Raw genomic sequence first — 55,567 nt, forward strand, 5'->3', positions numbered from 1 at the left:
GAAATGGGCGGTCAGCGGCGCGCGCGACATCGTGAACCCGCAGGCGAACAAGTGTCTCGACGCCACCGGGAACAGCTCCGCGAACGGGACGCGACTCCAGATCTGGACCTGCGGAGGCGGCGCGAACCAGAAATGGGTCACCCCCTAGCCCGATCTCGCGTTTCGTCCTCTGAACGCGGTGGTTCGCATCCCGAACCACCGCGTTCAGAGGACGGATTGCGTCAGGGGGAGCGTTCGGCGTAGGCCTCGACGAGCTGGTTTTCGGCGTCGGTGAGGTACTGCGCGAGGAGCTTTTCGGCGCCAAGGCCGTCGCCTGCCTCGATGCGCTCGAGGATCTCCGCGTTGCGCTTGAGATACGGCTCGTGGAAGCGCCGCGGGTCGGCCATCATGTGGAACACCAGCCGCAGCTCGGCGAGGATGCCGCGCATCAGCTCGTCGATCCGTTCGCTGCCGCTCAGCTCGGCGATCGCCGAATGGAACCGGATGTTCGCGGTGCCGAGGTCCTGCCAGCGCTCACTCCGCTCGGCGACCCTGCCGTCCTCGACCAGGCGCGCGAGCTTCCCGAACGTCGGTGGCTTCTCCGTCACCGCCCGCACCGCGGAACACTCGACGACCTTGCGGACCTTGTAGAGGTCGACGACGTCCTCGACCGGCAGCACCCGCACGAAGACACCGCGGTTGAGCTCGTGGGTCAGCAGGCGTTCGTGCGTGAGCAGCCGGAACGCTTCGCGCAGTGTGTTGCGGGAGACGCCGAGCGCCGAGCCGATGTCCTGCTCCGACAGCCGGACGCCGGGCAGGAAGAAGCCTTCCGCGATACGCGTGCGGAGGACGCCCGCGACCCTTTCGGCCGTGCTGGTGCGGCTGATCATGCCGCGATCCGCCTCGAGTCCTTCCACCGAGGCAGGACCACCCTCCGCGATCGTCACGTGACCGATCCTACCTAGCCACAAGAGGCTCAGCCAAGAATCCTCTTGTGGAATTGTTGAACAATACCTACAGTGGCAAAGCATGTGACCCGTGCCACCCTGAGATTCACCCTCTGGAGGTGCCGATGAACGCGACAGCCACTACCGAAGACACACGCCCCTTCGCCTGGTTCCGCACGCTCGGTTCGCGAGGCCGCCGGGCCTTCGTAGGCGCGTTCGGCGGATACGGGCTCGATTCGTTCGACTACCAGACCCTGCCGCTGGGCCTGGCCGCGATCACCGCCTACTACGGCCTCTCGGGCGGTGAGGCGGGCCTGCTCGGCACCACGACGCTGGTGGTTTCGGCGATCGGCGGGATCGGCGCGGGCATCCTGGCCGACCGCATCGGCCGGGTCCGCACCCTCCAGATCACCATCGCGATGTACACGATCTTCACCGTGCTCTGCGGGTTCGCGCCGAACTTCGAGACGCTGCTGGTGTTCCGCGCCCTGCAAGGTCTGGGCTTCGGTGGCGAATGGGCCGCCGGCGCCGCACTGGTGGCGGAGTACTCGCAGGCGAAGTATCGCGGCCGCACGGTCGCCTTCGTGCAGAGTGCGTGGGCCGTCGGCTGGGCGCTCTCGGTCGTCGTCTATACCGTCGTCTTCAGCCTGTTCAGCCCGGACATCGCCTGGCGCGTGATGTTCTGGACCGGCGTCATCCCCGCGCTGCTGGTGCTGTGGGTCCGCCGCAACGTCCAAGACGCGCCCGTCGCCGAAGCGGCCCGCGCCACGAAGAAGGAACGCGGTTCGCTGGCGGGCATCTTCAAGCCGGACCTGCTGCGCACGACGTTCTTCGCCGCGCTTCTCGCCACCGGTGTCCAGGGCGGCTACTACACGCTGGCGACCTGGCTGCCGAGCTACCTCAAGACCACCCGCGGCCTCACCGTCATCGGGACCGGCGGCTATCTCGCGTTCCTGATCTCCGGTGCCTTCATCGGGTACGTCACCGGTGGCTATCTGACGGATCTCTTGGGCCGCAAGAAGACCTTCCTGCTGTTCTCGGTGCTGTCGGCGGGTCTCATCGTCGCCTACACGCAGATCCCGGCGGGCGCGAACACGCTCGTGCTGTTCCTCGGTTTCCCGCTCGGGTTCTCGATGTCCGCGATCTTCAGCGGATTCGGCGCGTTCCTCGCCGAGCTGTACCCGTCGGCGCTGCGCGGGACCGGGCAGGGCTTCACCTACAACCTCGGCCGGGCCATCGGCGCCACGTTCCCCGCCGTGGTCGGCTTCCTCGGCGCGGGCGGCGCGATGGTGTTCGGCGCGGTCGGCTACGGCATCGCCGTGCTGGCGCTGCTCGGCCTGCCCGAGACTCGCGGCCGCGAACTTCTGTGACCAGAATCGGAAGAGGAGGCACCGCGATGACCACCTTCGACGAACCGGCGACCTTGTCCCCCGGCGAGGCCCGCGCCCTGTTCCGCGCGGGCACGGCCCGCCCGACCACCGGCTGGGCGAACGGGTTCACCCAGACCAACCTGATCGCCGTCCCCGAGGACTGGGCCTACGACGTCCTGCTGTTCTGCCAGCGGAACCCGCAGTCCTGTCCGGTACTCGACGTCAGCGACCCCGGCGACCCGTCGACCCGGCTGGCGCCCGGCGCGGATCTGCGCACCGACCTGCCGCGGTACCGCGTCTGGCAGAACGGCGCGCTGTCCGGCGAGCTCACCGACGCGAGCGGGCTGTGGCGCAGCGACATGGTCGCGTTCTCGATCGGGTGCAGTTTCACCTTCGAATCGGCGCTGGCCGCGGAGGGCATCCCGCTGCGGCACATCGACCAGGGCCGCAACGTGGCGATGTACGTGACGAACCGCGAGTGCGTCCCGGCCGGGCGCCTGCACGGGCCCATGGTCGTCTCGATGCGGCAGATCCCCGAAGACCGCGTCGACGACGCCGTGCGGATCACCCGCGGGATGCCCGCCGTCCACGGCGCGCCGGTGCACATCGGAGACCCGGCCGCGCTCGGTATCGCCGATCTCGGCAAGCCCGACTTCGGCGACCCGGTCGACGCGGAACCCGGTGACGTGCCGGTGTTCTGGGCGTGCGGTGTGACCCCGCAGGCGGCGCTGATGGCCTCGCGGCCGCCGTTCGCGATCACGCACGCGCCGGGCTACATGTTCGTGACCGACAAGCTCGACAGTGAGTTCAGGGTGGCCTGATGGACCTCAACAGTGATCTCGGCGAAGGTTTCGGCGCCTGGAAGATGGGCGACGACGACGCCATGCTCGACATCGTCACCAGCGCGAACGTCGCCTGCGGCTTCCACGCCGGCGACCCGTCGGTGATGCGGCGCGTGTGCGAGCGCGCGGCGGAGCGCGGTGTCGTCATCGGCGCCCACGTCGCCTACCGCGATCTCGCCGGATTCGGGCGGCGGGCGATGGACGTCGCCCCCGCCGACCTGGCTGACGACGTGCTCTACCAGATCGGCGCGCTGGACGCGTTCGCCCGCGCGGCGGGCTCGCGGGTGCGGTACGTCAAACCGCACGGGGCGTTGTACAACACGGCCGCGGTGGATCCGGAGCAGGCGGCCGCGGTGGTCGAAGGGATCCGGCGATTCCACCCCGAGCTCGCACTGCTGTGCCCGCCTGAATCGGAAATGGCCAAGCAGGCCGAAAAGGCCGGGCCCCCCGCGTACGCCGAGGCGTTCGCGGACCGCGCGTACACGCCCGAAGGCCTTCTGGTCTCGCGGAAACTGCCCGGCGCCGTTCTCCACGACGCCGACGAGGTGGCCGAACGCGCGGTCGCGATGGCGACCACCGGCAAGGTCGTCGCCGCCGACGGGACCGAGCTGGCTCTTCAGCCGCATTCGCTGTGCGTGCACGGCGACACGCCCGGCGCCGTCGAACTGGCGCGGCGGATCCGCGCGGGGCTCGACGCCTCCGGTGTCCACATCGGACCCTTCATCGAGGCCGCCTGATGCGACTGCTGCCCTATGGGGCGCGTGCGGCCATGGTCGACTTCGACGATCCGTCGGAGGTGCTCGGGCTGCACGCGTCTCTGGAGCAGGACCCGCCGGACGGCGTCGTCGAGCTGGTCCCCGCCGCGCGGACCCTGCTCATCCGGTTCGACCCCGGCCGGACCCATCACGACCGGCTCGCCGGCGACGTCCTCGGCCGGGCAGGAGTGGACGTCGAACCGCGCGAGGCCGCCGAGATCGTCGTGCCGGTGCGCTACGACGGCCCGGACCTCGCCGACGTCGCGGCCGCCGCCGGCATGTCGGCGGAAGCGGTGGTCCGGCGGCACGAGGACGGGACGTACGTCTCGGCGTTCTGCGGCTTCGCTCCCGGATTCGCCTACCTGACCGGGCTCGACCCGGCGCTGCACCTGCCGCGCCGGACGAGTCCGCGGACGCGCGTCCCCGCCGGGTCGGTCGCGATCGCGGGCGAATACACGGCGGTGTACCCGAACGCCTCGCCCGGCGGCTGGCAGCTGATCGGGCGGACCACGCTGCCGGTGTGGGACGTCGAGCGGGAGCCGCCGAACCTGCTGGCACCCGGAACCAGGATCCGGTTCACTTCATGACCGCGAAGATCGAAGTGGTCCGGCCCGGGGTTTTCGCCACCGTGCAGGATCTCGGGCGGCCCGGCCTGGCCGCGATCGGCGTCGGCCGGTCCGGCGCCGCCGACCGCGGTTCGCTGCGGCTGGCGAACCGGCTGGTCGGCAACCCCGAGAGCCACGCGGCCCTGGAGTGCGTTCTGGGCGGTCTCGTCCTGCGGTTCCCGGCTCCGGCGACCATCGCCGTCACCGGCGCGCCCTGCTCGGTCACCGTCGGCGGACGGGCTTTCGGCTCGGACTCGCCGATCCCGGTCGGCCCCGGCGACGAACTCGTGCTCGGCATGGCTTCTCACGGTTTGCGTTGCTATGTCGCGGTGCGTGGCGGCATCGACGTCCCTCCGGTACTGGGCGCGCGGGCGACCGACACCCTGGGCAGACTCGGCCCGCCCGTGCTTTCGTCGGGGATGACCTTGCCGGTGGGCCAGGAGGTACAGGCCCATCCCGGGGTGGATCTCGCCCCTCGCGCTCCCTTGCCCGACGTCCCGGTTCTGCGGATCAGCGCCGGCCCTCGGGTTTCCTGGTTCACCCCCGCCGCACTGTCCACTTTGGTCTCTTCCGGTTACGTCGCCACGTCCGACGTCGATCGGGTGGGCGTACGGCTCGAGGGTCCTGTGCTGTCGCGGGCGCGAGGTGGCGAGCTACCGCCCGAGGCGGCTGTGCCGGGCGCGTTGCAGGTCCCTCCTTCGGGGCAGCCGATCCTGTTCCTGGCCGACCATCCGGTGACCGGGGGCTACCCGGTGATCGCGGTGGTGGAGGAAGCGGATCTGGATCTGGCCGCGCAGGTGCGGCCGGGGCAGCGGGTGCGGTTCCGGCTCTCGTGAGTGGCAAGGACGGTTCTAGCCGTCCTTGCCACTCACGAGGCTTGACCGGCTCGGTACCAGCGCTTGCCCTCCTGAGGCCCCCTGCGCGTGGAGGTCACCAAGGTCCGTGAAGGCCTCCTTGCCTACCCTCAAGGTAGGCAAGGAGGCCTTCACGGACCGTCCTTACCACTCCCGAGTCCTGAAACCCGCAAAGTGATGTTCAACCGCCCCACCAGCCCCAGCGCCGGATCAGCGGTCCCCGGCAAGATCCGAGGCACCCCGTGGAAGGCCAGCCTCGACTCCCCGCCGAACACGAACAGGTCCCCCGACCGCAGATCCACGTCCGTATACGGCCGCCCACGGTCGACCGTGTTCCCGAACCGGAAGACACAAGCGTCCCCGAGGCTCAGCGAAACGACGGGCTCCAACGACGCCTCGTCCTTGTCCTGGTGCAGGCCCATCTTCGCGGCGGAGTCGTAGAAGTTCACCAGCGCGATGTCCGGCTCGTACGACGACGGACCATAAGCGGACGAAACGGCCCGCCGCCCGAGATCGCCCAGCCACGAAGGAAACGGCAGCACCGGGGAGCCGTCCGCGGTCACCTTCGAATACCGGTACGGGTGCCAGTGCCAGCCGAGGCAGACCGTCCGCACCGACATGACGCCGCCGTTCGGCAGCCGCGTCCGGCGGTAGCCACGCCAGCCCCGGCACGCTTCGACCAGGCGGCGTTGCTCGTCGAGGTCGAGCCAGTCGGGAACATGCACCGCACCGGGCGCGACTTCGGTACGCGGGCGAGGGATCAGCGCGTCCACGCGTCGAGTTTGCCAGGGCGCGCGCCGACGATCCGGTGGCCCCGCACCAGGACACCCGCCGCGACGAACCGGCGCAGCACGGATCGGCCGAACCGCGGCAGGGACGGAGCACCCATGACTGTCACGGCCAAGGAAGCTGCCACAAAGGGCCGGGAGAAGCCACCTTTCGGACTACTCCGATCGGCCGGTTGACCGCAGTGTGTTCACCCGGTCACCGTGCGAGTTCGACCACCGTCACCCCAGCTCGCGCGGGCACCGGGTCGTTCATCTCCGCCAGCACGGCGGGGACGTCGTCGAGGCCGACCCGATTGCCGATCATGCCCTCGAGGTCGATCCCGGCCGTCTCCACGACCCGCAGCATCTCGGGGTACTCGTGCGCTTGCAGCCCGTGGATGCCGACGATCTCCAGCTCCCCGCCGATCACCCGGTGCATCGGGATCGGCGCGACGCCCTGCGCGGGCGGCATCAGCCCTGCCTGAACGTGCCGTCCCCGCTTCCGGAGGCTGCCGATCGAGGCGGCACAGGTGGTCGGCGAACCGAGGCAGTCGAGGGAGACGTGCGCGCCGCCGCCGGTCAGGTCGCGGACGTGCGCGGCGACGGCTTCATGGCCTTCGAACGCGGACGGATCGACGGCCGAAGAAGCCCCCATCCGCACAGCCAGCGCCCTGGCCTGCGGAGACGGGTCGACGGCGACGACCGACGCACCGGCCGCGACGGCCAGCAGGATCGCCGAGACGCCGACCCCGCCGCAGCCGTAGACCGCGACCCGCTGACCCGGCCGGACCCCGCCCTGGCGCAGCACGGCCCGGAACGCCGTCCCGAACCGGCAGCCCAGCGCCGCCGCTTCTGCGCACGTCAGCGAGTCGGGCAGCGCCACGAGGTTGACCTCGGCGTTTTCGATGGCGACGTACTCGGCGAACGAGCCCCAGTGGGTCGCGCCCGGCTGGAACTCGCGGTCGCAGATCTGCTGGTCACCGGCCGCGCACTGGGCGCAGGTTCCACAGGCGCAGACGAACGGCACCGTCACCCGGTCGCCCTCCGACCAGCCGCGTACGCCCTCGCCGAGCGACGCGATCCGGCCGGCGAGTTCGTGCCCGGCGACGTGCGGCAGCTTCACCGACGTGTCGTGCCCCTGCCAGGAGTGCCAGTCGCTGCGGCACACCCCGGTCGCCTCGACGGCGATCACCACCCCGCCCGGCGGCGCGACCGGATCCGGCACCTCGCGTACCTCGGGCAGCACCCCGAACTCCTCGAAGACGACCGCCCGCACCCGCACTCCCTACGTGTCCCGGCCTCGCCGCATCACGATGCCCTCGCCGGGCACCGTACACCGGGCCGCCCGCCCTCGCGGCGGCCCCAGAAGCCGTGACAGGGAGTCCGGCGGCACCCCGAGGACCTCCTCGAGATTCTTGAGCACCAGCAGGGATTCCGGCCGTTCCGGACGGCAGCGGCCGGACTGCCAGTGGCTCAGTGTCGCGAGACTGACCGAGCATCCCCGCCCTCTGAGCCGGTACCGGATCCGATCGAGACCGAGCCCCCGCGCCCTGATCGCCGCCCTGAGGGCGTCCGCGAACGGCCCCGTCTCCAGCAGCCGCCTGAGTTCACGTCCTTCCGCCACCCCCCGGTCGATGGTGTGTGTCCGCTGACCGGTCATCTTCATCGCCTTCGCACGCTCGCTAGCCACCCGGAATAGCGCAGCCTAGGCGCGAGATCACATGATCGGAAGGGTCTTGGATCACCTATCGGCGCGGCAGGCGGGTGACGTAATTATGCAGAGACGTAGGGGAAATTCCCTACATGCGCCCCGCCGATACGCGTCCACAGTGGACACGGGCTCAGCGCAGCGCGACCGACAGCGCCTGCGCGATCTCCTTGCCGATGGCGTGTGTCGCCGCGTCCGGGGGCGAGCCGACCTTGACCACCATCGGGCCGCCGAACGGCTGGCGCTCGACGACCTCGATCCGCTCGCCGAGGCCGATGGCGTGCTCGGTGAGGTAGCGCAGGAGCTCCGGATCGGTGTCCCAGACGCGGACGATCTCGCCGACCGCGCCGGGCGGGAGGTCGTCGAGAATGCGCATCGGCATCTCCTCGACGCTGCCGTCGGGCGCGGGGATGGGGTCGCCGTGCGGGTCGCGCACCGGGTTGCCGAGCTTCGCGGCGATCCGCTCGACGAGCCTGTCCGACACCGCGTGTTCGAGCGCGTCGGCCTCGGCGTGGACCTCGTCCCAGGTGTAGCCGAGTTCGGACACCAGGTAGGTCTCGATCAGCCGGTGGCGGCGGAGCACGGAGCGGGCGAGCAGCCTGCCGTCTGTGGTCAGCTCGATCCCCCGGTACGGGACGTGCGCGACCAGCCCGAGCTGGGACAGCTTGGTGACCATGCCGGACGCCGACGACGGGCTGACCTCCAGCCGTCCGGCCAGCGACGTGTTGGTGACGGCCTCGCCGCGTTCCACCAGCCCGTAGATCACCCGGACGTAGTCCTCCACGGACGACGACCTGCGGCTTGCCCCTTCACCCATGGGTGCGAGTTTACGGCTTGCCGCTCCCGTGCGACTCACCCAGCGTGGGGTCGCCAGCGGTACCGGATCCAGCCGGGGACGGGTTCGGCGCCGAGCTGGGCGTAGAACGCCTCGCCCTTCTCGTTGCCCTCCTGCATGTCCCATTCGACCCGGCCGGGCGTCCGCGCGCTCAGCTCGTCGAGCAGCTCCCGCCCGAGGCCGAAGCGGCGGTGTTCCGGGCGCACGAAGAGGTCGTCGAGCCAGATCCCCGGCCGGGCCTCCCAGGTGGAGAAGTTCCAGCTGCAGAAGGCGAAGCCCGCGATCTTGCCCGGTTCACCCGGAGGGGTGGCCAGCAGCACCCAGGCCTTCGGGTCGGGTCCGAAGAGGAACCCGGCCATCTCCTGCCTGTCGAGCTTCAGATCGTGTTTGTCCTCGTAGACCGCGTGCTCCTCGATGAGCGCGCAGATCTCCTCGATGTCGTCCGCGACCGCGTCCCGTACCGGCATGGGTCTCAGCTCCGTTCGTAGACGATGTCGCCGCCGACGGCGGTGGCGACGACGTGGATCGAATCCAAAGTGGACTCGTCGGTCGGGTCGGCCGAGAGGACGGCGAAGTCCGCGAGCTTGCCGACCTCCAGCGTGCCCAGGTCCTTCTCGGCGAAAGCCGCGTACGCGGATCCGTACGTGTACGCGCGCAGGGCTTCGGCCGGTGTGAGCCGCTCATCGGGACCCAGCACGACACCGGACGCGGTCTTCCGCCGCACCATGTCGGCCAGCGCGAGCAGCGGCGCGCCCTCGACGACGGGGCGGTCCGAGCTGGCCGGGAGCACGCAGCCCGCGTCGAGCAGGCTCTTGAGCCGGTAGCACCACGGCTCGCGCTCGGGGCCCAGCGCGGCCCGCATGCCGTCGCCGATCTCGTTGACGAACCGGCCCTGCGGCGACGCGACCAGCCCCAGCGACGCCAGCCGCTTCAGCTCCCCGGGCCGCAGCACCGCGCAGTGCTCGATGCGGTGCCGGTGGTCGGGCCGCGGGTCGGTCTTGAGCGCGGCCTCGTAAGCGTCGAGGACGACGGTGATCGCGCGGTCGCCGATGGCGTGCGTCGCGATCTGCCAGCCCGCCTGGTGCGCGGCGGCGATCGTCCGCGCGATCTCGTCCTCGGGCACCTGGAAGTAGCCGACGTTGTCCGGCTCGCCCGCGAACGGCTCGTGCATCGCGCAGGTCCGGCCGATCAGTGATCCGTCGGCGAACAGCTTCATCGCGCCGATCCGCAGCCATTCGTCGCCGAACCCGGTGCGCATCCCCAGGTCCAAGCCGAAGCCGGCACCCGCATCGAGGTCGTGCAGCACGCTCGCCGCGACCATCACCGTGCTCCGCACGCGCAACACCCCGCGTTCGCGCGCCAGCTGGTACGCGGCGAGTTCGGCGGGGGTCTCCCCCACGAGACCCCCGCCGATCCCGGCCTCCTGGACACTCGTGATCCCCTCGGCCAGATACCGCTCGCTCGCCCTGTCCAGCCCGCGGACGACCCGCTCCACCGGCGTCGGGTAGGTCAGCGGCCGCAGCATGAGCTGGGCCTGCTCCCGCAGGAGACCGGTCGGCGAACCGTCCTCGTCGCGGACGACGTCGCCGCCCACGGGCACGTTCCCCAGGTCCAGGCGCTCCAGTACCGCGGAGTTGACCACGGTCATATGCCCGGAAGTGTGCTTGAGCCGCACGAGGTGGCCAGGGGCGGCGCGATCGAGCCCCTGCCTCGTCGGATGGCCGCCCACGAGCTTGTTCTGGTCGTAACCGCTGCCGATGATCCAGCCGCCCGGCGGCGTCTCGGCCGCGCGCCGCGCGACGGCGTCGTACACCTCGTCGACACTGCGGCAATCCGAAAGCGCGACGTCGTCGAGGGCCATGCCGAACCAGGCCATGTGGTTGTGCGCGTCGTGGAATCCGGGCACGACCACCGACCCGCCGAGATCCACGCGACGTTTCGCGGAAAGCGCGGCGGCGTCGTCGCCCGACGCGACAATCCGCCCGTTCAGCACCGCAAGCGATGCGGATTCCTCTGTTCCGGTGAGGAACCGGGCGTTCTCGTAGACCGTGTCGACCCGCATGGATTCGACTCTATCGATCGATCGATCGGTCGTCTAGGCTCGGCGTCATGAGCACCGTGGACTACGCACTCGACGACGGCATCGCCGTGATCTGGCTGAACCGCCCGGAGCGGCTCAACGCGGTGGTCGCCGAACTGGTCGACGACCTGCTGGAGGCGCTCGACGCGGCCGCCAAATCGGACGCGCGCGCCGTCGTGCTGGCCGGCCGGGGAAGGGCGTTCTGCGCCGGTCACGACCTCAAGGAGCCCACCCCGCCGGGTGATTCACGCCCGCGACTCGACCGGCTACAGGACGTGACGCGCCGTCTTCGCGGACTGCGCCAGCCCGTCATCGCCGCGGTCCACGGCTACGCGATCGGCGCGGGCGCCGAGTTCGCGATGGGCTGCGACCTGATCCTCGCCGCCGAAGACGCGGTATTCGCCTTCCCCGAGGTCTCCTTGGGCCTGAGCGTCACGGGCGCGGCCTCGCGGTTGCTGCCGCTGCTGGTCGGCCCGCTGAAGGCCAAGGAACTCCTGCTGCTGGGCGAGCGCGTGAGCGGCGCCGAAGCGGCCGGACTCGGCCTGGTCAACGCCGCCCTGCCCGTCGACGACCTGATGGACACCGCCCTCGCCTGGGCGGCCAAGATCGCCGCGCATCCGGCGGCCGCGGCCACGATGGCCAAACGCGCCCTCGATTCCGGCATCGACAGCTCCCTCGACGCGGCCCTCGAACTCGAAGTCAGCCACGCGCTGATCACCGAGCACTCCGCCGAGGTCGCCGCCTCGGCCGAGGCTTTCCGGAGCCGGGCATGACCTCGTTCGCCGGAATCGACACCCTCCTCGGACTGACCACCAGGGCCGCCGCGCTCTGGCCGGACAAGACGGCGTGGATCTTCGACTCCACCGGGGAAAGCTTCACATTCGCCGACGTCGACGCGCGCAGCACCGAGTTCGCCCGCGCGCTGCTGGAACTCGGCGTGGAACCGGGTGACCGGGTCGCGGTGATGCTGCGCAACCAGCCCGAGTTCCCGTTGCTGTGGCTGGCCTTGGCCAGGATCGGCGGGGTGCTCGTCCCGGTCAACACCGGGTACCGCGAGTTCGACGGCGCCCACGTGCTCCGGCACTCGGGCGCCAGGTTCGCCGTGGCCGCCGAGGAATTCCTGGAGCTGCTGAACAAGATCGCGCCGGAGACCTCGCTGGAACGCGTGCTCACACCCGGCGAACTCGCCGGTTCCGGTGCCGCCCCGGCCTTCACGAGCGAAGCCGAACGGCCGGTCAACATCCAGTACACCTCGGGAACCACGGGCGCACCCAAGGGCTGCGTACTGCCGAACCGGTATTGGACGACACTCGCGATCGGCCTGGCCACGGACTACCCGTCGGTCGGCACGGACGACGTCATCCTGACCGCGCAACCGTTCCACTACATAGATCCACAGTGGAACGTCGCGCTGGGGCTCGCGGGCGGCGCGACCCTGGTGGTGCTCGACCGCTTCCACCCGTCGACGTTCTGGGACAAGATCCGCGAACACGGCGTCACCTGGTTCTACTGCCTCGGCCTGATGCCCACCCTCCTGCTGCGGCAGCCGGAAAGCGAGCTGGACAAGGCACACCAGGTGCGCGCGATCTGCGCTTCGGCCATCCCGCGCGACCTGCACGGCGCGCTCGAAGCACGCTGGGGCGCGCCGTGGTACGAGGCCTTCGGCATGACCGAGACCGGCGGCGACATCCGGATGTACCCGGCGGATCACGAGGAGACCGTCGGCACCGGCTGCCTCGGCAGGCCGACGCCCGCCCGCGAGGTGATGATCGCCGGCGAGGACGGGAAACCGCTGCCGCGCGGGGAAACCGGTGAGCTGCTGATCCGCGGGGTCGGCCTGATGCACGGCTACCACGACGATCCCGAAGCGACCAGGCGCGCCTTCGACGGCGGCTGGTTCCACACCGGCGACCTGGCCACAATGGACGCCGAAGGCCGCGTGTACTACGTGGGCCGCACCAAGGACATGATCCGCCGCAGCGGCGAGAACATCTCCGCGGACGAGGTCGAACGGGCGCTGCAGCTGCATCCCGCGGTCAAGCTCGCCGCCGTCATCGCGGTGCCGGACGACATCCGCGGCGAGGAGGTCAAGGCGTACATCGTCCTCGACGAGAACGAGCGGCACCGGTGCGAGCCTGCCGAGCTGGCGGAGTTCTGTTCGACGAAACTGGCCTACTTCAAGGTTCCCCGGTTCTGGGCCATCGCGGCGGAGCTGCCGATGACGCCGTCCGAACGGGTCGCGAAGGGCGAGCTGAAGAAGGCGGGCGACCTCCGCGCCGGTTCGTGGGACAGGACCACCGGGACATGGTTGTGAGCACCCGGGAGAGAGTCCGGCAGGCGGCGGTGAAACTGTTCGCCGCCAAGGGGTTCCACGGCACCGGCATCCGGGATCTGGCGCAGGAGGCGGAGCTGTCGTCCGCCAGCCTGTACCACTACATGGGCACCAAAGAGGATCTGCTGGTCGCCATCATGAACGAGTCGCTGCGGCGCCTGCTCGACGCGGCCGAGCGGGCGACCGCCGGACTCACCGATCCCGTGTCGCGGCTCGGCTCCCTGGTGGCGCTGCACGTGCTCGCGCACGCCATCCAGCCGGATGACACCCGCGTGGTGGACAACGAGGTCCACGCGCTCACCCCGGGTGCCAGGGCCGAAGTGGTGGGACTGCGCGACGCCTACGAAAGACTGTGGGCGGACGCCATCGAGGACGGTGTCGCGGCGGGCGCTTTCCACACCGACCAGCCTTCGGTGACCCGGCTCGCGCTGGTGGAGATGTGCAGCGGGGTCGCGCGCTGGTATTCGGCGTCGGGGCCGCTCACCCTGGATCAGCTGGCCGCGCATTACGCGGAGCTGGCGCTGCGGGCGCTCGCCTGCGAAGGCCGGCTGGACGTCACGGCGTTGCAAAACTGCCGTGAAGTGGTCTCGGGAGTGTGGCGAGTGCCCGTTTAGCGGCGACTCATACCCCCTACGCCTTGCTCAGACGGCTTCTCTGGGGGACGCTCGAAGGGTGACTGAGCAAACGATCCAACTCGAACTGGACGACTCGGGTCTCTCGCCGGCGTTGCCGGTGCCTTCGAACCCCCGTGATCAGGTGCAGGACGTCCCCTACCGCCCGGTGGGCTTCCGCGACGACGACCTGCCCACGGCGCTCGAACGGTGCGCGACATGGCTACGTCAGGCTCAGGAGTGGCTCGGGGAACCGGTCGATGTGCTGGCCGTCCATCTCGACTACGACGACCGCAAGGGTTCGCCGTACTACGACGTGAAACTTCTCTGCAACGAAGAGGACCTGGCCGGGGTCCCGATCGCGATGCGGAACCAGAAGGACGAGGACTAGAGAAAGTCCGTGAAGGCCTCCTTCCCCACGCTCAAGGTAGGGAAGGAGGCCTTCACGGCATGTACGGCCGCTAGGCAGTGCCAGGCACTGTCAGCCTAAGGTGCCGCCGACCTTGACGTGCCCCTTGAGCAGGTTGCGCGCGATGGTCCGGCGCTGGATCTCGTCGGTGCCCTCGTAGATCCGCAGCAGCCGCAGTTCGCGGTACCACCGCTCGACCGGCAGCTCCCGCGTGTAACCCATCCCGCCGTGGATCTGCAGGACGCGGTCGACGATCTCGTTCGCCTTCACGCCGCCGTACAGCTTCGCCATCGACTGCGCGTGCCGCGAGTCCAGCTTCTGGTCGACCTGCCAGGCGGCGTGCAGCACCAGCCAGCGCAGGGCCTCCAGCTCGGTGCCGGAGTCCGCGATCATCCACTGGATGGCCTGGCGCTCGGCGATCTTCTGCCCGAACGTCTCCCGCGTGTTCGCGTGCTCGATGGCCATGGAGATCAGCCGCTCGCAGGAGCCGATCGCGCGGGCGGGCAGCAGGTAGCGGCCGGCGCCGATCCACTGCATGGCCAGGTCGAAACCGTGGCCGAGCTCGCCGAGGATCTGCGTCTCCGGCACGCGGACGTCCTCGAAGACCAGCGACGCCGGGCCCCATTCACCCATGGTGTCGATGTATTCGGACTTCCAGCCGGCGTCGCGGTCGACGAGGAAGCAGGTGACACCGCCGTTCGCGCCCTTCGCGGGGTCGGTGATCGCGAAGACCATCACGAAGTCGGCCTCGTTGCCGCCGGTGATGAACGTCTTCTCGCCGTTGATGACCCAGTCGGTGCCGTCCTTGCGGGCGGAGGTCCGGATGGCCTTGGCGTCCGAGCCGGCGCCCGGCTCCGTGATCGCGAAGCACGACTTGCGTTCGCCCGAGATCGTCGGGAGCAGGTAGCGCTCCTTCTGCTCGTCGTTGGCGTAGTAGAGGATGTTGTCCGCGGCGCCGCCGAAGCGGAACGGCACGAACGTGCGGCCGAGTTCGGCCTCCAGCAGCGCGGTCATCACCGCAGACAGGCCCATGCCGCCGTACTCCTCGGGCGTCTGCACCCCCCAGAAGCCGGATTCCTTGGCCTTCAGCTGCAGTTCGCGCAGCTCGTCGGCGGTCAGGCCGGGCTGACCGGCGCGTTCGCGGCGCAGCACCTCCTGCTCACGCGGCATGAGGTCGCGCTGGACGAACGTGCGGACCCAGTCGCGCACCTCGCGTTCCTCGACGCTCAGAGAGAAATCCATGGTCAGCCCGCTCCTGTTCGACAGTGACTAAGCGCTCGCTTAGCTCAAGCGTACCGCTTCGATTGCCGTTCGCCGAGGAGTTGTCATAAGTTTTCGCGACCTGTCCCCATCTCGTCGAAGGGCACCAATGAGCACGGAAGCACCCGCAGCGAAGCGTGACCGCACCCATTACCTCTACATCGCCGTCATCGCGGCGGTGGCGCTCGGCATCGCGGTCGGCATCCTGTTCCCCGAGTTCGGCAAGGAACTGAAGCCGCTCGGGACCGGGTTCGTGAACCTGATCAAGATGATGATCTCGCCGATCATCTTCTGCACGATCGCGCTCGGCGTCGGCTCGGTGGCGAAGGCCGCGAAGGTCGGCCGCGTCGGCGGGCTCGCGCTCGGGTACTTCCTGGTCATGTCGACGGTCGCGCTGGTCATCGGCCTGGTCGTCGGCAACCTCCTCCAGCCGGGCACCGGACTGCACCTGACCCCCGAGATCGCCGAAAAGGGACAGGGCCAGATCGCCAAGAGCGAGGGCACCGTCGACTTCCTGCTCGGGATCATCCCGAAGACGCTGGTCTCGGCGTTCACCGAAGGCGAGGTGCTGCAGACGCTGCTGGTCGCGCTGCTCGCCGGGTTCGCGCTGCAGAAACTGGGCACGAAGGGCGAGCCGATCCGCCGCGGCATCGAGCACATCCAGCGGCTCGTGTTCCGGATCCTGGCGATGATCATGTGGGCTGCCCCGGTCGGCGCGTTCGGCGCGATCGCCGCGGTCGTCGGCGAGACCGGCTGGAAGGCGCTGCAGAGTCTCGCGGTGATCATGCTCGGCTTCTACATCACCTGCGCGTTGTTCGTGTTCGTGGTGCTCGGGCTGATCCTCGGCCTGCTCGCCAGGGTCAACATCTTCAAGCTGCTGAAGTACCTCGGCCGCGAGTTCCTGCTGATCCTGTCGACGTCGTCGTCGGAGTCGGCGCTGCCGCGGCTGATCGCGAAGATGGAGCACGCGGGCGTCTCCAAACCGGTCGTCGGAATCACCGTGCCAACCGGGTACTCGTTCAACCTCGACGGCACCGCCATCTACCTGACGATGGCGTCCATCTTCATCGCGGACGCACTCGACAAACCACTGACCATCGGCGAGCAGATCTCCTTGCTGGTGTTCATGATCATCGCGTCGAAGGGCGCGGCAGGGGTCACCGGCGCGGGGCTCGCGACGCTGGCGGGCGGGCTGTCCTCGCACCGGCCGGAGCTGGTGGACGGCGTCGGGTTCATCGTCGGCATCGACCGGTTCATGTCCGAGGCCCGCGCGCTGACGAACTTCGCGGGCAACGCCGTCGCGACCGTGCTGATCGGCACTTGGACCAACGAGATCGACCGCGAGCAGCTGGATCGGACCCTGAACGGCCGATCACCGTTCGACGAGGCGACGCTGCTCGACGAACACCCGAGTGATCCGGTGCGGGATCAGGTAAAAAGGGAGACGTGATCGAATGTGCGGTCCGCTGGTCCCCGCCCCTGCCCGCCGAACCCCGGTTCCTGGCCCTGCTCGACGAGCTGGAGCAGGGCCGGTACGGAAACTACCGCCAGGACATCGACAAACGCCGGTTCCTGACCGGCAGGGTCCTGGCCAAGACGGTCGCCGCCGAGCGGCTCGGCATGGCCGTCGAGGACGTGAGCTTCGACGCGACCTGTGACGACTGCGGCAAACCGCACGGACGGCCCCGGATCCCCGGCGCGCCGCTGATGCTGTCGATCTCGCATTCCGGCGACCTCATCGGCGTCGCGGCCACCGCGGGGACGCCGGTCGGCCTCGACGTCGAGACGGCCACCAGGCGGGCCGAGGACTCGCTCATGGAGTACGCGCTGACCCCCACGGAGCTGGCCGCGATCTCCGGGCTGTCCGACGACGAGCGCACGACGGCGTTCTTCACCTACTGGACGCGCAAGGAAGCCGTCATGAAGGCCACCGGGAAGGGCCTCAAGATCCCGCTGCAGAGCATCACGTTCTCCGGCCACGGCGAGCAGGCGCGGCTGGTGCGGTCGAGCCACCAGGCCCTCGACCCGGACCGGACCCGCCTCGCGGACCTGAAGGCTGCCGAGGGCTACCGGGCCGCCGTCGCGCTGCTGACCTCGGACGACATCGCGGTAACCGAAGACTTCGCGCCCCTCTGACTCCACGCGTTTCGTCCTCTGAATGCGGTAGTTGCGCGTGCAAGTACCGCATTCAGAGGACGAAACGCGTCAGATCTCCAGGCCCATGGCGGCCAGCAGGGTGCGGAACTTCGCTGAGGTCTCGTCGAGCTCGCTCCGGGGGTCGGAGGCGGGCACGATGCCGCCGCCGGCGTACAGCCGCATGGAGGTGTCGGCGATTTCCGCGCACCGGATCCCGACGGCCCATTCGCCGTCCCCCGCCGCGTCGACCCAGCCGACGGCACCCGCGTAGTACTCGCGATCGAACGGCTCCAGCTCCTGGACCAGTGAGCGCGCGGCCCCGGTCGGCGTGCCGCAGACCGCGGGGGTCGGATGCAGCGCGGCGGCGAGGTCCAGCGCGGTGACGTCCTCGTCGATCAGCTCGCCGGTGACGGTGGTCGAGAGGTGCCAGATCGCCGGGGTCGAGACGAGCTCCGGGCCGCGGACGTCGAGGGTGCGGCAGAACGGCCGCAGGGTCTCGACGACGGACTCCACCACGACGGCGTGTTCGACGTGGTCCTTTTCGGACGCCAGCAGCGCCTCACCGTTCGCCTTGTCGATCGCCGGGTCCGCGGACCGGGGCATCGACCCGGCATGCGGCCGGGACACCACGGCGCCGCCGGTGCGGGAGAGCAGGAGTTCGGGAGTGGCGCCGACCAGCGTGCGGCCGCCGGGCAGCTGCGCGGCGTAGGTGGTGTGCCGGGGGTTCCCGTTCGCCAGGTTCCGGACGACCTCGGCGACCGGGACGGCCTCCTCGAAGTCGAGGTCGAGCGCTCGGGCGAGGACGACTTTGCGCAGGTCACGGTCGCTCAGCGCGGAGACGGCCGCGCGGACGGCGGCCAGATGCGCCTCGGGTTCGGGCACGGGAGAGACCTTGACCGGCCGGGGAAGCGCGGTGCGCGGCGGGACGGTCGCGTGGTCGGAAGACGCGCGATGGATCGCACGGGGCAAGACCAGATGCCCCGGCATCGAGGTGGTGTCGAACGGCAGCACACCGACCGCGATCGACGCGCCCGAGTCGGTGAACAGCCCGGGGAGCACCCGGGACAGCCGCGACGGCTCGGTCTCGGTCGCGGTGGCCACGGACCCGCTCGCGAGGAGCGCGTGCCGTGCCGTGGCCAGGAGGAAGTCGCCCCGCTCGTAGCGGGCGGCCAGGTCTGCCGGGGTCGCCGGTGCGGTACTGGTCGTCACCCCACCAGCGTCCCAGGCTCCGGCTGAGACCAGGGGAAAGTGTTGCCCGGGCAACAGCCTCTCAGGCAACACCTTCCCCCGGACAGCCCGTGACCTGGGCGGAAGCGTTACTTCAGCGCCTCGAGAAGGGCCTCGCGCTGCCGCTCGCCCAGGCCGGCGGCACGCCGGTCCGGGTCGATCCCGGCCTGCTCCAGCAGGGCGGCGACCTTGACCGCGCCCAGGCCGGGCACGGCCTTCAGCAGCTGCGTGACCTTCGTCTTGCCGATGGTCTTGTTCTCCTTGGCCTGCTTGAGCACCTTGTCGATGCTCTCCTTGCCGGACTTGATCGACGCAAGCAGCTCGGAGCGCGCTTTGCGAGCCTCAGCCGCCTTGGCGAGGGCATCGGCGCGCTGCTCCGGAGTCAACGTGGGCAGAGCCAACGTAGTAGTCCTTTCATCTCAGGTCTCCGCTTTCGCGGCCGACGGCCTTTAAACCATGCTTGCAAGAGCAAGCGCTGGCCAGCCGTCTCTGTACCACGGCTCCAGTAAACGCCACCCGTTCCTCGGCCGTGAAACCGACACGCACTTATTACCCCTCGACCACGCCGCGGGCAACCCGCCCCAGCCTGCGGAAACACGCCGTTCGAGCGGCGATTCGCCCGCGTTCATCACCCTTATGAGCGATGTCATCACTTCGCACAGTCGGCCATTTTTCGTTTCATGGCACGAAAAATACGAATTATTGAGGATCTTGGCCCGAACCGGCGAACACCCGTTAGCGCGACACTGTGACCGAACGGTTGCCTGCGATGTTACTGACCGGTTCACCCCTCCCGGATTAGAGTCGGCGCAACCCCAGTTCACCGGAGAACGAGCACCACGGGAGTACGCGATGTTGAGCACGATGCAGGACGGGCAGCTGTCACTGGGCAGGCTGCTCCGCCACGGCACCACGGTGCACTCCGAGAGCGAAGTCATCACCTGGACCGGTTCAGAAGCCCGCCGCGAGACCTATGGCGAGCTCGGCAAACACGCCGCGAAGCTCGCGAACGCGCTCCGGAGCCTCGGTGTCACCGGCGACCAGCGCGTCGGCACCTTCATGTGGAACAACGCGGAGCACATGGCCGCCTATCTGGCCATCCCGGCCATGGGCGCGGTGCTGCACACGCTGAACATCCGGCTGTTCCCGGAACAGCTCGTCTTCGTCGCCAACCACGCCGAGGACCAGGTCGTCATCGTCGACGGCACGCTCGTCCCGCTGCTGGCCAAGCAGCTGCCCGAGCTGAAGACCGTGCGTCACGTCATCGTGGCCAACGGCGATGCCTCCACCCTCCAGGCGCCGGACGGCGTCCAGGTGCACTCCTACGCCGAGTTGCTGGCCGGCCAGCCGGACACCTTCGACTGGCCCGAGGTGGACGAGCGTTCGGCCGCCGCGATGTGTTACACGTCGGGCACCACGGGTGACCCGAAGGGCGTCGCGTACTCCCAACGGTCGATCTGGCTGCACTCCATGCAGGTCACGATGTCCGACAGCATGCGGCTGGCCCAGCACGACAAGGCCCTCGCGATCGTCCCGATGTTCCACGCGATGGCGTGGGGCATGCCGTACGCGGCGATGATGGTCGGCGCCTCGTTGCTGATGCCGGATCGCTTCCTCCAGCCCGCGCCCATCGCCCAGATGCTCGAGGCCGAGAAGCCGACCTTCGCCGGCGCCGTCCCGACGATCTGGCAGGGCCTGCTCTCCCACCTCGACGCGAACCCGCAGGACATCTCGCATCTGCGCGAGGTCGTCGTCGGCGGATCGGCGGCACCGCCGTCGCTGATGCACGCGTTCGAGGACCGCTACGGCGTGCCGATCCTGCACGCCTGGGGCATGACCGAGACGTCGCCGCTGGGCAGCGTGGCGCGTCCGCCCGCCGCCGCGACCGGCGAGAAGGCGTGGGACTACCGCTACACCCAGGGCCGGTTCCCGGCGTCCGTCAGCGCCAGGCTGATCGGCGACAACGGCGAGGAACTGCCGTGGGACAACGAAAGCGTCGGCGAGCTCGAAGTGCAGGGCCCGTGGATCGCGGCGTCGTACTACAGCGGCACGAGCGGTGACGAGCCCGACCCGGAGAAGTTCCACGACGGCTGGCTGCGCACCGGAGACGTCGGCAAGATCAGCCCGGACGGCTATCTCACGCTGACCGACCGCGCGAAGGACGTCATCAAGTCCGGCGGCGAGTGGATCTCCTCGGTGGATCTGGAGAACCAGGTGATGGCGCATCCCGCGGTGGCCGAGGCGGCCGTGGTCGGTATCCCCGACGAGAAGTGGGACGAGCGCCCGCTGGTCGCCGTCGTGCTCAAGGAGGGCCAGAGCGCCACGGCCGAGGAACTGCGCGAGTTCTTGTCCGACAAGGTCGCGAAGTGGCAGCTCCCGGAGAATTGGACCTTTGTGGACGAAGTCCCGAAGACCAGTGTCGGCAAGTTCGACAAGAAGCGGCTGCGGGCGTTCCACTCCGAAGGAAAACTCGACGTCAGTCAGCTCTAACGGGTTAATCTCCCGCGCGCCTGCCCTTCCGTGAAGGCCATCTTGAGGGACGCTGGTCCCTGAAGATGGCCTTTACCGCGTTCGGCGAAGGGTTTTGTCGGTGCGTAAGACAAACAGGCGAACGTTCCTGGCGCTCGCGGGGACGACCGTGCTCTCCGCCTGCGGATCCAACACCGTCCAAACGGGAAACCCGCCGCCGTCGACGGCCTACTCCGCCGGCGTGACCAGGCCCAAACCGAAACCGGTGGACCTCGCGCAGTGGTACCACCCGTATCCCGAGGCCGGCGTCCAGGAGGCCGTCACGCGCTACGCGGCCGTGTACCAGAAGTCCAAGGTCGCGGTGCAGTGGAATCCCGACGACTACGAGACGAAACTGAACGCCGCGCTGCAGGCGGGCCCGGTCCCCGACATCTTCGAAGGCCAGGTCACCGTCGACCGCGTCCGGCAGAACCTCCTCGTCCCACTGGACGACGTGATCGGGCCCGTGCGCGGGGATTTCAACCCCTCGGTGCTGGCGGCGCAGACGGTCGACGGCAAGGTCTACGGGATCCCACAGGCACTCGACGCCCAGGTCCTCTTCTACCGCAAGAGTTTCCTGCAGGAGGCCGGGGTCCAGCCGCCGCAGACGCTGGACGAACTCGTCGACGCGGCGAAGAAACTGTCCAAGGACGGCGTCAAAGGATTGTTCGCCGGCAACGACGCGGGCGCGGCGGTGCTCGCCGGGCCTCTGCTGTGGTCGGCCGGGCTCGACTACGTCAAGGACGGGAAATCCGTCGGCTTCGACGATCCGCGTGCCGCCACGGTGTTCGCGAAACTCCACGAACTCAACGGTTCGCTGCTTCTGGGCGCTTCGACGGACTGGGCGGATCCGCTCCCGTTCATCGACGGGCTCACGGCCATGCAGTGGACCTGGCTGTGGAACCTGCCGAAGATCCAGGACACGGTGAAGGACGACTTCGGTGTCTTGGCCTTCCCTCGGCTCGACGCGGCGGGCGCGCCGTCCGTCCCGGTCAGCGGGTTGAGCGCGATGGTGCATTCCAAGAGCCTGAACCCCAACGCCGCCAAGGACTTCGTCAGATGGCTGTGGCTGGAGCGCACCGACTTCCAGCAGGAGTTCGCCACCAGGTTCGGGTTCCATCTGCCCGCACGGCTGAGTGTGCTCGACAAGGTCGCCGCGGCGGCCGACGCCGCGAAGCTGGTCAAGGAGAACGGCCGTGCCGCCGGTCCACTGTGGACTCCGGTGGCGAACACCGCGCTCGTCGACGCGCTGGGCCGGATCGCCCGCGACGGCGCCGACCCGGTCGCCGAGACCAAGACCGCCGTCGAGGCCGTCAAAGCCGAACTGGGTCGCCTGTCCGCGTGAGCCGCCGCGAACGCACGTAAGCGACGATCAGCACGATCGACAGGATCACCGCGCCGCCATCGGTGATCAGGGAGGGGAGCACACCCGGCCAGCCGTGTTCGGCGATCGCCGCCCGGTGCACTTCGAACGGCACGACGTACACGCCGAACGCCTGTGCGACGTTGACCGCGAGCACCGGCCAGAACAGCCACCGCCAGCGGAACCAAACCAGCAGGCCGAGCGCGTTTCCGACGATGAAACGATCGAGCACAGCACCGCGACCAGGCGGATCTTCGCTGTCCAGCGCATCACTTCCCGTTCTCTATCAGTGATAGAGAACACTGAGGCCGCCGTCGAACTGCTGGACCTCGTCGCCGAGGCGATCTGCGCCGACGCCTTCGAGATCGACAGCGACCTGCCGTGGCGTGAACAGCTCGCGAGCGGGCTTCGCCAGTTCCGCGCCCTGCTGCTGCGTCACCGGGACACGGCCGCACTGCTGCGCGAGCGGCCACCTACCGGGCCACACCGGCTTGGCCATATCGAGACGACCGCGCGGATCCTGCTGGACGCGGGCTTTCGGAAGAAGACACCGCGGGGATCTCGCGACTGCTCACGGCACACGTGCTGACTTCGGTGGAGACCCTCCCCGCGCGGAAGCCGGACGAGGCGTTTCTCGATCGTTTGGCGGCCTATCCCCATGTGAGCAGGCTCGGCCCGGCTTTCGCGACGCAAAGCGGCGAAGACCTGTTCGAGCTGGGCGTCGAGGTGATCCTGGACGGGCTCGAAGCTCGGCTCCAGTGGGTCGTGAGTGGCGATTCGTGTTCTAACCCGAATCGCCACTCACGACCCGCTGGACCGAACTCCTCAACCGCCGACGCTCACCTTTAGTCCCCGGAGACACCCCAGATCGCCAGCTCGACGGCGACGTCGTTCTCGTACAGCAGCGCGCAGTTCGCGCTCCAGCGCGGGCGGCGCTCGTACGGCAGCCGTCCCGCCTTGTCGAGTTCGTCGAAGTCGGCGACGGACGGCTCCTCGGTACCGAAGGCCGCCACGAGTTCGGCGTCGGTCAGGGGCCGGATCGTGCCGAAGTCGTCCTCACCCGTGGCGCTGATGAACTCGTGGACGTCCAGCACGGAATGGGTCCCGGACTCCTGGACGCTCTCCACCTCGTACAGCTCGTCGATCGAGTCCGGGCGGCCGAGTTCGTCCTCCTCCCAGAGGTAGTCGCCCTCCTCGAAGACGCGTGCCTTCATCGCGTCCAGCGCCGCTTCCGGATCGCCGTCGAACCGGCCGCGGACCGACCAAGCCGAAGCACCCACCTGGCCACCTCCCACGCTCGCCAAGCGGCCAGCGTAACCAGCCTGCTTGGCTTCTTTGGCATTCCGCCAAACGTGACAAATTTTCGCATTACCCTTTTCTGACGTTCACCTCACGGCTAACGTCTTCCGGCATCGTCCTTCCGCGACATCCATCCGCGACGACTGGGGGCACCGCCATGTCCGTCATCTCGAGGCGCACCTTCACCGCGGCCGGCGCCGCCGGCGTCGGCCTGTTGCTGTGCACGCCCACCGCCAACGCGCTCGACCGGGCACTGGCGCGCACCACGACCCGCGCGGTGCGCACCGCGGGCACCACGCTCGAAGCCGCGGCGGCCCCGCGGACCAGCGGACCGGGCTACACGCGGCTGACCGCGGGCCCCGGCTGGCCGCTCGTGGTCCGAGGCGACCTGGCCGCGCCGAAGTCCGGCCGCGACGATCGTCGCCGCGCGATGGCCTCCTTCGCGCAGTTCACCGACCTGCACTTCACCGACGCCGAAAGCCCGGCGCGGTTCGAGTACCTCCACCCGTTCGTCGGCTCGGCGCACCGGCCGCAGGAAACCCTCGGCCCCGTCGCGACGACAGCGCTGGTCGAGCGGGTGAACAGCCTGAAGGCGGGGCCGTTCACCGGACGGCCGATCGACTTCATGGTCACCACCGGTGACAACACCGACAACCACGAACTCATCGAGCTCGAATGGTTCCTCAAGGTGCTCAACGGCGGCACCGTGAACCCGACCTCGGGCGACCCGAACGTGCACGAAGGCGTCCAGACGTCCGGGTCCTCGCACTACTGGAACCCCGGCGAGACGCTGGACGACGCGTACACGAAGAAGGGTTTCCCCCAGCTGCCCGGCCTGCTCGACGCGGCCTCGAACACCTTCACCTCGCCCGGTCTCGACGTCCCGTGGTTCTGCACCTTCGGCAACCACGACGACAGCATCGTCGGCACGGTGCCGGACCTGCCGGGGATGGACGCCTGGTACACCGGCCGCTTCAAGGTGATCGGCAAGGACGAGACGACGTCGCGGAAGCTCGCCAAGGCGATCGGGTCCGGCTCCGGCGTCCCGGTCACGGAGCTGTTCGGCGGCTCGGGCACGATCCGCGAGGTCACCCCGGACGAGCGACGGCGGCCCTTCAGCACCGCGGAGTTCGTGCGGCACCACCTCGACTCCGCCAACACCGGACCCGGCCCGGTCGGCCACGGGTTCAGCGAGAACAACGCCGACGGGCGGAACGTGTACTACACCTTCCGCATCGCGCCGGGGATCACCGGCATCAGCCTCGACACCACGACGATGGCCGGGCTGGCCGACGGATCGATCGGGCTCGGGCAGTTCACCTGGGTGGAGAACACGCTCAAGCGCAACAGCTCGACGTACTACGACTTCTTCGGGCGCAAGGTCACGCAGAACGTGACGGACGAGCTGTTCATCCTGTTCAGCCACCACACCAGCGGCACCATGGGCAACGTGCTGCCGGACGCGCGCCACCCGCTGGAGCTCCGGCTCAACGGCGACACGTTCGTCTCGCTGCTGCACCGGTTCCCGAACGTGCTCGCGTGGGTGAACGGGCACACGCACCACAACAAGATCACCCCGCACGCCGGCAAAACCGCGAAGCAGGGCTTCTGGGAGATCAACACCGCTTCGCACATCGACTTCCCGCAGCACGCGCGGATCATCGAGGTCGCCGACAACGCCGACGGCACATTGTCGCTGTTCACGACCCTGATCGAGGCAGAGGCCCCATACGAGGCTCCGTACTCGGACACCTCGACGCAAGCGCTTGCGTCACTGTACCGGGAGTTCTCGTACAACGACATCCACGCCTCGCTTTCCGCCGTCGGTACCGCCCAAGACCAGAACACCGAACTCCTCCTGCCGAACCCGCTCGCCTGAGTTCCGCCTTCGATCACGCGAGTTACGCCTTCAATCACGCGAGCACGTGCTTGGAGGCGGAACTCGTGCGATCGGGGGTAACTGTTTACATACCTCGCGCGACCGGCGAAAATCCCTTCCCTACTGGGTGGACACGAGGGACGGAGCGGGGATGCGCATACGAGGGCTGGTCACGCTGCTGACGATCGCGACGATGACCGCGGTGACGGCACAGACGGCGGAGGCCGGACCCGGCCGCCCGCACGACGAGTCGATCGACTACCACGAATGGTCCGGTCACCACGGTTTCCGTGACGGCAGGCTCGAAGGGCTCGGCCTCGACCACGGCGCGCTGCGCATCGACCGCCCGATCGGCACGGTCGAGCACACCGAACCCACGCTCGGCACCACGAAGACCTACGAATACGGCCAGTGGACGTCGAGGAGTCACACGCAGGGCTTCGACGCCTCGCAGCTGGTCGCCTCGTGGAACGCGAAGACGCCCGCGAAGACATGGATCAAGGTCGAGGCGAAGGGCCGCACCGCCACGGGCACGGAGACGTCCTGGTACGTCATGGGCCGGTGGGCCAGCGGGGACGCCGACATCAAACGCACCAGCGTCGACGGCCAGAGCGACGCCAACGCCGCGGTCGACATCGACACGCTGGTCATGAAGGCCGGTGTCGCGCTCCGCTCGTACCAGCTGCGGGTCAGCCTGTACCGCGAGGCCGGCTCCCGCGCCACGCCGTCGGTGACGTCAGTCGGCGCGATGACGTCGCTCGTCCCGGACCGCTTCGAGGTCAAGGCCACGAAACCGGGCCGCGCCACCGGCATCGAGCTCAAGGTGCCCACGTACGCGCAGAACCTCCACAAAGGACAGTTCCCGGAGTACGGCGGGGGTGGCGAGAACTGGTGCAGCCCCACGTCCACCGAGATGGTCGCCGAGTACTGGGGCAAACGGCCCAAGCCCGAGGACATGAAGTGGATCCCGGAGGGTTACGTCGATCCGACCGTCGCGTACGCCGCCCGCTACACGTTCGACTACGCCTACGACGGAACAGGCAACTGGCCGTTCAACACCGCGTACGCCGCTTCACTCGGACTGCGGGGGCACATCACCCGTTTGCACTCCTTGAACGAACTCGAGAACTACATCGCGCGCGGCATCCCGGTGATCACGTCGCAGTCGTTCAAGGCCGAGGAACTCGACGGCGCGGGCTACGGCACCGCCGGGCACATCATGGTCGTCGTCGGCTTCACGAAGGACGGTGACGTGATCGCGAACGACCCGGCCGCCAACAGCAACGACCGGGTCCGAAATGTCTACAAACGACACCAGTTCGAGACGATCTGGCAACGCACCAAGCGGTACAACACGAATGGCGGCGTTTCCAGTGGTCCCGGCGGCGTCGCTTACATCATTACGCCCGGGCACTAAATCGATTCTGCGCGCGCGGCGCGTCCGTTGAGGGCGGCGGCGGGGCATGGATGGAGGTTCCCCACCCGAGCGGATGTCGCGATCCCGGTCGTCTTCGTGGCAAGCTGCGAAGTCAATGACTCGGAGGTGGGCATGCCGTACGAGGTCCCAGGCGTCGTTTCCCGCGCCAAGGGTGAACCGGTCTCGCTGGAGTCCGTGACGGTGCCCGGCCCCGGGCCCGGCGAGGCCGTCGTCTCGGTCAAGGCGTGCGGCGTCTGCCATACCGACCTGCACTACCGCGAGGGCGGGATCAACGACGAGTTCCCGTTCCTGCTCGGCCACGAGGCCGCGGGCTTCGTGGAGGCCGTCGGCGACGGCGTCACCGGCCTCGAACCGGGCGACTACGTGATCCTGAACTGGCGCGCGGTCTGCGGCACCTGCCGGGCCTGCCGCCGGGGCAAGCCCTGGTACTGCTTCTCGACGTTCAACGCCGCCCAGCCGATGACGCTGGCCGACGGCACCGCATTGTCGCCCGCGCTCGGCGTCGGCGCGTTCATCGAGAAGACGTTGGTCCACAGTGGACAATGTACGAAGGTCGACCCCGCCGCCGAACCGGCCGTCGCCGGGCTGCTCGGCTGCGGGGTGATGGCCGGTCTCGGCGCGGCGCTGAACACCGGCGCGGTGAGCCGCGGCGATTCCGTCGCGGTCATCGGCTGCGGCGGCGTCGGTGACGCCGCGATCGCCGGGGCGGACCTGGCCGGCGCGAAGACCATCGTCGCCGTCGACACCGACGACCGGAAACTCGCCTGGGCCAAGGACTTCGGCGCCACGCACACGCTGAACAGCAAGGGGCTGAGCGAAGAGCAGGTCGTCGAGGCGATCCGGGAGTTCACCGATTCGTTCGGCGCGGACGTCGTGATCGACGCGGTCGGCAGGCCCGAAACGTGGCGGCAGGCGTTCTACGGCCGCGATCTGGCGGGCACGGTCGTGCTCGTCGGCGTCCCGACCCCGGACATGCGGCTGGACGTGGCACTGATCGACTTCTTCTCGCGCGGTGGCTCGCTCAAGTCGTCGTGGTACGGCGATTGCCTGCCCTCACGCGACTTCCCGATGCTGATCGACCTCTATCTCCAGGGCAGGCTGCCGCTCGACAAGTTCGTCACCGAGCGGATCGCCCTCGACGGCGTCGAGCAGGCCTTCGAGCGCATGCACCGCGGCGACGTCCTCCGCAGCGTGGTGACGTGGTGAAGCTCTTCACCGACGCCGACTTCCCGGCCGATCCGTATCCGGGAGCGCGGCCGGGGCATTCGTTCGTCCACTTCGACGGCGCCGGGCACAGCCTCGACACCGCGCCGGAGGGCTGGCGCGAACGCCAGGCCGTGCTCGCCTACGGTTCGAACGCGTGCCCGTCAAAGATCACCTGGCTGCGGGAGAACATGGGCCTGACCGGCCCGGTCGTCGTCTGCCACGCGCGCTGCACCGACCTCGCCGCGGTCTGGGCGTCCGGTCTGCGGTTCCGGGACGGGCAACGGCCCGCGACGCTCGCCGCCGCGCCGGGCGTCGTCGAGGAGCACGCCGTCTGGTTCGCGACGCCCGGCCAGCTGGCCGTGCTCGACAAATGCGAGGGCAAAGGACAGCGCTACAACCTGGTGCGGCTGACGGCCCCGGCCATCACCCTCGACGACGGCACCGTGCTCGACGACGTCGTGGCGTACGTCGGCGCCGCGGACATCCGCCTGCCGATCCTGGTGGACGGCAGGCATATCCGCGTCGCCGACCTCGAACAGCGCCGCGCCGCCGCACTGCAAGGCATCCCCGCCGAAACGCACGGTCTGGACTGCACGCTGGTCGAGGCCGGGACGCTGGTCAGCGGATCTGGTGGTGAACCCGCGTCCGCGATCGACGTCGTCAGGGCGAGACTTGATCGTCCAGCTCACGAAGGTGCCGAAGGCGCCCTGCCACCGCGATAGCGGAGCCTTCGGCCGGGCGGGTTCACGCGTCGAGTCACTTTCCGAAAGAGTCTCTCAGCTCCGCCGACAGGCTCAGAGAAGCTTCCCGGGATTGAGGATCCCGGTCGGGTCGACGGCTTTCTTCGCCGCTCGCAACACTTCGACGCCGATCTCGCCGATCTCCGCCGCCAGATGGCGCGCGTGGTCGACGCCGACGGCGTGGTGATGCGAGATCGTGCCGATCCCGGTGATCGCCTCCGACGCCGCCGCCTTCGCCCGCTGCCATTGGCCGACCGGGTCGGCCTCGTCACGGGCGGTGAGCACGGTGAAGTACAGCGACGCGCCCGTTTCGTACGCGTGCGAAACGTGGCACATGATGATGGCGTTGCCGAGCGTGGCGGTGAGCGCGGCACGGACGGCGTCGCGCAGGTCGCTCAGTTCCGTCCAGTACGCGGCGGTTTCGAGGGTTTCGACGCAGACACCGTTGTCCATCAAGGCGTCCCGTTGCCGAGGTCCGGAGAACCGGCCGCGACGCCAGGATTCACCGAGCGCGGCCCCGATGCGGACGGCGTCGAACTCCTCCAGCACGTGGGTGGTCTCCTGACGACGCCGGGCGACCGCGCGCTTCGACGCGCCTTCCCAGCCGACGATCAGCAGGCAGGGCGCGTGCACTCCCCGCGCCTTGAGGTACCGGCGCAGCGCCTTGGTCTTCAAGCTGTCGTTGAGCGCCAGGGAAACCTCGCTCTCGTCCACATCGGACAGTCGTGTGACGTCCGCGAGCACGTGCCGCTGGGCGAGTTCGCGGACCGCCGCGGTGCCCTTCTCCCAGCCGTCGAGGACATAGCCCTCGTAGCGCCGCACCTCCGGCACCGGGCGGACCCGGAGGGCGACCTCGGTGATCACGCCGAGCGCGCCTTCGCTGCCGATGGCCAGATGCCGCAGGTCGGGTCCCGCGGCCGACGCCGGCGCGACGCCGAGTTTCCATTCCCCGCGCGGAGTCGCGAGCCGGACACTCGAAACCATGTCCTCGAACCGGCCGTAACCCGACGAAGCCTGCCCGGCGGACCGGGTCGCGGCGAATCCGCCGATGGTGGCGCGTTCGTAGGACTGGGGAACGTGCCCGAGGGTGAAACCGTGCGCGGCGAGCAGCCGGTCCGCCTCCGGGCCGGTGACGCCCGCTTGCAGGACCGCGATCCGGGAGACCGGGTCGACGGAGACCAGTTCGCCGAGCCTGGTGAGGTCGAGCGCGATCACCGCGCTCTTGTCCCCGCGCAGCGCCGCGACCCCGCCGACCACCGACGTCCCGCCGCCGAACGGGACGACGCCGACGTCGTGCCGTGCGCAGATTTCCAGTACCGACTGGACTTCGGCGGGATTCTCCGGCAGGACGACGGCGTCCGGCACCGGAAAATCACCGAACCCGCGCCGCCGCACCAGGTCCAGATAGGACAGACCGCTCGCCCGCGCGAGCCGTTCCCCCGGCGCCAGCAGGACTTGGTCGGCACCGACGAGTTCCTCGAGGTCTCGTTTCGGCTGTTCGCCCAGCACCGAATCGGGAACGGACAGCGCCGAATCGGGCGCGAGGGGCGCCGCGGAGCCCAGCGGACCGATACGCTGGACGAGCCACCGCAAGGCCTTCGCCGGAAGGTGGGCCGCGTCACCGCCTTCGGGCGTCCAGGATCGTCTTAACCGGTGGTCAATAAGCTCCGTCACGACTACAGTGTTACATATGGACGTAAAACGTCACTCACCTGCGGAAACAGGCGTTTCGGCGCTGGCGGACACCCGATCCCGCCAGGCCTCCACGCGTGTGTCCGACGACGTTCTGCTCGACGCCGCGAAGAAGTGCGTGCTCGCCGTCGGCGTGAGGCGGACCACCCTCGCCGAGATCGCCCGTACCGCGAAGGTCAGCCGGATGACCGTCTACCGCCGGTTCCCGGACGTGCGCAGCGTGCTCGCGACCCTCATGACCCGCGAGTTCGGCGGCCTGCTCCAGGGCGCCGCCGAGCCGGAGGTCGAGCCCGCCAACTTCCGCGAGAAGCTCGTACAGAGTTCGTCCGCCGCCGTCGCCGCGCTGTCGGGCGACCCGCTGTTCCGCACCCTGCTGGACCTCGACTCCGAACTGGTCCTGCCCTACATCGTCGAGCGGCTGGGGAAGACCCAGCGCTTCGCCGAAGGCGTGATTCTACGCCTGCTGAAGTCGGGCCACGAAGACGGCTCGATCCGCAAGGGCGACCTGCCTTCGCAGGCGCGCACCCTGCTGCTGCTCATCCAGTCCTTCGCGTTCTCGTACCGCCCCGCCACCGCGGACGTGAACGAGAAGGAGCTGATGGCGGAATTCGCCCACGTACTCGACGCGGCGTTGCGGCCGTGACGCCGGGCTCGCTCAACGCCCTGCGGCGCGACCGGGAACTCACGGCGCTGGCCGGCGGCGAGCGGGTCGATCTGGTGGTGGTCGGCGGCGGTGTCACCGGCGCGGGGATCGCGCTGGACGCGGCCGCGCGCGGCCTCTCGGTGACCCTGATCGAGGCGTACGACCTGGCATACGGGACGTCACGCTGGTCCAGCAAGCTCGTCCACGGCGGCCTCCGGTATCTGGCCAAGGGCGATCTGGCGCTGGCGCACGAAAGCGCTGTCGAACGCGGGATACTGATGACCCGCACCGCCCCGCATCTCACCAGGGCGATCCCGCAGCTCTTCCCGATGTACCGCAAGACCTCCCGCGGCCAGCAGGCGTTCATCATGACCGGCCTCGTCGCCGGTGACGGCCTCCGCCGCGCGGCCGGGACCCCGGCGTCGGTGCTGCCGCGGCCGAGGTCGGTCCCGGCCGCGGAGGCGCTGGCGCTCGCACCCGGCCTGTCCCCTCAAGGCCTGCGCGGCGCGCTGCTGGCCTACGACGGCGCGCTGACCGACGACGCGCGCCTGGTCGTGAACCTGGCCCGCACGGCGGCGTCACGCGGCGCGAGGATCCTGACGAAGGTCGAGGCACTCCGGCTCGACGCGGAATCGGTGCTGGCCAGGGACAGGCTCACCGGGCAGGAGATCGAGATCCGCGCCCGTCAGGTGATCAACGCGACGGGCGTCTGGGCGGGAGAACTGGCGGAGTCGGTGCGGCTGCGACCTTCTCGCGGCTCACACCTCATCCTGGCCTCAGGAGCGGCGCGGATCGGCGCGACGTCGGTCAACGTGCCCGTTCCCGGCGAGAACAACCGCTTCGTCTTCCTGCTGCCGCAACCGGACGGCCGGGTGTTCGTCGGGGTCACGGACGAGCCGACCGACGGGCCGGTCCCCCGGGTGCCGTCCGTGCCGGAGTCCGATGTGGACTTCCTGCTCGAAGTGGCGTCGACGGCGCTCACCCGCCCGCTGACGCGTGCCGACGTCGCGGGTTCGTTCGCCGGGCTGCGGCCTTTGGTCGAGGGCGGCGGCGGGCGCAGCGCGGACCTCTCGCGCAAGCACGCGGTGGTGACCGGCGCCGACGGCGTGCTCACCGTCGTGGGCGGCAAGCTGACGACGTACCGGAGGATGGCCGAGGACGCCGTCGACGCGGCGCTGAAACGGTCCGGGCTCCTCGCCGGGCCGTCGGCCACGTCCAGGCTTCCCCTGCTCGGCGCGACACCGCGAAGCCGCCTGTCCACTGTGGACGCGCCAGCGCGGCTGGTCGCGAAGTACGGCACCGAAGCACCGCGGGTCGCGGCACTCGGCGAGGTCGATCCGGAACTGGGCCTGCCCCTGTTCGACGGGACGGAGATCAGCGCGGCGGAAGTCGTCTGGGCCGTGCGGCACGAGGGCGCTCTCGACGTCGAGGACGTCTTGGAGCGCCGCACCCGGCTCGGCCTGGTCACCCCGGACGCCGAGGCGGCCCGCGGCCGCGTCCAGGACCTTGTCGACAAATCACTCGCCGGCCTCTCCTGACCCTCCCGCATTTAGTCCTCTGAATGCGGTGAAGCGCGCCCTCAACTTGACGGGTCGTTGGGTTTTTGCAACAGTATGTTCCATGAGCCCGGTCAGACGCGGCAAAGAGCTGCCGATCTACAACCGGCTTCCCGTGCTCCGGGCGGAGCGCGGACTGAGCAGGGCCGCCCTCGCGGCGGCCGTCGAGGTCAACCCGCAGACCATCGGCGCGCTCGAACGAGGGGACCACTACCCGAGCCTGGACCTGGCGTTCCGCATCTGCGCGGTGTTCGACCTCCCGGTCGAGGCCGTGTTCAGCCGCGAACCGTTCACGCCGCTGTCCACTCAGGTCTACCGGGAGGGGGGAACATGAGCGAGGAGCGAGGCCGCCTCGCGGCGTACTGGGAGCGCCAGCAGGAACGGCTGGACGAGGTGGAACGCAAGCGAGCGCTGAAGCTGCCGACCTGGCGCACGCGGAAACGGCGGCGAGCGTTGAGTGTGCTGGTGGTCGCCGGCGATCTGATCCTGATCGCCGGAGCGGTCTTCTATCAGGCAGGGCAGACAGGAACCTTCCTCGTGTGCTGGCTCGGCGGGGGCGTCGTGGCGGGCGGCGCCCAGTACCTGCTGCGGATCCTCACCGGCAAGATGAGCGGCGGGTTCTCGATGCGGCTCGACGAACGCGAGCGGGAAATGCGCCACCGCGTCACCTACGTCAGCTACCAGATCCTGGTGGCCCTGATGCTGTTCGCGGTGCTTTACGGCCTCTTGGTCCCCGGCCCCAAGGCCGGTGGCGCGATGATGGCCTGCGCGCTGTTGATCACCGGCACCACGGTGTCCGCCGTCATCCTGGGCTGGTCGCTGCCGGACGACGACCCTGAAGACTTCGAAGGGGTGCTCCCCGCATGACCACCACCCGCACGCGATCGGATCGCCGTCGTCTCGCCGTCGCGGCCGTGATCGGCCATCTGGTCGTGATCGCCGGTGCCGCCCTGCTGCGCGAGCCGACCTTGTGGTTCGCCGTTGGCCTGATGGGGCCCGGGCTGTGTCTCTGCGTCGGCACCGCGGCGGTGCTGCGCAAGGCCGTCGGCAGACCCGGCTCCGCGGCGAAGGATCTCGACGAACGCGAGCTGCTGCTGCGAAACCGCGCGCACTACGCTGCGTTCCGGGGGATCTGCGTGTTGATGCTGGTGGATCTCGGGTACGGGCTTTACGCGGCGGGGCAACCGGATTCCGGTTCGCTGCTGTCCGCGATGACAGCGGCGTTGTTCGTCTTCGGGACGTCGCTACCGGCGCTGTGGCTCGCCTGGCGGCTGCCGGACGATGACCCTGAAGACTTCGAGGGGGTGGCTCCGGCATGACCGGGGACAAGAAGCGGCACAAGATGTCCATCGGCGTGGTCGCCGTCGTGCTGGTGGCGGGTGGGGTCCTCGCCGGCGCGGGCCGGGCGGTCCTGGTGTACCGGGCCAGCTCGGTGGTGAGCAACGTCAAGCTGGACGGGCTGATCGAACGGAACCGCACGGTTTCCGGCGTCCATCGGGGATTCGCGGCGCTGGTGCGGTATTTCGAAGAGGGGAAGTGGAAATGAGCGAGGGGAAGCTGGAGATCGACAAGGTCTCCAAGCGCTACGGCGCGAAGGTGGCGCTGGACGAGGTGAGCTTCGAGGTCCAGCCCGGTGAGCTGTTCGGCTTCGTCGGCAGCAACGGCGCGGGCAAGACCACCACGATGCGGATCGTGCTCGGGGTGCTCGCGGCCGACTCCGGCCAGGTGCGCTTCGGCGGCGCCCCGATCACCCACGAGACCCGCACGCACATCGGGTACATGCCGGAGGAACGCGGCCTGTACCCGAAGATGAAGGTGCTGGAGCAGCTGGTCTATCTCGCCGAGCTGCACGGGATGTCGGCCAACGACGCCCACCGCAGTGCCGAGAACTGGATCGCCCGGCTCGGGCTGACCGAACGGCGCAAGGACGAGGTCCAGAAGTTGAGCCTCGGCAACCAGCAACGCGTGCAACTCGCCGCGGCGCTGGTGCACGATCCGAAGGTGCTGGTGCTGGACGAGCCGTTCTCCGGCCTCGACCCGCTGGCCGTGGACGTGATGAGCGGCGTGCTGCGCGAGAAGGCCGCGACCGGCGTGCCGGTGGTGTTCTCCAGCCACCAGCTCGATCTGGTCGAGCGGCTGTGCGACCGGGTCGGCATCATCCGAAGTGGACGGATGGTCGCCTCCGGCACCGTCGGCGAGCTGACCGCCGGTGCGGGCAACGGTCTCGTCGTCACCGCGCCCGCCGCCGCGCCCGGCTGGGCCGCGTCCGTTCCCGGTGTCCGGACGGTCGAGCAGAACGGCTCGACGACGATCCTCGAACTCGAGGCGGGCGCCGACGATCAGGCCGTGCTCGCCGCGGCGCTGGCCACCGGCCCGGTCACCGAGTTCACCAAACGCAGGCGTTCGCTGACCGAGCTTTTCCGCGACGCGGTCGCCGAGAAGCCGGCGGCACAGGGAGTTTCCGCATGAACACCGTATCTTCGTGGCGCGCGGTCTGGCTCATCGCCAAACGCGAGCTGAACACCCGGCTGCGCACCAGGTCCTTCGTGGTCGGCACCGCCGTGCTGCTGGTCATGCTGATGGGCTACGTCCTGCTGCAGTCCACGCTGATCAGCAACGAGGACAAGAGCAAGGTCGGGCTCACCGGCCAGACCGCCGGGATCGCGCAGCAGCTCAAGACCGCGGGCGAGGCGATCGGCGAGAAGATCGAGACCGTCACCGTCGCCGATCCGGCGCAAGGCCGGTCTCAGGTCGAGAACGGCGATCTGGACGCGCTGCTGTCCGGCAACGCCACCGAGCTGAAAGTGCTCGTCAAGTCCGATTTGGACACAAAGCTGCGTTCCCTGCTGAACGGCGTGTCCCAGCAGGAAGTGCTGAACGGCATCCTTTCCGAGGCCCAGAAGTCGCCGGACGAGGTGATGCGCACGGTCCACCAGACCCAGGTCGAGGTCGACTCGATCAAACCGCCGGACCCGGAGAAGTCACAGCGGATGGTGATCGGGCTGATCGTGGCGGTGCTGCTGTACATGAGCATCGTGACCTACGGGACGCTGGTCGCGCAGGGCGTGGTCGAGGAGAAGTCCAGCCGGGTGGTGGAGATCCTGCTGTCCACGGTCCGGCCGTGGCATCTGTTGCTGGGCAAGGTGATCGGGCTCGGGCTGGTCGGGCTGACGCAGCTGGTGATCATCGGCGGCGCCGGGTTCGTCGTCGCGTCGGCGACCAACGTGCTGACGCTGTCCGGGGTCGCGACGAGCGCGCTGCTGTGGGGTGTGCTGTGGTACCTGCTCGGGTTCCTGCTGTACGCCACCGTCTACGGCGCCATGGGTTCGCTGGTCTCCCGGCAGGAGGACACCCAGTCCGTGATCGGCCCGGTCAACATCGTGCTGATCCTCGGCTTCGTCGTCGGATTCAACCTGCTGGCGCAGGCGCCGGAGGGCACGGGCACGAAGGTGCTCTCCCTGGTGCCGCTGCTTTCCCCGGTCCTGATGCCCGCCCGGATCGCCGCCGGGACCGTCGAGACGTGGGAGATCGCGCTGTCGCTGGGCCTGAGCGTGGGCGCCATCGCCCTGTTCACCTGGCTGGGCGCGCGGATCTACCAGAACAGCGTCCTGCGGGTCGGCAGCCGGATCAAGCTGACCGAGGCGCTGAAGGGCTGACCCGCGAGTCCGTGAAGGCCTCCTTCCCTACCCTGAGAGTAGGGAAGGAGGCCTTCACGGACCTTTGATGGCGCCGTAGCGCTCCAGCGCGACCTGGCGTTCATGGGCGTGGTCGACCATGGGTGCGGGGTAATCGGGCACGCCGGCGGGTTTGTGCACGGCTTTGCCCTGCACGGAGCGGAGTTCGGGGACGTAGCGGCGGACGTAGTCGCCGGAGGGGTCGAACTTCTCCCCTTGCGTGGTCGGGTTGAAGATCCGGAAGTACGGCGCCGCGTCGGTGCCGCTGCCCGCGACCCACTGCCAGTTCAGCTGGTTCGACGCGAGATCGCCGTCGACCAGATGCTTCATGAAATGCCGCGCGCCGAGCCACCACGGCAGATGCAGGTCCTTGACCAGGAAACTCGCGACGATCATCCGGACACGGTTGTGCATCCAGCCCTCGGCGAGCAGCTGCCGCATCCCCGCGTCGATGATGGGGAACCCGGTGCGTCCCTCGCACCACCGCCGGAAAGCCTCGTCGTCGCTCTCGTGTTCCATGGCGTCGAACCGGGAATCGTAGTTCTTCCGCGCGGTTTCGGGACGGTGCCACAGGACGTCGGCGTGGAACTCACGCCAGGCGAACTCACCGCGCAGCGCCTTGGCGCCGGATCCCTCGTTCCCGGCGAGGTCCGCCAGCAGGGTGCGCGGGTGGACGCACCCCCAGCGCAGATACGGCGAAAGCCTTGTCGTGCCGGGCCGATCCGGCCGGTCGCGATCTTCGTCGTAGGTTTCGAGGCCGTCGTCCAGGAACTCGTGCCAGCGTTCGAGCGCCGCCCGCTCACCGGGCTCCGGCAGCTCCATCCCCTTGAGCGACGGGGACTTCGGGAGCTTGACGGAGCGCGGCGGTTCCACCCAGTCCACTATGGACTTACCGGTGTCCGCGGGCCGCGGCCAGCCGTGGCGCACCCACGCGCGGTAGAACGGGGTGAACACGCGATAGGGATCGCCGTCGGGTTTGGTGATGCGGCCTGGCGTGATCGCGTACGAGGAACCCGTCTCGACCCAGTCGATGTCGTGCTCCGCCAACGCCTTCTTGACCTCGTCGTCGCGGCGGCGGCCGTACGGGCCGGTGTCCGCGCTGACGTGCACCGCCGCCGCGCCGATCTCGCGCGCGGCCTTGACGACCTGCTCGGCCGGGTCGCCCTTGACGAGCATCAGCCGTCCGCCGAGCTGATCGTCCAGCGCCTTCAGGCAGCCGTGCAGGAACGCGACGCGCGGGGCGCCGGAGGGTTTGAGAAGCGCGTCGTCGAGGACGTACAGGGCTAGGACGTGCTTGCTGTGTTTCGAGGCCTCCAGGAGGGCGGCGTGGTCTCCGAGGCGGAGGTCGCGGCGGAACCACAGCACTACCGGGGCTTCTCTGGTCACCCTGGAACCCTAAGGCCGCTCCCGTGGCCCCGCACGCCCGGATGCAATGAAAGGTCCTTTCCTTGCGAAATTTGCAAGGAAAGGACCTTTCATAGCGCTTGCGGGAGGGGGATCAGCGCTCCGAGATGGGCGCGTAGTCCCGCGACGCGTAGCCGGTGTAGATCTGCCGCGGGCGGCCGATCTTGGTGGCCGGGTCCTGGATCATCTCGCGCCAGTGCGCGATCCAGCCCGGCAGGCGGCCGAGCGCGAACAGCACGGTGAAGTACTTCGTCGGGAAGCCGAGCGCCCGGTAGATCAGACCGGTGTAGAAGTCGACGTTCGGGTACAGCTTCCGCTCGATGAAGTAGTCGTCCGAGAGCGCGGTCTCTTCCAGCTTCTTCGCGATGTCGAGCAGCTGGTCGCCGCCCTTGAGCTTGGAGAGGATCTCGTCCGCGGTGTTCTTGATGATCTTCGCGCGCGGGTCGTAGTTCTTGTAGACCCGGTGCCCGAAGCCCATCAGGCGGACACCCTTCTCCTTGTTCTTCACGCGGGTGACGAAGTTCGCGACGTCGCCGCCCTCGGCCTGGATGCCCTCGAGCATGTCCAGGACCGCGCTGTTGGCGCCACCGTGCAGCGGGCCGAAGAGCGCGTTGATACCGGCCGAGATCGAGGCGAACAGGTTCGCCTCGGAGGAGCCGACGAGACGCACGGTCGAGGTCGAGCAGTTCTGCTCGTGGTCGGCGTGCAGGATGAACAGCAGGTCGAGCGCCTTGGCGACGTCCGGGTCGACCTCGTAGGGCTCGGCCGGGAAACCGAAGGTCATCCGGAGGAAGTTCTCGACCAGGCCGAGCGAGTTGTCCGGGTACAGCAGCGGCTGGCCGACGGACTTCTTGTACGCGTACGCGGCCAGGGTCGGGACCTTGGCCAGCAGGCGGATGGTGGACAGCTCCACGTTCGCTTCGTCGAACGGGTTGAGCGAGTCCTGGTAGAAGGTCGACAGCGCGGATACGGCGCTGGAGAGCACCGGCATCGGGTGCGCGTCGCGCGGGAAGCCGCTGAAGAAGGCCTTCAGGTCCTCGTGCAGCAGGGTGTGCCGCTGGATCTTCCCGGTGAACTCCTCCAGCTGCGCCTGGGTCGGCAGCTCGCCGTAGATGAGCAGGTACGAGACCTCGATGAAGGTCGACTTCTCGGCCAGCTGCTCGATCGGGTACCCGCGGTAGCGCAGGATGCCGGCGTCACCGTCGATGTAGGTGATGGCCGACGACGCGGCACCGGTGTTCACGAAACCCGGGTCGTGGGTGATGTACCCGGTCGTCGCCAGCAGCTTCCCCAGCTCGATCCCAGGCGCGCCCTCGACCGGGTGGATCACCTTGAACTCGTGCTCGCCGTTGGGCAGGCGCAGCGTCGCGGTCTCGCCGGACTGCCCCGCAGCCGTCGTCGCGTCGGACATGTAAGTCCCTCTCACGTTCAGCACGGGCCGGCGGCGCCTGTAGGTTCCACAGGTACGCCCTCTTTCACGCGCGTGACCCACGGCCTCGCTGCACACCGCCCCGCTGGGGTATGAATTCCCCTCTACGCTAGTCGAGAATGGGGTCAACGCGCAGCGGGTGAGTTGCTCACAACAGCCCCTTTGGGACCAGGTTCACACGGCGGATGCCATATCGCCCGCCGTCGGCGGTTCGGCCCCGCTCCGCGAGACGGTGATCGACGCCGCTTTCGCCGCGAATTCGAGCGCCGTACGCCAGCCGTCGGCGTCGAGAGTGGACAAGTCACGGACGCCGTTCGAGTACAGCCACGCCAGCAGGGCGCCCTGCACGGTGTCACCGGCGCCGATCGTGTCGACGACGTCGACCCGGCGTGAGGGGACCTGGGCGATTTCGCCCGCTCGTGTGATGACGGACAGCCCTTGCGCGCCCCGGGTGAGCACGACGGCATCGACTCCGCAAGAGGTCCAGACCTTTGCCGCGTCGACCGGGTCGGCGCCCTCGGCGAGCCATTCCGTGTCGTCGTCGGAGATCTTGAGCAGGCGGATATGCGGCAGCCAGGAATCGAACCTCGCCCGGTACGCCGCCGGGTCGGCGATCAGCGCCGCACGGATGTTCGGATCGAGCACGGTCAGGACGCCGCGGTCGGATTCGCGGCGCAACACGGTTTCGTACGTGCTCGCGCCCGGCTCCAGGACCATGCCGAGGGTGCCGAGCGAGAGCGCCGTCACATCCTCCGGCAGCGGGCCGGGGTCGGCGACCAGCCGGTCCGCGGTGCCCTCGGTGTAGAAGGTGTACTGGGCGGAACCCTTCTCGTCGAGCGCGACCACGGCGAGGGTCGTCGGCTCGTTTCCTCGCTGCAGCAAGGCGGTGTCGACGCCGGAGGCGTGCAGCCGGTCCACCAGCGCGACGCCGAAGCGGTCGTTCGAGACGCGCGACAGGAAGCCCGTCGGGACGCCGAGCCGCCCGGCGGCGAGCGCGACGTTGTAGGGACCACCACCCATCCGGGGCAGCAGCGCGCGCAATCCACCGTCCACAGTGGAATCCAACGGTTCACCGGGAACGAGGTCGACCAGCGCCTCTCCACCTACGACGATCACGGGCGCGATGCTAGCCGAGGCGGCGGTGAGACCACCAGAATTGTCAGTTCAGGACATTTTTTGTCGCGATCCCGCCAAGCAAAAGCTCCGACAACGCGGTGAACGCTTCGGCGTCGGTCACCCCGGTGCGCTGACCGACGACACCGGTCTGGATTCCCTCGATGATCAGTCCCGCCATTTCCGCGATCAGCCGCGCGTGCACCTCGCGGAAAACACCGTCGGTGACGCCGCGATCGATGAACGACCGGATCCGGCGGGCCGCGGCGCGACTGTTGAGCTGATACGCGTCCCGCGCCGGCGCGAATTCGGCGATGTCGGTCATGAAAGCGGCCGAAGCGCGATTCAGGTACTCGGAGATCCCGGCGAGGTACTCCCCGAGGATCTTGCGAGCGTCGTCGATCCCGGCGATCCGCTCTTCCAGCAGTTCGGCGGCGCCCTTGAAAAAGTGGGTGACGACCTTGACCGCGAGCTGCTCCTTGCTGGGCGCGAGCGCGTAGAGGGTCGACTTCGAGCAGCGGAGCCTGGCGGCCAGGTCGTCCAGCGTGAACTGGGAGAACCCTTCGGCGAGAAAGAGCGCTTCAAGCTCCGAGAGCAGCGCTCTCTGACGCGCGGTGGGCTGGCGGCGCGAGGTCATCGGATCACTATCCCCTACGCGAACGGTGTACCCCCAGCGCCGTCTACTGTACGCTGAATCAGCCCACAGTACTGTTTTTAGTACAGCTCAGCTCGGAGGAGCCATGCCGGCGGACCGTCTGCTGCCCAGCACCGAGGCCCAGGATCTGGTCGACCTGGCCAAGGAGATCGCGCGCGAGGAACTCGCCCCGATCGCGAGCAAGTACGAGGAGACCGCGCACTTCCCGCGCGAGCAGTTCCGGCTGCTCGGGCAGGCCGGGCTGCTCGGCCTGCCGTACTCGGAACGCTGGGGCGGCGGCGAGCTGCCCTACGAGGTGTATCTGCAGGTTCTGGAGGAAATCGCGGCCGCGTGGATGTCGGTCGGCGTCGGGCTCTCCGTGCACACGATGTCCTGCTTCGCGCTGGCGCACCACGGCACCGACGAGCAGCGAGACCGCTGGCTGCCCTCGATGCTGGAAGGCGGCCTGCTGGGCGCGTACGCGCTCTCGGAGACCCACGCCGGCTCCGACGCGGCCGCCCTCTCGACCCGCGCGCGGCTCGACGGCGACCAGTACGTCGTGAACGGCACGAAGGCGTGGATCACCCACGCGGGTGAGGCCGACTTCTACACGACCATGGTGCGCACCAGCGACGACGGCGGCCAGGGCATCTCCTGCCTGCTCGTCGACGCGGCGACGCCGGGCCTGTCGGCCGCACCGCCCGAGCGGAAGATGGGCCTCACCGGGTCGACCACGGCGCAGCTGATGTTCGAGGGCGCCGCCGTCGACGCCGACCGGCGGATCGGCGAGGAGGGCCAGGGACTGAAGATCGCGCTGTCGTCGCTCAGCTCCGGACGGCTGGGCATCGCCGCTTGCGCCGTCGGGCTCGCGCAGGCCGCGCTGGACGAGGCGCTCGAGTACGCGAAGGGCCGCACGCAGTTCGGGCGGCCGATCATCGAGTTCCAGGGACTGGAATTCCTGCTGGCCGACATGGCCGCGACCGTCGAGACGTCGCGCGCGATGTACCTCGACGCCGCCCGCCGCCGCGACCGCGGGCTGCCGTTCCAGCGGCAGGCGTCGATCGCGAAGCTCGTCGCGACCGACGGCGCGATGAAGGTGACCACCGACGCCGTGCAGGTCCTCGGCGGCGCCGGGTACACGAAGGACTTCCCGGCGGAGCGGTACATGCGGGAGGCGAAGGTGCCGCAGATCTTCGAGGGCACGAACCAGATCCAGCGCATGGTGATCGCGCGGGAACTCCGAAAAGGCTGACTCTCCGCGCCGATATGCTCACCAGTGGTCACGTGGTGATCGTGAGACACCGTGGAAGACGTGAGGAGATGCTGTGCCAGCCCTTCCCGACTCCACGGCCGGGTCACACGGTGGACCAGGGTGGGCCATCCCGGACCACCTGCTGTCGGTCGCGGAGTACGCGGCGCTCGGCGAGCCCGATTCCGGATTCACCGAGCTCGTGGAAGGCCGCCTCGTCATGTCGCCAAGCCTCAAGAGGAGACACAACAAGGCGCTCTACGCCTTGGCGAGGCAACTGGAATCCCAGCTGCCCGAACACCTCGAGTTCATCCAGGACATCGACGTCGATCTGGGACTGGTGCCGCCTGGCGAGCCGGGTTTCGCCAGGCGACCGGATCTGATCATCGCCCTCCGTGAAGCAGGCGAGCGAATCGACGAAGAAGACACGATGTACCACGCGGACGACGTCATCGTCGTGGTCGAGATCGTGTCACCGGGCTCGAAGCGCACCGACTACGTGACCAAACACGGCGAGTACGCCGACGCGGGGATCCCGCACTACTGGATCGTCGATCTCAGCGAGCCCGTCTCGCTTGTCGCCTGCCACCAAGCGGGCGAACTCGGCTACCAGGACGCTCCGGCCATGACCGGCGAATTCGCCGCCGCCGAGCCGTTTCCGGTGAAGCTGGATCTCGACCGACTGCTCTCGTGAGTGGTGAGGACGGTTGGAACCCAATGCCACGTAGCTTAAGTTGATCTTGGGTGAGGTTGGCAGGTGGGGTGAAGGCTCCCTTCGCTGCGCCTGATGCGACGAAGGGCGCCTTCGGCCTGGTCGTGGGTCGAGGGGGTCGTGAGTGGCGTTTCGGGTTCTAACCCGAAACGCCACTCACGAGCCTCCGTGCCCCGGCGGACCGAACCGCTGTGGCGGCGGACCGGCCTGCGGCGGCTGCTGCGGCCATCCGTTCCGCGGCGGATAAGGCTGCTGCCCCGGCACGGGCTGAGGCGGGGACTGGAATCGGGCGCCATGCGCCTGCTGAAAACCCTGCTGCTGCGGGAAACCCGGCGGTGCCTGCCACCGCGCATCCTGCCGAGCCGCGGCGACGGCGCGATCCTTGCGCCGTTTCCCGCGGATCAGCATCGTCGCCCCCAAGCCGGTCAGCGCCACCCCGACCCCGGCCATCCAGAGCCCGTGGTCGCGGAACGTCTCGGCCCTGGATTCGGCGGCGGCCTTCATCTCGTCGTAGGTGTCCTCGTCGACGGTGCGGCCACCCTTGGTGCTTTCGCAGACGTCGCCGGGGCCCATGATCCGGCCACCGCATTTGACGACATTCGGATCCTCACGGGCGAACAACAAGGTGACGACCAGGAAACCGATACCGACGACCAGAACGAAGACCCAGCGCTTCATGTGTTACACATCCTCCCCAGTGTGTAACACATGAGAGCACGGGCCGGTCGTTCTGACAAGACCGGTTCAGCCCTCGCGGTACCGGCGTTCCTCGGTGACGCCGACGCCGGTCTCCTCGTCGAAGTGGTAGACCTCGCGCCCCCGCACGAACACGCGCATGGCCCGGTTCATCACGTCCAGCGGGTCACCCGACCAGATGACCACGTCGGCGTCGAGGCCCGGCTTCAGCGAGCCGACCTGGTCGTCGAGGTCCAGCATCGCGGCCGGGTTGACGGTCAGCGCCTTCAGCGCGGTCTCCGGGTCGAGGCCGTCCTTCACCGACAGCGCGGCCTGGTAGACCAGGAAGTTGATCGGCACGACCGGGTGGTCCGTGGTGATCGCGATCCGCACACCCGCCCTGGCGAGGATGCCGGGCGCACGCAGGGTGCGGTTGCGCAGCTCCACTTTGGACTTGGTGGTGAACAGCGGGCCGAGGATCACCGGCACGTCCCGCTCGGCCAGCAGGTCCGCGATCAGGTGCCCTTCGGTGCCGTGGTTGATCACCAGTTTGTAGCCGAACTCGTCGGCCAGCCGGATCGCGGTCACCATGTCGTCGGCGCGGTGGACGTGCTGGTCCCAGTACAGCTCGCCGTCGAGGACCTTGGCCAGCGTCTCCTTGGTCAGGTCGACGTCGAATGGCTTGCCCTCGCCGGCCGCGTGGTCGCGCTGGGCGGCGTAGTTGCGCGCGGCGGTGAACGCGTCGCGGATGGTCGACGCGACACCCAGCCTGGTCGACGGCGTCTGCTTCTTCTCGCCGTAGACCCGTTTCGGGTTCTCGCCGAGCGCGCTCTTCACGCTGACGCCCTCGGCGAAGATCATGTCGAGCACGGTCCGGCCCCAGGTCTTGACGCCGATCGTCTGCCCGCCGATGGGGTTCCCGGAGCCGGGCTTGATGACGACGCTGGTGACACCGCCCGCGAGCGCGTCGTCGAAGCCGGGCTCGTACGGGTCGATCCCGTCGATCGCCCGGAACCGCGCGCCGTTGGGGTCGGTCATCTCGTTCGTGTCGTTCCCCGACCAGCCTTCGCCGTCTTCGTGGACGCCGAGGTGGGCGTGCGCGTCGATGAACCCGGGCAGCACCCAGCTGCCCGCGGCGTCGATCAGTTCGGCGTCGTCGGGGACGTCGACGTCGGCGTCCGTGCCGACCGCGGCGATCTTCCCGTTCTCGATGAGGACCGTGCCGCCGTCGATGGGATCACCGTCGACCGGGACGACGTAACCACCGACGATGGCCTTGACCAGTACTTTGTCAGACATACTTTGACACGCTAACGAACTGGGCCACCGGTCCGCACGCGGGGCTTTTCGAAGTGGACCAGTTCGTAGTGCTTCTCGGGCGTTCGGTGCGTCTCGACGTAGCCGAGTTTCCGGTACATCCGCAGCGGGCCCGCGCTCCGCTCCCCGGTGAACAGGCGGAACACGGTCACCGAAGGCGGGGCGGCGGCCTCGGCGGCGAGCAGCAACGAGCCGCCGAGGCCGTGTCCTTGCCTGTCCGGGGCCACGATGAGCCTGCCGACGAGACCGGCCTCGCCGTCCACGACGATCCGGACACTCGCCACCAGCCGCCCGGATTCCCTGATGCCCCAGGCGAAACACGCGGGGTCGCCCAGGGCGTCCTTGGCCTGCTCGAAGGTCTCCAGCAGCGGCGGGAGGTCGAGGTTCTCGTGCTCCCTGGCCTCCGGGACGTACGCCGCGCGCTGCAGCGTGAGCACTTCGCCCGCGTCCACGGGGCCCAGCCGGAGCAGAGCCGTCATCAGCGCACCCGGATTCCCCAGCTCCCGGTCCACGAAGTGGCGGGCTCCAGGTCGATCAGGTCGGTGCCGGTGTTGAGCGCGTCCGCGGGGCAGGTCATCGGCTCGATCGCCACCGCCCGGCCGCGGCCGACCAGGTCGTCCGGCGTGAACACCTGCGCCCAGCGGAAGTCGGGCCCGGCCCAGACCAGCAGCTCCTGCTCCCCGTGCGAGAGGACGTGGTGGTGGTTCCCGTCCTCGGCGACGCTCAGCCCGCCGAACGCCGTGTCGAGGTCGACGCCTTCGAGCACCTTGCCGGACCGGAAGTCGTACTCGGTCCCCTCGACGTCCTGCTCGTCGGCGTACGGCATCTGCTCGTCGCCGAGATACGGGCGGACCCGGCTCGCGGGCAGTGTCAGGGTCAGCTCGTCGGTGGGCACGTCGCCGATGCGGAAGTAGGGGTGCGTGCCGAGCCCGACGCCGATCGGGCTCTCGCCCTCGTTGCGGATCTCGTGCGTCACGACCAGTTCGCGCGGCGAGATCTCGTACGTGATCGTCGCACGCAGCGGCACCGGCCAGCCCTCCTGCGCCGGGACGTCGATGGCCATCGTGATCGACGACTCCGCGTGCTCGAGAAGCTCCCACTCCTCGTGCCGGGTCAGGCCGTGGATCGCGTTGCCGCGCGCCTCCTCGGTGATCGGGAGCTGCTGCTTCTCACCCTGGTACACCCACTGGCCACCCTTGGTGCGGTTCGGCCAGGGCAGCAGCACCTGCCCTGCGCCCTTCGGCGGCTTCTCGTCCTCGGCGAACGCCTCGACGTAGGGCACTCCGCCGACCTCGAACGCGCGCAACCCGGCACCGATCTCGGTGACGACGGCGCGCGCGTTGCCGCGGGTGATCTCGAACTGCTCTCCGGTGGGATTGGCCATGCGGACGAGGTTACCGGCGGGCGCCGGGAACGTAGTCTGGGAATGCCACGCCCGGACGAAGGAGACCGCCGCGATGACCGTTCCCGGCTACCCCAGCACCGTCGGCCGCGTCCTGGAACGGAGCGCGCGACGCGTCCCGGGCCGGGTCGCGCTCACGTTCGCCGATCGCGTGTGGACCTACGCGGAGCTCGACCGCGCGGCGGGCCGGGTCGCGGCGAAACTGCTCGGCCGCGGGCTCGTCCACGGTGACCGCGTCGCGGCCTTCGGCAAGAACTCCGACGCGTACCTGTTGCTGTACCTCGGTTGCGCGCGGGCCGGGCTGGTGCACGTGCCGGTGAACTTCAACGCGCGCGGTGAAGAGCTCGAGTATCTGCTCACGCAGTCCGAACCCGCCGTCGCCTTCGTCGACCCCGCGCTGGCCGAGCACGTCAACGTCGAACATGTGTCCACACTGGACGTTCTGGAGTGGGCGCTGGACGAAACCGTCGAACCACACGAGGAGTCCGGGGTCGCGGACGAAGACCTCGTCCAGTTGCTCTACACGTCCGGGACGACCTCGCGGCCGAAGGGCGCGATGCTCACCCACCGCGCGCTGGTGCACGAGTATTCGTCCTGCATCGCGGCGCTCGACTTGAGCGACCGTGACGTGCCGCTGCACGCGCTGCCGCTGTATCACTCGGCTCAGATGCACGTCTTCCTCATGCCCGGTCTGGCCGTCGGCGCGACGAACCACCTCGTCGAGGCGCCCGACCTCGGCGACATCCTCGCGCGGATTCCCCGCCAGGGCATCACTTCCCTGTTCTTCCCGCCGACCGTCTGGGTGGGACTCGCGAACCATCCCGGTCTCGCGGACGCGGACCTGAGCTGTCTCACCAAGGCGTACTACGGCGCGTCGATCATGCCGGTGCCCGTGCTGAAAGCACTGCGCTCACGACTTCCGGAAGTCGGTTTCTACAACTGCTTCGGCCAGTCGGAGATCGGTCCACTCGCGACAGTTCTGCGGCCGGAAGAGCACGACGCGCGGCCGGATTCGGTCGGCCGCCCGGTCCTCTTCGTCGAGACGCGGGTGGTGGACGCCGAGATGAACGACCTCCCGCCGGGCGAGCTCGGCGAGGTCGTGTACCGCTCTCCCCAGCTGTGCACCGGTTACTGGGGCAAGCCCGAGGAGTCGGTGGAGGCGTTCGCGGGCGGCTGGTTCCACTCCGGTGACCTGGTGCGCCAGGACGAGGAGGGCTACTTGTTCGTCGTCGACCGGATCAAGGACGTCGTCAACACCGGCGGCGTCCTGGTCGCGTCGCGCGAGGTGGAGGACGCGCTGTACCCGCATCCCGCCGTCGCCGAGGTCGCCGTCGTCGGCCTGCCGCACGAACGCTGGATCGAGGCGATCGCGGCGATCGTCGTGACGAAGGAACCCGTCGACGAAGCGGAGCTGATCGAGTTCGCCAAGAAGTCGCTGGCGGCGCACAAGGTGCCGAAATCGGTGCATTTCGTCGGCGAACTGCCGAAGAACGCGTCCGGGAAGCTGCTCAAACGCGAGCTGCGGCAACAGTTCGGCGGGTCAGCGTCCGCGATCGGCGTCTAGCGACCAGGGGCTGTCCTGCAGGTTGGTTCGCGGTCTTCACGCCCAGGTGTCGCGAAAGCCACTTTCGGGACATCAGGCGTCGCGAACGTTGCTTTCGCGACGTGCTCCGGCTGCACGATCACTTGCGGGACGCCGTCGGCGGCACAGATGTCCACAAAGGCCTTTCTTCGAGGCGAAGATGCCCGATTAGGCCGATTTGAGTGGTTTCACAAAGGGGTCGTGAGTGATAAAGAGGGTTAGAACCCTCCTTGCCACTCACGACTCCACCTGAAAACCGTACATACGAGCATCAAGCGAACATTTCGGCCAGCAAAAGCGTCCTTTGTGGACACTTGAGGAGGCGTAGATTTACAGGACGCCGCCTAGCTGGTCGCGGTGATCGTGAATGGCGATTCGGGTTCTAACCTGAATCGCCACTCACGACCCCGCCCAAACGAGTGAGAAGTTGTTGTGCCGCAAGGACAGAACGCTCATCCCCGGCGTCGAGCAGATCCGCCGCGACGGCCGCCGGGATCGCGAGGTCTCCGGCCCCCGGCGGGCGCAGCACACCGGACAGGGCAGGAACACGAATCACGACGTTGGGTTCCGCACTGTCCAGCCGGAGCCGGCGTGACCGCGCGAGTTCGTCGAACCGGGCGGCGTCCACATAGAACTCTTCATCGCTGCTGCCCGCCATCAGGTCGGCGCCGTGGCGCCCCGCGGCGACAGGCCCGCTGACGACGGCGTGCGGGTCGTCCCGGAGTCGCGCGAGCGGCCCGGCCAGCATCCGCACACGATGGACGCGCGCGCGGCCGGAAAGCAGGCGCGGCCATTGGACAGGCTCGCGTTCCCGCGCGTAGCGCTTGAGCCGGACGCGTTCCGACGGCGAGATCCACGACGGCCGATAGCCGCTCAACGACCACAGGAAACCCCACGCCATCCGAGCGGAGAGCGGCCGTCCGGCAGCGGGCTTCACCACACTCTTCCGGTGCTCGACCGACCGCGCGTCGACCAGCAGCTCACGGCCGATCCGGATCGCGTCCAGCCTGCCGTCGTGCACGAGTTCGCGGACACGCTCTCGTGAAATGTCCAGAACATGCGCCGCCCGCGCGACCGGGAGCAACTGGGCCGAGTCGACCATGTCCGCTCCCTTCGAGCACCGATCGGTTCACTGACCAGTTTACACAAATATTCTGAATGAAGAGGGTTTGTGTAAACCAATCTTACTAGACCGGTCGTCATAGTTTGAGCTACAGTCGGTCGCATGGTCCGCCGCACCGACACCCGGCAGCGCATGCTCGATTCCGCCGCCGAGCTCTTCCACCAGCAGGGTTACCACGCCACCGGTCTCAACCAGCTCGTCGCCGCCGTCGGCGCGCCCAAGGGATCGCTCTACTTCCACTTCCCCGGCGGCAAGGAGCAGCTGGCCGCCGAGGCCATCCGCCAGTCCGCCGACCGGCTGTGCGACCAGTTGCGCATGATCGCCACGAACGCGCCCGACGTCGTCACCGGGATCGAGAACGTGGTCGAAGCGCTGGCGACCTCGCTGGAGGAGTCGGATTTCCAGCGCGGCTGTCCGCTCGCGACGGTCGCGCTGGACGCGTCGGGTGACAGCGAGGCGATCCGTCAGGCCTGTGCCGACGGCTACACGTCCTGGCACACCGTCATCGCCGGCGCGCTCGACACCGACAAGGCGGATCACCTGGCCACCGTCGTCCTCGCCGCCATCGAGGGCGGTCTGCTGCTGGCCAAGACGTTGCACGACACCGCGCCGCTGCGCGCGATCGCCCCTCACCTCCGTGCCACCCTCGAACGGGAGCTGTCCTGATGCGCGTCCATCACCTGAACTGCGGAACCATGCGGCCGCTCGGCGGCAAGCTCATCGACGGCAGGCCCGGTCTGTTCCGTCGCGCCGAACTGATCTGTCACTGTCTTCTGCTGGAGACCGACACCGGGCTCGTGCTCGTCGAGACCGGTGTCGGAACGCCGACCGTCACCCGCCCGGTCGAATGGCTCGGCGCCGGTTTCGTCCGGCTGGTCCACCCCGACAGCGACGACGACCTCAGCGCCACGACCCAGATCCGCAAGCTCGGCTTCGACCCGGCCGACGTGCGCGACATCGTGCTCACCCACCTCGACCTCGACCACGCGGGCGGGCTCGTCGACTTCCCTCAGGCGCGGGTCCACGTCCACGATCGCGAGCTTCAGGCGCTGGAGAAGCCGATCGACCGCAAGGAGGCGAGCCGCTACCGGAAGGTCCAGTTCAGCCACGGTCCACTGTGGAGGTCGTACCGCGCCGACGGCGAGCCGTGGTTCGGTTTCGACGCCGTCCGCGAACTCGAAGGGGTCCCGGACGTCCTGATCATCCCCCTCGCCGGGCACACCCGCGGGCACGCCGGCGTCGCGGTCGACACCGGCGACGGCTGGCTCCTCAACGCCGGTGACGCCGTCTTCCACGGCGGCGAGCTGGAGCGAAAGCCGCACATCCCTCCGGCCTTGGGCTTCTTCGAGTCGTACATGCAGACGGAGAAGACCGCACGACTGGACAACCAGCGCCGGCTGCGCGAACTTGTCAGTAACAACGGTGACGAGGTGACGGTGTTCGCCGCACACGACGCCACCGCATTCGAACGGCTCAGCCAGAGGAGCAGGCTATGAAGGTGCACCACCTGAACTGCGGCACGATGCGGGCACCGGGAGGCAGGCTGCTCGACGGCCAGCCCGGCCTGCTGCGCCGCTCGGAGCTGGTGGCGCACTGCCTGCTCATCGAGACCGGCGACGGACTCGTACTCGTGGACACCGGTTTCGGCCGCAAGGGCGTCGAGAATCCCGGGGCGTGGCTCGGCACGCCGTTCACGCTCATGGTCGGCGCGAAACCGGTCGAGACGGAGACCGCGGCGCACCACGTCGAAGCGCTCGGCCACAAGCTCGAAGACGTCCGGCACATCATCTGCACCCACCTCGACGTCGATCACGCGGGCGGGCTCGCGGATTTCCCGAACGCCGTCGTGCACGTCCGCACCGCGGAGCACGACGCGGCGACGTCACCGGCCAACCAGAGCGAGAAGCTGCGGTTCCGCGCCAACCAGTTCGCCCACCATCCACTGTGGAGCATGTACGACGAGGCCGGGGACGACTGGTTCGGTTTCCAGGCCGTCCGCGAGCTGAAGGGCCTGCCGCCGGAGATCCTGCTGGTACCGCTCGCGGGCCACACCAAAGGCCACACCGGGGTGGCCGTCGACACCGGCGACGGCTGGCTGCTGCACGCGGGCGACGCGTATTTCTTCCATGGCCAGATGGATCCCGTGAAGCCGCACTGCCCGCCGGGGATGACCGCCTTCCAGAACATGGTGCAGACGCTGCGCAAGCCGCGGCTGGAGAACGTCGAGCGGCTGCGGGAGCTGAGCCGAGAACACGCCGACGAGGTCACCGTGTTCTCGGCCCACAGCCCGGTGGAGTACCAGTCGCTCAGCCGCGGCTAGCCGACCGGCGGCTCGACGGGCTGCCGGTCCTCTTCCTTGTGCGTGGCCCGCATGACGAGCCAGTTGATCCCCCAGAGCACGATGCCGACGCCGAGCAGGATCGCGGCGACCTTGTAATCGCGCGCGGGCCGTCCGGACAGCGGCGTCACCAGGTAGAGACAGAAGATCGCGGCCAGCACCGGGATGATCGTCGGCGCGCGGAAATGCTGGTGCGCCGCCTTCTCCTTGCGCAGTACCAGGACCGCGACATTGACGATGGCGAACACCGCCAGCAGGAGCAACGCCGTCGTACCGCCGAGCACACTGATGTCCACAAAGGACACGAGGCCGATTGCGATCAGGCTGGTGAACACGATCGCCACCCACGGGCTGCGGCGGAACGGGTGCACGGTGCCCAGCTGCTTCGGGATGATCCGCTGGTTCGCCATGCCGTAGAGCAGACGGCTGGCCATCAGCATGTTGATCAGCGCCGAGTTGATGACCGCGAAGAGACCGATCGCGGAGAAGATCTCGCGCGGGAAACCGGGAGCCCCGACGTCGAGCACCTTCAGCAGCGCGCTGCTCTTGGCGGCCTCCAGTTCGTCGGCGGGCACCAGCAGCGAAGAGGTCACGGAGACCAGGATGTAGATGGTCGCGGCGATGACCATGCCCCACAGCATCGCCTTCGGGAAGATCCGGATCGGGTCCTTGCACTCCTCGGCCATGTTCACCGAGTCCTCGAAACCGACCATCGCGAAGAACGCCAGCGACGTCGCCGACGTGATCGCCACCAGCATCGTCTGGTTCTCGGTGTCGAACTCGACCAGCCGCGACGCGTCCCCGTTGCCGTTGAGCACCGCCCACACGCCGACCCCGATGATGATCAGCAGACCGCCGATCTCGATGCAGGTCAGCACCACGTTGGTCTTCACCGATTCGGAGACCCCGCGGAAGTTGATCAGCGCGAGGCCGATCACGAACAGGATCGCCACCAGCGGCATGGGCGCGGTGATGAATTCCTTGAGATAGGTGTCACCAAAGGCCTTCGCCGCCGACGAGGCCGACGTGATCCCTGAGCACATCACCGCGAACGCCACCATGAAGGTGAGGAAGCGGAGCTTGAACGCCTTGTGCGTGTAGAGCGCGGCCCCGGCCGCCTGCGGGTACTTGCCGACCAGTTCCAGGTAGCTGAACGCGGTCATGATCGCGACCACGAACGCGATCAGGAACGGCAGCCAAAGCGCGCCGCCCACCCGGCCGGCCACCTGCCCGGTGAGCGCGTAGACGCCCGTCCCGATGATGTCCCCCACCACGAAGAACAGCAGGAGTTTGGAACCCATCACCCGCTTGAGGCTCGGTTGACCGGCCGGACCGGTCTGTTCTGTTGTCGTCGTGTCCGCCATGCGGCAAGAGTGTGCCGCATCACGTCTGGTGCCGACAGTCCGGTTTGGTCAGTTCTTCGTCACGGGTTGACGAAGCACGCCTTTGGGTAATTCGCTCAGTTGGCGTCGACCGCGGTCTTCACCAGCGGGAGCATCATTTCCTGCGTCATCTTGGTCGGCCCGGTGTAGTTGACCAGTACCGGCACGTTGTCCACGAGTTCGGCGGCCGCCAGCGTCGCGGTCTTGTTCTCGTCGGTGTAGTAGATGGCGCCTTCGCCGACACCGGCGACGTCCTTCGCGTTCGGCTTGGCCTTCTTCAGCGCGGTGACCATCTCGGCGGGCTTGATCTTGTTGCCCTCGAAGCGGGTCACCGCGAGCGCGCCGATCTGCTTGCCGGCGGCCGAGTAGACGCAACTCTTGGCCTTGCCACCGTTGGCGGCGTTGTCCTGCACCGGACCCGGCGCCGACGTCACGCCCTGGATCGAGACCGCCTTGCCCACGGCCTCGGCGGGCAGCAGCGCGCACGGCTCCTTCGACCCGGTGCCACCGGTGGGAACGGCGGAGGAACTCGGCGCGGCGGAAGGAGCCGGAGCCTGGCTCGACGGCTTGGCCGCGTTGTCCGTCTTCTCGTCCCCGGACGAACAGGCGGAAAGGGTCGCGATGACAGCGGCGAACAGGACGATCGCCCGTGAAATACGCATGGGCCCGACGATAGACCGAACGGCTCAGTCCACCGGGGCCCGGTACCGCCAGAACGACGGGATGAGCAGCGCCGCGCCGATGACCAGCACGATGACCAGCACTCCACCGCCGGAGGCCGCGGCGGCCGTGCCGACGCCGGCGGCGGCCCAGCCGTGGGTGAGGTCGGCGATCCGCGGGCCGCCCGCGACGACGACGGTGAACACGCCCTGCAGCCGTCCGCGCATCTCGTCGGTGGTGGCGAGCTGCAGGATCGACATGCGGTAGATCGCGCTGACCATGTCGGCGGCCCCGGCGAGCGCCATGAAGAACACCGCGAGCCACAGCGAGTTCGCGAGCCCGAAACCGGCGACGGCCGCGCCCCACACACAGATCGAGACGATCACGCCGACACCCTGTTTGCGGATCCTGGTCAGCCAGCCGGAGAAGAGGCCGATCAGCATCGCGCCCGCGGGGAGCGCCGCGTACAGCCAGCCCAGCGCCGGGCCGCCGCCGGGCGGATCGCCGAAGGTGCGCTCGGCCATCTCCGGGATCAGCGCGCGCGGCATACCCGCGACCATCGCGATGATGTCGACGAGGAACGAGGCCAGCAGGATCTTCTGGGTCGCCAGGTATTTGAAGCCGTCGACGATGTCGCGGATCCCGGCGCGGCGCGCGATCTCGCCGAGCGGCGGGATCGGGGGCAGCTTGTAGACCGCGATGAGGGTCAAGGTCAGGGCGATGACGTCGATCAGGTAGAGCGTCGAGAGGCCGAGGATCGGGATCAGCGAACCGGCGAGCAGCGGGCCGAAGACCGCGCCGAAGGTGGACATCGTGCTGCTGAGCGCGGTCGCGGGAGCGATCAGGTTGTCCGGGACCAGCCGGGCGACGACGGCGCCGCGGGTCGGCATGTTGATCGCGAAGAACGCCTGGTTGACCGCGAGCAGGCCCAGGACCAGCCAGACGGAGCCGATGTTCAGGAACGCCTGGAGCCACAGGACGGCCGAGGTGAGCGTGACCCCGACGTTGGTGACGAGCAGGAGTTTGCGGCGGTCGACGGCGTCCGCGATGGCGCCGCCCCAGAGCCCGAAGACGAGCAGCGGGATCAGCGCGACCAGGCCGGTCAGGCCGACATACGCCGACGAGCCGGTGAGGTCGAAGACCTGTTTGGGGACCGCCACGGCGGTGAGCTGGCTGCCGACGGCGGTGACCGCGGTGGACAGCCAGAGGCGGCGGAACGCGGGGATCTTGAGCGGCCGGGTGTCGACCACGATCGAGCCGAACAGCTTGCGGACACCTTTGCGCTGGTCAACCCCCACGTCGTCACCCACAACCAGACAGCTTAGCCGCGCTAACTAACCATCCGCGCGCGATTTAGCTCACCCGTCGCCGCCGGGATCATCCTTTCCCTCGGCCGGCCGCGGCCTCGGTGACCCCACGGTCTCTCGGAAGCGCGTCAGCGCGACGAGAGACTTCACTGTCGCGCGACAAAAAATTACGGCGCGACGCGCTCGATCTGCCAGCCGTCGTCGGTGCGGACGTAGCGGAGCCGGTCGTGCATGCGGTCCTCGCGGCCCTGCCAGAACTCGACGACGTCGGGCCGGACGCGCCACCCGCCCCAGTGCGGCGGGAACGGGATGTTCTCGACGTCGGCGAACCGGCGCTCGATCCCGTGGAGGGCGTTCTCGAGGGCACGGCGGCCGTCGACGACGCGGGATTGCGGCGACGCCCAGGCCCCGAGCTGCGAACCCCGCGGGCGGGACGCCCAGTACTCGGCGGTCTCGGCGACGTTGACCTTCTCCACCTCGCCGCGCACGTGGACCTGACGCTGCAGGGCGTACCACGGGAAGGTG

General features: G+C 68.8%; 59 protein-coding genes and 1 pseudogene (2 of these 60 running past the window's edge). 33 read left to right on the forward strand and 27 right to left on the reverse strand.

The window, feature by feature from the left end:
• Positions 1–148 carry the end of a family 16 glycosylhydrolase gene (locus AC069H_RS37055; protein WP_478235435.1) on the forward strand. It extends 1,079 nt beyond the left edge of the window, so 148 of the gene's 1,227 nt are visible here — the last part of the coding sequence; its start codon lies off the left edge, out of view; the stop codon is at positions 146–148.
• Positions 149–221: 73 nt separating this feature from the next.
• Here the strand turns inward: AC069H_RS37055 and AC069H_RS37060 are convergent, their stop codons facing one another.
• Positions 222–869, reverse strand: a complete 648-nt coding sequence (locus AC069H_RS37060) for a GntR family transcriptional regulator (RefSeq protein ID WP_125674432.1) — start codon at positions 867–869, stop codon at positions 222–224.
• 182 nt (positions 870–1,051) lie between these two features.
• Between AC069H_RS37060 and AC069H_RS37065 the strand changes: the two genes are divergently transcribed.
• Genes AC069H_RS37065 through AC069H_RS37085 form a run of 5 tightly spaced genes read left to right on the forward strand, consistent with a single transcriptional unit; the run spans position 1,052 to position 5,334 of the window.
• Positions 1,052–2,296, forward strand: coding sequence for an MFS transporter (locus AC069H_RS37065; protein ID WP_125674250.1), 1,245 nt, complete (start codon positions 1,052–1,054; stop codon positions 2,294–2,296).
• A 26-nt stretch (positions 2,297–2,322) separates the two neighbouring features.
• Entirely contained in the window at positions 2,323–3,117 is a 795-nt protein-coding gene (locus AC069H_RS37070; RefSeq protein ID WP_478235436.1) for a putative hydro-lyase, read from the forward strand.
• Complete coding sequence (locus tag AC069H_RS37075; protein WP_478225363.1) at positions 3,117–3,875, forward strand: LamB/YcsF family protein; 759 nt, start codon at positions 3,117–3,119, stop codon at positions 3,873–3,875. Before AC069H_RS37070 ends, AC069H_RS37075 begins: the two co-directional genes overlap by 1 nt.
• Positions 3,875–4,480 carry a 5-oxoprolinase subunit B family protein gene (locus AC069H_RS37080; RefSeq protein WP_478225362.1) on the forward strand — a complete coding sequence of 202 codons (606 nt, stop codon included), beginning with the start codon at positions 3,875–3,877 and terminating at the stop codon, positions 4,478–4,480. The genes AC069H_RS37075 and AC069H_RS37080 overlap by 1 nt, the downstream gene beginning before the upstream one ends.
• Complete coding sequence (locus AC069H_RS37085) at positions 4,477–5,334, forward strand: 5-oxoprolinase subunit C family protein (RefSeq protein WP_478235437.1); 858 nt, start codon at positions 4,477–4,479, stop codon at positions 5,332–5,334. Before AC069H_RS37080 ends, AC069H_RS37085 begins: the two co-directional genes overlap by 4 nt.
• Positions 5,335–5,483: 149 nt before the next feature.
• On the opposite strand, the gene AC069H_RS37090 is transcribed toward AC069H_RS37085, so the two are convergent.
• The 7 genes from AC069H_RS37090 to AC069H_RS37120 all read right to left on the reverse strand — a co-directional run bounded on the left by AC069H_RS37090 (position 5,484) and on the right by AC069H_RS37120 (position 10,724).
• Positions 5,484–6,125: an alpha-ketoglutarate-dependent dioxygenase AlkB family protein gene (locus AC069H_RS37090; RefSeq protein ID WP_478235438.1), complete on the reverse strand. Its 642-nt coding sequence runs from the start codon at positions 6,123–6,125 to the stop codon at positions 5,484–5,486.
• Positions 6,113–6,241 (reverse strand): hypothetical protein, encoded by a 129-nt coding sequence (locus tag AC069H_RS37095; RefSeq protein ID WP_478225359.1) that lies wholly within the window; start codon positions 6,239–6,241, stop codon positions 6,113–6,115. Before AC069H_RS37095 ends, AC069H_RS37090 begins: the two co-directional genes overlap by 13 nt.
• Positions 6,242–6,336: 95 nt before the next feature.
• Entirely contained in the window at positions 6,337–7,395 is a 1,059-nt protein-coding gene (locus tag AC069H_RS37100; RefSeq protein WP_478235439.1) for a zinc-dependent alcohol dehydrogenase family protein, read from the reverse strand.
• A gap of 9 nt (positions 7,396–7,404) precedes the next feature.
• Positions 7,405–7,785, reverse strand: coding sequence for a transcriptional regulator (locus tag AC069H_RS37105; RefSeq protein WP_478235476.1), 381 nt, complete (start codon positions 7,783–7,785; stop codon positions 7,405–7,407).
• A gap of 175 nt (positions 7,786–7,960) precedes the next feature.
• Entirely contained in the window at positions 7,961–8,644 is a 684-nt protein-coding gene (locus tag AC069H_RS37110) for a metal-dependent transcriptional regulator (protein ID WP_410648321.1), read from the reverse strand.
• 35 nt (positions 8,645–8,679) lie between these two features.
• Positions 8,680–9,129 (reverse strand): N-acetyltransferase family protein, encoded by a 450-nt coding sequence (locus tag AC069H_RS37115; RefSeq protein ID WP_478225357.1) that lies wholly within the window; start codon positions 9,127–9,129, stop codon positions 8,680–8,682.
• A 5-nt stretch (positions 9,130–9,134) separates the two neighbouring features.
• On the reverse strand, positions 9,135–10,724 hold the full coding sequence (locus AC069H_RS37120; RefSeq protein ID WP_478235440.1) for an amidohydrolase: 1,590 nt from the start codon (positions 10,722–10,724) through the stop codon (positions 9,135–9,137).
• A gap of 47 nt (positions 10,725–10,771) precedes the next feature.
• Between AC069H_RS37120 and AC069H_RS37125 the strand changes: the two genes are divergently transcribed.
• Genes AC069H_RS37125 through AC069H_RS37140 form a run of 4 tightly spaced genes read left to right on the forward strand, consistent with a single transcriptional unit; the run spans position 10,772 to position 14,076 of the window.
• Complete coding sequence (locus AC069H_RS37125) at positions 10,772–11,515, forward strand: enoyl-CoA hydratase/isomerase family protein (RefSeq protein ID WP_478225355.1); 744 nt, start codon at positions 10,772–10,774, stop codon at positions 11,513–11,515.
• On the forward strand, positions 11,512–13,056 hold the full coding sequence (locus AC069H_RS37130; protein WP_478235441.1) for an ATP-dependent acyl-CoA ligase: 1,545 nt from the start codon (positions 11,512–11,514) through the stop codon (positions 13,054–13,056). The genes AC069H_RS37125 and AC069H_RS37130 overlap by 4 nt, the downstream gene beginning before the upstream one ends.
• A complete protein-coding gene (locus AC069H_RS37135) occupies positions 13,047–13,688 on the forward strand; it encodes a TetR/AcrR family transcriptional regulator (RefSeq protein ID WP_478235442.1) in 642 nt (213 codons plus the stop codon). The genes AC069H_RS37130 and AC069H_RS37135 overlap by 10 nt, the downstream gene beginning before the upstream one ends.
• Positions 13,689–13,746: 58 nt before the next feature.
• Positions 13,747–14,076 carry a hypothetical protein gene (locus AC069H_RS37140; protein ID WP_016337451.1) on the forward strand — a complete coding sequence of 110 codons (330 nt, stop codon included), beginning with the start codon at positions 13,747–13,749 and terminating at the stop codon, positions 14,074–14,076.
• 90 nt (positions 14,077–14,166) lie between these two features.
• Here the strand turns inward: AC069H_RS37140 and AC069H_RS37145 are convergent, their stop codons facing one another.
• A complete protein-coding gene (locus AC069H_RS37145) occupies positions 14,167–15,336 on the reverse strand; it encodes an acyl-CoA dehydrogenase family protein (protein ID WP_478235443.1) in 1,170 nt (389 codons plus the stop codon).
• A 127-nt stretch (positions 15,337–15,463) separates the two neighbouring features.
• On the opposite strand from AC069H_RS37145, the gene AC069H_RS37150 reads away from it, so the two are divergent.
• On the forward strand, positions 15,464–16,804 hold the full coding sequence (locus AC069H_RS37150; RefSeq protein ID WP_478235444.1) for a cation:dicarboxylate symporter family transporter: 1,341 nt from the start codon (positions 15,464–15,466) through the stop codon (positions 16,802–16,804).
• Positions 16,801–17,490 carry a 4'-phosphopantetheinyl transferase family protein gene (locus tag AC069H_RS37155; RefSeq protein WP_478235445.1) on the forward strand — a complete coding sequence of 230 codons (690 nt, stop codon included), beginning with the start codon at positions 16,801–16,803 and terminating at the stop codon, positions 17,488–17,490. Before AC069H_RS37150 ends, AC069H_RS37155 begins: the two co-directional genes overlap by 4 nt.
• A gap of 69 nt (positions 17,491–17,559) precedes the next feature.
• Here AC069H_RS37155 and AC069H_RS37160 read toward each other — a convergent pair whose 3' ends face one another.
• Entirely contained in the window at positions 17,560–18,699 is a 1,140-nt protein-coding gene (locus tag AC069H_RS37160; protein WP_478235446.1) for an isochorismate synthase, read from the reverse strand.
• 107 nt (positions 18,700–18,806) lie between these two features.
• On the reverse strand, positions 18,807–19,118 hold the full coding sequence (gene mihF / locus AC069H_RS37165) for an integration host factor, actinobacterial type (protein WP_005155963.1): 312 nt from the start codon (positions 19,116–19,118) through the stop codon (positions 18,807–18,809).
• Between the two features lie 451 nt (positions 19,119–19,569).
• Here mihF and AC069H_RS37170 point away from each other — a divergent pair, with 451 nt between their 5' ends.
• Positions 19,570–21,207 (forward strand): long-chain fatty acid--CoA ligase, encoded by a 1,638-nt coding sequence (locus AC069H_RS37170; RefSeq protein ID WP_478235447.1) that lies wholly within the window; start codon positions 19,570–19,572, stop codon positions 21,205–21,207.
• A gap of 100 nt (positions 21,208–21,307) precedes the next feature.
• Entirely contained in the window at positions 21,308–22,570 is a 1,263-nt protein-coding gene (locus AC069H_RS37175; RefSeq protein ID WP_478235448.1) for an ABC transporter substrate-binding protein, read from the forward strand.
• Here the strand turns inward: AC069H_RS37175 and AC069H_RS37180 are convergent.
• Positions 22,539–22,820 (reverse strand): hypothetical protein, encoded by a 282-nt coding sequence (locus tag AC069H_RS37180; RefSeq protein WP_478235449.1) that lies wholly within the window; start codon positions 22,818–22,820, stop codon positions 22,539–22,541. The genes AC069H_RS37175 and AC069H_RS37180 overlap by 32 nt on opposite strands.
• Before the next feature lie 57 nt (positions 22,821–22,877).
• Between AC069H_RS37180 and AC069H_RS37185 the strand changes: the two are divergent.
• Positions 22,878–23,437 (forward strand): annotated as a pseudogene (locus tag AC069H_RS37185) (TetR/AcrR family transcriptional regulator C-terminal domain-containing protein).
• On the opposite strand, the gene AC069H_RS37190 reads toward AC069H_RS37185, so the two are convergent.
• Positions 23,434–23,883, reverse strand: coding sequence for a hypothetical protein (locus tag AC069H_RS37190; RefSeq protein ID WP_233621852.1), 450 nt, complete (start codon positions 23,881–23,883; stop codon positions 23,434–23,436). The pseudogene AC069H_RS37185 and the gene AC069H_RS37190 overlap by 4 nt on opposite strands.
• A gap of 161 nt (positions 23,884–24,044) precedes the next feature.
• Between AC069H_RS37190 and AC069H_RS37195 the strand changes: the two genes are divergently transcribed.
• The 4 genes from AC069H_RS37195 (at position 24,045) to AC069H_RS37210 (ending at position 29,132) form a co-directional block, all read left to right on the forward strand.
• Positions 24,045–25,766: a TIGR03767 family metallophosphoesterase gene (locus tag AC069H_RS37195; protein ID WP_478235450.1), complete on the forward strand. Its 1,722-nt coding sequence runs from the start codon at positions 24,045–24,047 to the stop codon at positions 25,764–25,766.
• 151 nt (positions 25,767–25,917) lie between these two features.
• Positions 25,918–27,183: a peptidase C39 family protein gene (locus AC069H_RS37200; protein ID WP_478235451.1), complete on the forward strand. Its 1,266-nt coding sequence runs from the start codon at positions 25,918–25,920 to the stop codon at positions 27,181–27,183.
• Positions 27,184–27,315: 132 nt separating this feature from the next.
• Positions 27,316–28,410, forward strand: coding sequence for an S-(hydroxymethyl)mycothiol dehydrogenase (locus tag AC069H_RS37205; protein WP_478235452.1), 1,095 nt, complete (start codon positions 27,316–27,318; stop codon positions 28,408–28,410).
• A complete protein-coding gene (locus AC069H_RS37210; RefSeq protein ID WP_478225340.1) occupies positions 28,404–29,132 on the forward strand; it encodes a gamma-glutamylcyclotransferase in 729 nt (242 codons plus the stop codon). Before AC069H_RS37205 ends, AC069H_RS37210 begins: the two co-directional genes overlap by 7 nt.
• 72 nt (positions 29,133–29,204) lie before the next feature.
• On the opposite strand, the gene AC069H_RS37215 is transcribed toward AC069H_RS37210, so the two are convergent.
• Positions 29,205–30,824: an FAD-binding oxidoreductase gene (locus AC069H_RS37215; protein ID WP_478235453.1), complete on the reverse strand. Its 1,620-nt coding sequence runs from the start codon at positions 30,822–30,824 to the stop codon at positions 29,205–29,207.
• Positions 30,825–30,921: 97 nt separating this feature from the next.
• Here AC069H_RS37215 and AC069H_RS37220 point away from each other — a divergent pair, with 97 nt between their 5' ends.
• From AC069H_RS37220 to AC069H_RS37255, 8 genes are all read left to right on the forward strand, one after another.
• Complete coding sequence (locus tag AC069H_RS37220) at positions 30,922–31,485, forward strand: TetR/AcrR family transcriptional regulator (protein ID WP_478235477.1); 564 nt, start codon at positions 30,922–30,924, stop codon at positions 31,483–31,485.
• Entirely contained in the window at positions 31,482–33,023 is a 1,542-nt protein-coding gene (locus AC069H_RS37225) for a glycerol-3-phosphate dehydrogenase/oxidase (protein ID WP_478235455.1), read from the forward strand. Before AC069H_RS37220 ends, AC069H_RS37225 begins: the two co-directional genes overlap by 4 nt.
• A gap of 82 nt (positions 33,024–33,105) precedes the next feature.
• Positions 33,106–33,375, forward strand: coding sequence for a helix-turn-helix transcriptional regulator (locus AC069H_RS37230; RefSeq protein WP_034308595.1), 270 nt, complete (start codon positions 33,106–33,108; stop codon positions 33,373–33,375).
• On the forward strand, positions 33,372–33,908 hold the full coding sequence (locus AC069H_RS37235; protein WP_478235456.1) for a hypothetical protein: 537 nt from the start codon (positions 33,372–33,374) through the stop codon (positions 33,906–33,908). Before AC069H_RS37230 ends, AC069H_RS37235 begins: the two co-directional genes overlap by 4 nt.
• A complete protein-coding gene (locus AC069H_RS37240; RefSeq protein WP_478235457.1) occupies positions 33,905–34,360 on the forward strand; it encodes a hypothetical protein in 456 nt (151 codons plus the stop codon). The genes AC069H_RS37235 and AC069H_RS37240 overlap by 4 nt, the downstream gene beginning before the upstream one ends.
• Complete coding sequence (locus AC069H_RS37245; protein WP_478225335.1) at positions 34,357–34,587, forward strand: hypothetical protein; 231 nt, start codon at positions 34,357–34,359, stop codon at positions 34,585–34,587. The genes AC069H_RS37240 and AC069H_RS37245 overlap by 4 nt, the downstream gene beginning before the upstream one ends.
• Positions 34,584–35,510: an ABC transporter ATP-binding protein gene (locus tag AC069H_RS37250; protein ID WP_478225334.1), complete on the forward strand. Its 927-nt coding sequence runs from the start codon at positions 34,584–34,586 to the stop codon at positions 35,508–35,510. The genes AC069H_RS37245 and AC069H_RS37250 overlap by 4 nt, the downstream gene beginning before the upstream one ends.
• Positions 35,507–36,697 (forward strand): ABC transporter permease, encoded by a 1,191-nt coding sequence (locus AC069H_RS37255; RefSeq protein WP_478225333.1) that lies wholly within the window; start codon positions 35,507–35,509, stop codon positions 36,695–36,697. The genes AC069H_RS37250 and AC069H_RS37255 overlap by 4 nt, the downstream gene beginning before the upstream one ends.
• A 54-nt stretch (positions 36,698–36,751) precedes the next feature.
• On the opposite strand, the gene AC069H_RS37260 is transcribed toward AC069H_RS37255, so the two are convergent.
• The 4 genes from AC069H_RS37260 to AC069H_RS37275 all read right to left on the reverse strand — a co-directional run bounded on the left by AC069H_RS37260 (position 36,752) and on the right by AC069H_RS37275 (position 41,298).
• Positions 36,752–38,101: a cryptochrome/photolyase family protein gene (locus AC069H_RS37260; RefSeq protein ID WP_478235458.1), complete on the reverse strand. Its 1,350-nt coding sequence runs from the start codon at positions 38,099–38,101 to the stop codon at positions 36,752–36,754.
• 112 nt (positions 38,102–38,213) lie between these two features.
• Positions 38,214–39,530, reverse strand: coding sequence for a citrate synthase (locus tag AC069H_RS37265; RefSeq protein ID WP_091598543.1), 1,317 nt, complete (start codon positions 39,528–39,530; stop codon positions 38,214–38,216).
• Between the two features lie 192 nt (positions 39,531–39,722).
• Positions 39,723–40,664 carry a carbohydrate kinase family protein gene (locus tag AC069H_RS37270; protein ID WP_478235459.1) on the reverse strand — a complete coding sequence of 314 codons (942 nt, stop codon included), beginning with the start codon at positions 40,662–40,664 and terminating at the stop codon, positions 39,723–39,725.
• Between the two features lie 43 nt (positions 40,665–40,707).
• A complete protein-coding gene (locus tag AC069H_RS37275) occupies positions 40,708–41,298 on the reverse strand; it encodes a TetR/AcrR family transcriptional regulator (RefSeq protein WP_478235460.1) in 591 nt (196 codons plus the stop codon).
• Between the two features lie 103 nt (positions 41,299–41,401).
• Here AC069H_RS37275 and AC069H_RS37280 point away from each other — a divergent pair, with 103 nt between their 5' ends.
• Positions 41,402–42,547: an acyl-CoA dehydrogenase family protein gene (locus AC069H_RS37280; RefSeq protein ID WP_478225329.1), complete on the forward strand. Its 1,146-nt coding sequence runs from the start codon at positions 41,402–41,404 to the stop codon at positions 42,545–42,547.
• Positions 42,548–42,620: 73 nt separating this feature from the next.
• Positions 42,621–43,238 carry a Uma2 family endonuclease gene (locus tag AC069H_RS37285; RefSeq protein ID WP_478235461.1) on the forward strand — a complete coding sequence of 206 codons (618 nt, stop codon included), beginning with the start codon at positions 42,621–42,623 and terminating at the stop codon, positions 43,236–43,238.
• A gap of 174 nt (positions 43,239–43,412) precedes the next feature.
• On the opposite strand, the gene AC069H_RS37290 is transcribed toward AC069H_RS37285, so the two are convergent.
• The 4 genes from AC069H_RS37290 to AC069H_RS37305 form a co-directional block, all read right to left on the reverse strand.
• Positions 43,413–43,934: a hypothetical protein gene (locus AC069H_RS37290; protein WP_478235462.1), complete on the reverse strand. Its 522-nt coding sequence runs from the start codon at positions 43,932–43,934 to the stop codon at positions 43,413–43,415.
• A gap of 66 nt (positions 43,935–44,000) precedes the next feature.
• The gene (locus AC069H_RS37295; protein ID WP_478225326.1) at positions 44,001–45,230 is read right to left on the reverse strand and encodes an amidohydrolase; all 1,230 of its coding nucleotides are present in this window, start codon (positions 45,228–45,230) and stop codon (positions 44,001–44,003) included.
• A gap of 11 nt (positions 45,231–45,241) precedes the next feature.
• Entirely contained in the window at positions 45,242–45,727 is a 486-nt protein-coding gene (locus tag AC069H_RS37300) for a GNAT family N-acetyltransferase (protein WP_478225325.1), read from the reverse strand.
• Positions 45,727–46,632, reverse strand: coding sequence for an aldose 1-epimerase family protein (locus AC069H_RS37305; protein ID WP_478225324.1), 906 nt, complete (start codon positions 46,630–46,632; stop codon positions 45,727–45,729). The genes AC069H_RS37300 and AC069H_RS37305 overlap by 1 nt, the downstream gene beginning before the upstream one ends.
• A 73-nt stretch (positions 46,633–46,705) precedes the next feature.
• Between AC069H_RS37305 and AC069H_RS37310 the strand changes: the two genes are divergently transcribed.
• A complete protein-coding gene (locus tag AC069H_RS37310; protein ID WP_478235478.1) occupies positions 46,706–48,214 on the forward strand; it encodes a fatty acyl-CoA synthetase in 1,509 nt (502 codons plus the stop codon).
• 400 nt (positions 48,215–48,614) lie between these two features.
• Here AC069H_RS37310 and AC069H_RS37315 read toward each other — a convergent pair whose 3' ends face one another.
• Positions 48,615–49,334: a helix-turn-helix domain-containing protein gene (locus AC069H_RS37315; protein WP_478235463.1), complete on the reverse strand. Its 720-nt coding sequence runs from the start codon at positions 49,332–49,334 to the stop codon at positions 48,615–48,617.
• Between the two features lie 123 nt (positions 49,335–49,457).
• Between AC069H_RS37315 and AC069H_RS37320 the strand changes: the two genes are divergently transcribed.
• The 3 genes from AC069H_RS37320 to AC069H_RS37330 are packed head-to-tail and all read left to right on the forward strand — an operon-like array spanning position 49,458 to position 51,675.
• Positions 49,458–50,021 carry a TetR/AcrR family transcriptional regulator gene (locus AC069H_RS37320; protein ID WP_478225322.1) on the forward strand — a complete coding sequence of 188 codons (564 nt, stop codon included), beginning with the start codon at positions 49,458–49,460 and terminating at the stop codon, positions 50,019–50,021.
• Entirely contained in the window at positions 50,021–50,851 is an 831-nt protein-coding gene (locus tag AC069H_RS37325; RefSeq protein ID WP_340686632.1) for an MBL fold metallo-hydrolase, read from the forward strand. The genes AC069H_RS37320 and AC069H_RS37325 overlap by 1 nt, the downstream gene beginning before the upstream one ends.
• Positions 50,848–51,675 carry an MBL fold metallo-hydrolase gene (locus AC069H_RS37330; RefSeq protein WP_478235464.1) on the forward strand — a complete coding sequence of 276 codons (828 nt, stop codon included), beginning with the start codon at positions 50,848–50,850 and terminating at the stop codon, positions 51,673–51,675. Before AC069H_RS37325 ends, AC069H_RS37330 begins: the two co-directional genes overlap by 4 nt.
• Here the strand turns inward: AC069H_RS37330 and AC069H_RS37335 are convergent.
• From AC069H_RS37335 to pdxH, 4 genes are all read right to left on the reverse strand, one after another.
• Positions 51,672–53,057 carry an APC family permease gene (locus AC069H_RS37335; RefSeq protein ID WP_340686630.1) on the reverse strand — a complete coding sequence of 462 codons (1,386 nt, stop codon included), beginning with the start codon at positions 53,055–53,057 and terminating at the stop codon, positions 51,672–51,674. The genes AC069H_RS37330 and AC069H_RS37335 overlap by 4 nt on opposite strands.
• Positions 53,058–53,152: 95 nt before the next feature.
• The gene (locus tag AC069H_RS37340) at positions 53,153–53,737 is read right to left on the reverse strand and encodes a DUF3558 domain-containing protein (RefSeq protein WP_478235465.1); all 585 of its coding nucleotides are present in this window, start codon (positions 53,735–53,737) and stop codon (positions 53,153–53,155) included.
• A 24-nt stretch (positions 53,738–53,761) separates the two neighbouring features.
• Complete coding sequence (locus AC069H_RS37345; RefSeq protein WP_478225318.1) at positions 53,762–55,045, reverse strand: MFS transporter; 1,284 nt, start codon at positions 55,043–55,045, stop codon at positions 53,762–53,764.
• A gap of 164 nt (positions 55,046–55,209) precedes the next feature.
• On the reverse strand, positions 55,210–55,567 hold the 3' portion of the coding sequence (gene pdxH / locus AC069H_RS37350; protein ID WP_340686627.1) for a pyridoxamine 5'-phosphate oxidase. It continues 338 nt past the right edge of the window; the window shows 358 of its 696 coding nt (coding positions 339–696); its start codon lies off the right edge, out of view — the gene reads right to left on this strand; the stop codon is at positions 55,210–55,212.

This window comes from Amycolatopsis sp. NPDC043887, from assembly GCF_056435665.1.

Bases quoted from the DNA above. Each gene is read 5' to 3' on its own strand.
- AC069H_RS37060 (WP_125674432.1), bottom strand. From the start codon at position 869: ATGATCAGCCGCACCAGCACGGCCGAAAGGGTCGCGGGCGTCCTCCGC.
- AC069H_RS37065 (WP_125674250.1), top strand. From the start codon at position 1,052: ATGAACGCGACAGCCACTACCGAAGACACACGCCCCTTCGCCTGGTTC.
- AC069H_RS37070 (WP_478235436.1), top strand. From the start codon at position 2,323: ATGACCACCTTCGACGAACCGGCGACCTTGTCCCCCGGCGAGGCCCGC.
- AC069H_RS37075 (WP_478225363.1), top strand. From the start codon at position 3,117: ATGGACCTCAACAGTGATCTCGGCGAAGGTTTCGGCGCCTGGAAGATG.
- AC069H_RS37080 (WP_478225362.1), top strand. From the start codon at position 3,875: ATGCGACTGCTGCCCTATGGGGCGCGTGCGGCCATGGTCGACTTCGAC.
- AC069H_RS37085 (WP_478235437.1), top strand. From the start codon at position 4,477: ATGACCGCGAAGATCGAAGTGGTCCGGCCCGGGGTTTTCGCCACCGTG.
- AC069H_RS37095 (WP_478225359.1), bottom strand. From the start codon at position 6,241: ATGGGTGCTCCGTCCCTGCCGCGGTTCGGCCGATCCGTGCTGCGCCGG.
- AC069H_RS37105 (WP_478235476.1), bottom strand. From the start codon at position 7,785: ATGAAGATGACCGGTCAGCGGACACACACCATCGACCGGGGGGTGGCG.
- AC069H_RS37110 (WP_410648321.1), bottom strand. From the start codon at position 8,644: ATGGGTGAAGGGGCAAGCCGCAGGTCGTCGTCCGTGGAGGACTACGTC.
- AC069H_RS37115 (WP_478225357.1), bottom strand. From the start codon at position 9,129: ATGCCGGTACGGGACGCGGTCGCGGACGACATCGAGGAGATCTGCGCG.
- AC069H_RS37120 (WP_478235440.1), bottom strand. From the start codon at position 10,724: ATGCGGGTCGACACGGTCTACGAGAACGCCCGGTTCCTCACCGGAACA.
- AC069H_RS37125 (WP_478225355.1), top strand. From the start codon at position 10,772: ATGAGCACCGTGGACTACGCACTCGACGACGGCATCGCCGTGATCTGG.
- AC069H_RS37130 (WP_478235441.1), top strand. From the start codon at position 11,512: ATGACCTCGTTCGCCGGAATCGACACCCTCCTCGGACTGACCACCAGG.
- AC069H_RS37135 (WP_478235442.1), top strand. From the start codon at position 13,047: ATGGTTGTGAGCACCCGGGAGAGAGTCCGGCAGGCGGCGGTGAAACTG.
- AC069H_RS37145 (WP_478235443.1), bottom strand. From the start codon at position 15,336: ATGGATTTCTCTCTGAGCGTCGAGGAACGCGAGGTGCGCGACTGGGTC.
- AC069H_RS37150 (WP_478235444.1), top strand. From the start codon at position 15,464: ATGAGCACGGAAGCACCCGCAGCGAAGCGTGACCGCACCCATTACCTC.
- AC069H_RS37170 (WP_478235447.1), top strand. From the start codon at position 19,570: ATGTTGAGCACGATGCAGGACGGGCAGCTGTCACTGGGCAGGCTGCTC.
- AC069H_RS37195 (WP_478235450.1), top strand. From the start codon at position 24,045: ATGTCCGTCATCTCGAGGCGCACCTTCACCGCGGCCGGCGCCGCCGGC.
- AC069H_RS37200 (WP_478235451.1), top strand. From the start codon at position 25,918: ATGCGCATACGAGGGCTGGTCACGCTGCTGACGATCGCGACGATGACC.
- AC069H_RS37205 (WP_478235452.1), top strand. From the start codon at position 27,316: ATGCCGTACGAGGTCCCAGGCGTCGTTTCCCGCGCCAAGGGTGAACCG.
- AC069H_RS37230 (WP_034308595.1), top strand. From the start codon at position 33,106: ATGAGCCCGGTCAGACGCGGCAAAGAGCTGCCGATCTACAACCGGCTT.
- AC069H_RS37235 (WP_478235456.1), top strand. From the start codon at position 33,372: ATGAGCGAGGAGCGAGGCCGCCTCGCGGCGTACTGGGAGCGCCAGCAG.
- AC069H_RS37240 (WP_478235457.1), top strand. From the start codon at position 33,905: ATGACCACCACCCGCACGCGATCGGATCGCCGTCGTCTCGCCGTCGCG.
- AC069H_RS37245 (WP_478225335.1), top strand. From the start codon at position 34,357: ATGACCGGGGACAAGAAGCGGCACAAGATGTCCATCGGCGTGGTCGCC.
- AC069H_RS37250 (WP_478225334.1), top strand. From the start codon at position 34,584: ATGAGCGAGGGGAAGCTGGAGATCGACAAGGTCTCCAAGCGCTACGGC.
- AC069H_RS37255 (WP_478225333.1), top strand. From the start codon at position 35,507: ATGAACACCGTATCTTCGTGGCGCGCGGTCTGGCTCATCGCCAAACGC.
- AC069H_RS37265 (WP_091598543.1), bottom strand. From the start codon at position 39,530: ATGTCCGACGCGACGACGGCTGCGGGGCAGTCCGGCGAGACCGCGACG.
- AC069H_RS37275 (WP_478235460.1), bottom strand. From the start codon at position 41,298: ATGACCTCGCGCCGCCAGCCCACCGCGCGTCAGAGAGCGCTGCTCTCG.
- AC069H_RS37280 (WP_478225329.1), top strand. From the start codon at position 41,402: ATGCCGGCGGACCGTCTGCTGCCCAGCACCGAGGCCCAGGATCTGGTC.
- AC069H_RS37290 (WP_478235462.1), bottom strand. From the start codon at position 43,934: ATGAAGCGCTGGGTCTTCGTTCTGGTCGTCGGTATCGGTTTCCTGGTC.
- AC069H_RS37295 (WP_478225326.1), bottom strand. From the start codon at position 45,230: ATGTCTGACAAAGTACTGGTCAAGGCCATCGTCGGTGGTTACGTCGTC.
- AC069H_RS37300 (WP_478225325.1), bottom strand. From the start codon at position 45,727: ATGACGGCTCTGCTCCGGCTGGGCCCCGTGGACGCGGGCGAAGTGCTC.
- AC069H_RS37305 (WP_478225324.1), bottom strand. From the start codon at position 46,632: ATGGCCAATCCCACCGGAGAGCAGTTCGAGATCACCCGCGGCAACGCG.
- AC069H_RS37310 (WP_478235478.1), top strand. From the start codon at position 46,706: ATGACCGTTCCCGGCTACCCCAGCACCGTCGGCCGCGTCCTGGAACGG.
- AC069H_RS37315 (WP_478235463.1), bottom strand. From the start codon at position 49,334: ATGGTCGACTCGGCCCAGTTGCTCCCGGTCGCGCGGGCGGCGCATGTT.
- AC069H_RS37320 (WP_478225322.1), top strand. From the start codon at position 49,458: ATGGTCCGCCGCACCGACACCCGGCAGCGCATGCTCGATTCCGCCGCC.
- AC069H_RS37325 (WP_340686632.1), top strand. From the start codon at position 50,021: ATGCGCGTCCATCACCTGAACTGCGGAACCATGCGGCCGCTCGGCGGC.
- AC069H_RS37330 (WP_478235464.1), top strand. From the start codon at position 50,848: ATGAAGGTGCACCACCTGAACTGCGGCACGATGCGGGCACCGGGAGGC.
- AC069H_RS37335 (WP_340686630.1), bottom strand. From the start codon at position 53,057: ATGGCGGACACGACGACAACAGAACAGACCGGTCCGGCCGGTCAACCG.
- AC069H_RS37340 (WP_478235465.1), bottom strand. From the start codon at position 53,737: ATGCGTATTTCACGGGCGATCGTCCTGTTCGCCGCTGTCATCGCGACC.